Annotated in this window: 38 protein-coding genes, 1 other RNA gene and 1 pseudogene; 18 read left to right on the top strand and 22 right to left on the bottom strand. The window is 70.6% G+C overall.

Annotated features, from left to right (window positions below; all coding sequences use genetic code 11):
• From VFV89_RS01345 to VFV89_RS01315, 7 genes are all read left to right on the top strand, one after another.
• Positions 1-459: integrase core domain-containing protein (locus VFV89_RS01345; RefSeq protein WP_329704089.1), on the top strand; the 459-nt coding region annotated here is incomplete at its 5' end.
• A gap of 181 nt (positions 460-640) precedes the next feature.
• The gene (locus tag VFV89_RS01340; protein ID WP_329704088.1) at positions 641-1,468 is read left to right on the top strand and encodes a class I SAM-dependent methyltransferase; all 828 of its coding nucleotides are present in this window, start codon (positions 641-643) and stop codon (positions 1,466-1,468) included.
• A 97-nt stretch (positions 1,469-1,565) separates the two neighbouring features.
• A complete protein-coding gene (panB, locus tag VFV89_RS01335; RefSeq protein WP_329704087.1) occupies positions 1,566-2,426 on the top strand; it encodes a 3-methyl-2-oxobutanoate hydroxymethyltransferase in 861 nt (286 codons plus the stop codon).
• A 163-nt stretch (positions 2,427-2,589) separates the two neighbouring features.
• Positions 2,590-3,516 carry an ABC transporter ATP-binding protein gene (locus VFV89_RS01330; RefSeq protein ID WP_329704086.1) on the top strand — a complete coding sequence of 309 codons (927 nt, stop codon included), beginning with the start codon at positions 2,590-2,592 and terminating at the stop codon, positions 3,514-3,516.
• Positions 3,517-3,518: 2 nt separating this feature from the next.
• The gene (locus VFV89_RS01325; RefSeq protein WP_329704085.1) at positions 3,519-4,304 is read left to right on the top strand and encodes an ABC transporter permease; all 786 of its coding nucleotides are present in this window, start codon (positions 3,519-3,521) and stop codon (positions 4,302-4,304) included.
• Positions 4,305-4,318: 14 nt separating this feature from the next.
• Positions 4,319-5,455, top strand: a complete 1,137-nt coding sequence (locus VFV89_RS01320; protein ID WP_329704084.1) for a sensor histidine kinase — start codon at positions 4,319-4,321, stop codon at positions 5,453-5,455.
• Complete coding sequence (locus VFV89_RS01315; protein WP_329704083.1) at positions 5,452-6,066, top strand: response regulator transcription factor; 615 nt, start codon at positions 5,452-5,454, stop codon at positions 6,064-6,066. The genes VFV89_RS01320 and VFV89_RS01315 overlap by 4 nt, the downstream gene beginning before the upstream one ends.
• Before the next feature lie 53 nt (positions 6,067-6,119).
• On the opposite strand, the gene VFV89_RS01310 is transcribed toward VFV89_RS01315, so the two are convergent.
• Positions 6,120-7,145 carry a hypothetical protein gene (locus VFV89_RS01310; protein ID WP_329704082.1) on the bottom strand — a complete coding sequence of 342 codons (1,026 nt, stop codon included), beginning with the start codon at positions 7,143-7,145 and terminating at the stop codon, positions 6,120-6,122.
• A 233-nt stretch (positions 7,146-7,378) separates the two neighbouring features.
• On the opposite strand from VFV89_RS01310, the gene VFV89_RS01305 reads away from it, so the two are divergent.
• A complete protein-coding gene (locus tag VFV89_RS01305) occupies positions 7,379-8,548 on the top strand; it encodes a PQQ-dependent sugar dehydrogenase (RefSeq protein WP_329704081.1) in 1,170 nt (389 codons plus the stop codon).
• 3 nt (positions 8,549-8,551) lie between these two features.
• Here VFV89_RS01305 and VFV89_RS01300 read toward each other — a convergent pair whose 3' ends face one another.
• The 3 genes from VFV89_RS01300 to VFV89_RS01290 are packed head-to-tail and all read right to left on the bottom strand — an operon-like array spanning position 8,552 to position 9,182.
• Positions 8,552-8,821 (bottom strand): hypothetical protein, encoded by a 270-nt coding sequence (locus VFV89_RS01300; RefSeq protein WP_329704080.1) that lies wholly within the window; start codon positions 8,819-8,821, stop codon positions 8,552-8,554.
• 11 nt (positions 8,822-8,832) lie between these two features.
• A complete protein-coding gene (locus VFV89_RS01295) occupies positions 8,833-9,012 on the bottom strand; it encodes a hypothetical protein (protein ID WP_329704079.1) in 180 nt (59 codons plus the stop codon).
• Positions 9,009-9,182 (bottom strand): hypothetical protein, encoded by a 174-nt coding sequence (locus VFV89_RS01290; RefSeq protein ID WP_329704078.1) that lies wholly within the window; start codon positions 9,180-9,182, stop codon positions 9,009-9,011. The genes VFV89_RS01295 and VFV89_RS01290 overlap by 4 nt, the downstream gene beginning before the upstream one ends.
• Before the next feature lie 68 nt (positions 9,183-9,250).
• Between VFV89_RS01290 and rnpB the strand changes: the two genes are divergently transcribed.
• The 3 genes from rnpB to VFV89_RS01275 all read left to right on the top strand — a co-directional run bounded on the left by rnpB (position 9,251) and on the right by VFV89_RS01275 (position 12,288).
• Positions 9,251-9,663: RNase P RNA component class A (gene rnpB, locus VFV89_RS01285), an RNA gene on the top strand.
• Positions 9,664-10,380: 717 nt separating this feature from the next.
• A complete protein-coding gene (locus VFV89_RS01280; RefSeq protein WP_329704077.1) occupies positions 10,381-11,016 on the top strand; it encodes an IS110 family transposase in 636 nt (211 codons plus the stop codon).
• A 210-nt stretch (positions 11,017-11,226) separates the two neighbouring features.
• On the top strand, positions 11,227-12,288 hold the full coding sequence (locus tag VFV89_RS01275) for a DUF6081 family protein (protein WP_329704090.1): 1,062 nt from the start codon (positions 11,227-11,229) through the stop codon (positions 12,286-12,288).
• Between the two features lie 315 nt (positions 12,289-12,603).
• On the opposite strand, the pseudogene VFV89_RS01270 reads toward VFV89_RS01275, so the two are convergent.
• From VFV89_RS01270 to VFV89_RS01250, 5 genes and pseudogenes are all read right to left on the bottom strand, one after another.
• Positions 12,604-12,723, bottom strand: a pseudogene (locus VFV89_RS01270) (FAD-binding protein); the annotation flags it as partial.
• A gap of 121 nt (positions 12,724-12,844) precedes the next feature.
• A complete protein-coding gene (locus VFV89_RS01265) occupies positions 12,845-13,537 on the bottom strand; it encodes a DUF4386 domain-containing protein (protein WP_329704076.1) in 693 nt (230 codons plus the stop codon).
• Between the two features lie 10 nt (positions 13,538-13,547).
• The gene (locus tag VFV89_RS01260) at positions 13,548-15,683 is read right to left on the bottom strand and encodes an MMPL family transporter (RefSeq protein ID WP_329704075.1); all 2,136 of its coding nucleotides are present in this window, start codon (positions 15,681-15,683) and stop codon (positions 13,548-13,550) included.
• A gap of 206 nt (positions 15,684-15,889) precedes the next feature.
• Positions 15,890-16,471 (bottom strand): hypothetical protein, encoded by a 582-nt coding sequence (locus VFV89_RS01255; RefSeq protein WP_329704074.1) that lies wholly within the window; start codon positions 16,469-16,471, stop codon positions 15,890-15,892.
• A gap of 2 nt (positions 16,472-16,473) precedes the next feature.
• Complete coding sequence (locus VFV89_RS01250) at positions 16,474-16,827, bottom strand: hypothetical protein (protein ID WP_329704073.1); 354 nt, start codon at positions 16,825-16,827, stop codon at positions 16,474-16,476.
• A gap of 82 nt (positions 16,828-16,909) precedes the next feature.
• On the opposite strand from VFV89_RS01250, the gene VFV89_RS01245 reads away from it, so the two are divergent.
• A complete protein-coding gene (locus VFV89_RS01245; RefSeq protein ID WP_329704072.1) occupies positions 16,910-19,969 on the top strand; it encodes a BTAD domain-containing putative transcriptional regulator in 3,060 nt (1,019 codons plus the stop codon).
• Positions 19,970-20,013: 44 nt separating this feature from the next.
• Here VFV89_RS01245 and VFV89_RS01240 read toward each other — a convergent pair whose 3' ends face one another.
• Positions 20,014-20,979, bottom strand: coding sequence for a DMT family transporter (locus VFV89_RS01240; protein ID WP_329704071.1), 966 nt, complete (start codon positions 20,977-20,979; stop codon positions 20,014-20,016).
• A gap of 264 nt (positions 20,980-21,243) precedes the next feature.
• On the opposite strand from VFV89_RS01240, the gene VFV89_RS01235 reads away from it, so the two are divergent.
• On the top strand, positions 21,244-21,813 hold the full coding sequence (locus VFV89_RS01235) for a dihydrofolate reductase family protein (RefSeq protein ID WP_329704070.1): 570 nt from the start codon (positions 21,244-21,246) through the stop codon (positions 21,811-21,813).
• Between the two features lie 544 nt (positions 21,814-22,357).
• On the opposite strand, the gene VFV89_RS01230 is transcribed toward VFV89_RS01235, so the two are convergent.
• Positions 22,358-23,020: a hypothetical protein gene (locus tag VFV89_RS01230; RefSeq protein ID WP_329704069.1), complete on the bottom strand. Its 663-nt coding sequence runs from the start codon at positions 23,018-23,020 to the stop codon at positions 22,358-22,360.
• Between the two features lie 190 nt (positions 23,021-23,210).
• Between VFV89_RS01230 and VFV89_RS01225 the strand changes: the two genes are divergently transcribed.
• Both VFV89_RS01225 and VFV89_RS01220 read left to right on the top strand, forming a co-directional pair.
• Positions 23,211-24,467, top strand: coding sequence for an MFS transporter (locus tag VFV89_RS01225; RefSeq protein WP_329704068.1), 1,257 nt, complete (start codon positions 23,211-23,213; stop codon positions 24,465-24,467).
• Positions 24,468-24,563: 96 nt separating this feature from the next.
• Complete coding sequence (locus tag VFV89_RS01220; protein WP_329704067.1) at positions 24,564-25,043, top strand: hypothetical protein; 480 nt, start codon at positions 24,564-24,566, stop codon at positions 25,041-25,043.
• Positions 25,044-25,057: 14 nt separating this feature from the next.
• Here VFV89_RS01220 and VFV89_RS01215 read toward each other — a convergent pair whose 3' ends face one another.
• Positions 25,058-26,206, bottom strand: coding sequence for a DUF4185 domain-containing protein (locus tag VFV89_RS01215; RefSeq protein WP_329704066.1), 1,149 nt, complete (start codon positions 26,204-26,206; stop codon positions 25,058-25,060).
• A 2-nt stretch (positions 26,207-26,208) separates the two neighbouring features.
• Complete coding sequence (locus VFV89_RS01210) at positions 26,209-28,677, bottom strand: cation-transporting P-type ATPase (protein ID WP_329704065.1); 2,469 nt, start codon at positions 28,675-28,677, stop codon at positions 26,209-26,211.
• Positions 28,678-28,886: 209 nt separating this feature from the next.
• Between VFV89_RS01210 and VFV89_RS01205 the strand changes: the two genes are divergently transcribed.
• Both VFV89_RS01205 and VFV89_RS01200 read left to right on the top strand, forming a co-directional pair.
• The gene (locus tag VFV89_RS01205; protein ID WP_329704064.1) at positions 28,887-31,292 is read left to right on the top strand and encodes a phosphoketolase family protein; all 2,406 of its coding nucleotides are present in this window, start codon (positions 28,887-28,889) and stop codon (positions 31,290-31,292) included.
• A 58-nt stretch (positions 31,293-31,350) separates the two neighbouring features.
• The gene (locus tag VFV89_RS01200; protein ID WP_329704063.1) at positions 31,351-31,521 is read left to right on the top strand and encodes a hypothetical protein; all 171 of its coding nucleotides are present in this window, start codon (positions 31,351-31,353) and stop codon (positions 31,519-31,521) included.
• 4 nt (positions 31,522-31,525) lie between these two features.
• On the opposite strand, the gene VFV89_RS01195 is transcribed toward VFV89_RS01200, so the two are convergent.
• The 6 genes from VFV89_RS01195 to adhP form a co-directional block, all read right to left on the bottom strand.
• Entirely contained in the window at positions 31,526-32,647 is a 1,122-nt protein-coding gene (locus VFV89_RS01195) for an acetate kinase (RefSeq protein ID WP_329704062.1), read from the bottom strand.
• A gap of 17 nt (positions 32,648-32,664) precedes the next feature.
• Positions 32,665-35,199, bottom strand: coding sequence for an ABC transporter permease (locus VFV89_RS01190; protein WP_329704061.1), 2,535 nt, complete (start codon positions 35,197-35,199; stop codon positions 32,665-32,667).
• Position 35,200: 1 nt separating this feature from the next.
• On the bottom strand, positions 35,201-35,998 hold the full coding sequence (locus tag VFV89_RS01185) for an ABC transporter ATP-binding protein (protein ID WP_329704060.1): 798 nt from the start codon (positions 35,996-35,998) through the stop codon (positions 35,201-35,203).
• A 91-nt stretch (positions 35,999-36,089) separates the two neighbouring features.
• On the bottom strand, positions 36,090-36,767 hold the full coding sequence (locus tag VFV89_RS01180) for a CPBP family intramembrane glutamic endopeptidase (RefSeq protein ID WP_329704059.1): 678 nt from the start codon (positions 36,765-36,767) through the stop codon (positions 36,090-36,092).
• Positions 36,768-36,784: 17 nt separating this feature from the next.
• Positions 36,785-37,390, bottom strand: a complete 606-nt coding sequence (locus VFV89_RS01175) for a hypothetical protein (protein WP_329704058.1) — start codon at positions 37,388-37,390, stop codon at positions 36,785-36,787.
• Between the two features lie 7 nt (positions 37,391-37,397).
• Positions 37,398-38,414, bottom strand: coding sequence for an alcohol dehydrogenase AdhP (gene adhP, locus VFV89_RS01170; protein ID WP_329704057.1), 1,017 nt, complete (start codon positions 38,412-38,414; stop codon positions 37,398-37,400).
• A gap of 161 nt (positions 38,415-38,575) precedes the next feature.
• On the opposite strand from adhP, the gene VFV89_RS01165 reads away from it, so the two are divergent.
• Positions 38,576-39,025: a CBS domain-containing protein gene (locus tag VFV89_RS01165; RefSeq protein ID WP_329704056.1), complete on the top strand. Its 450-nt coding sequence runs from the start codon at positions 38,576-38,578 to the stop codon at positions 39,023-39,025.
• 615 nt (positions 39,026-39,640) lie between these two features.
• On the opposite strand, the gene VFV89_RS01160 is transcribed toward VFV89_RS01165, so the two are convergent.
• The 3 genes from VFV89_RS01160 to VFV89_RS01150 form a co-directional block, all read right to left on the bottom strand.
• Positions 39,641-40,072 (bottom strand): HEAT repeat domain-containing protein, encoded by a 432-nt coding sequence (locus VFV89_RS01160; RefSeq protein ID WP_329704055.1) that lies wholly within the window; start codon positions 40,070-40,072, stop codon positions 39,641-39,643.
• Positions 40,073-40,145: 73 nt separating this feature from the next.
• The gene (gene ppsA / locus VFV89_RS01155; RefSeq protein WP_329704054.1) at positions 40,146-42,533 is read right to left on the bottom strand and encodes a phosphoenolpyruvate synthase; all 2,388 of its coding nucleotides are present in this window, start codon (positions 42,531-42,533) and stop codon (positions 40,146-40,148) included.
• Between the two features lie 64 nt (positions 42,534-42,597).
• Positions 42,598-43,569, bottom strand: a 972-nt coding sequence (locus VFV89_RS01150) for an FAD-dependent oxidoreductase (protein ID WP_329704053.1), incomplete at its 5' end; no start/stop codon positions are given.

The raw sequence follows: 43,569 nt of genomic DNA, 5'->3' as shown, positions 1-43,569 counted from the left end.
ATCGTGGGCTGGCGGGTCGCCTCACACATGCGCACCACCATGGTGCTCGACGCGATCGAGATGGCCCGCTGGTCCCGCGGCGCTCAGCTGAGCGGACAACGGTTCGAAGGGCTGCGCTGTCACAGCGACGCAGGCAGCCAGTTCACCTCGATTCGCTACGGCGAACGGCTCGAGGAGATCGGCGCCACCCCCTCCATCGGGACCGTGGGCGACTCCTACGACAACGCCCTGGCTGAGACCGTCAACGGCTACTACAAGGCCGAACTCATCCGCGGCCCGGCCCGCGATGGCCAACCGTGGAAGAGCGTCGAGGATGTCGAGCTAGCCACCCTGGGCTGGGTCCACTGGCACAACACCCAGCGGCTCCACGGCTACCTCGCCGACATCCCACCAGCCGAGTTCGAGCAGACCTTCTACGCTCACCTTCAAGCCGACCAAACCCCGGTCGCAATCAAATAGGCCGAGCCTCTACAGAACCCAGGGCGGTTCATGTCGAGACCTCCCCCACCACCGCTGGTCGAGCCTGTCGAGACCTCCGCAGCCGGTGCTGGGACCCACCCGATGCCCCGGATGCGGTCATCGCGACGGGCTCGATGAGCGGTGGCCGGGTCCCCGCGCGCGGCGGGCGTAGTCTCCGCAGATGGACCCATCGGGCTGGTCCGAGGCCACGCAGCGGGCCGAGCAGACCTACGACTCGGCGGCCGACCGGTTCACCGCGCCGCAGCTGAGCTTCTGGGACCGCTGGGGCAGCGAGACGATCGCCCGGACCGGGCTCCGGCCCGGCCAGCGGGTGCTCGACCTGTGCTGCGGCGCGGGTGCATCGGCGATCCCGGCCGCGCACGCGGTCGCCCCGCAGGGCAGCGTCGTGGGCGTCGACGTCTCGCGGGGGCTGCTCGACCTCGCCCGGGCGCGGGCCGACGCTGAGGGGCTGACCAACCTCGAGCTCCGGTGCGCCGATGCGACCGCCACGGGGTACGCCGACGGCGAGTTCGACGCGGTGGTCTGCGTCTTCGGCGTGTTCTTCCTGCCGGACCGGGCCGGCTTCACCTCGGAGATGTGGCGGATGGTCCGGCCGAGCGGTGGCACGCTCGCGATCACGACCTGGGGTCCGGGCTGGCTCGAGCCCGCATCGTCGATCTTCTGGGACGCCGTACGCGCGGAGGACCCCTCGCTCTACAAGGGGTTCAACCCGTGGGACGACATCACCGAACCCACCGCCCTCCTCGAGGTCTTCGAGGCTGCCGGAGTGGAGAACGCCTCCGCCGAGGCGGTTGCGGCGACCCATCCGGTGCCGCGCCCTGAGGACTTCTGGGTGATCGTGATGGGCTCGGGCCCTCGAGCCACCGTGGACGCACTGTCGCCGGGGCAGGCCGACCGCGTGCACGACGAGGTCCTCGGGAAGCTGGAGGAGCGGGACATCACCGAGGTCTGCGTCGACGTCGTGTTCGGCGCCGCGGTCAAGGCGTGACCAGCGACACAGGTCGTTACCCGCGCGTACGTCGTTAGCATTTTCGAGAGTCCGTGGACACCACCAGGGAACCGCGAGACGACGATTGGAGCTCGAGATGAGCACCCCCGAAGAGACCGCTCCCTACGGCACCGGGCCAACAGCCTCGAGCGCCCCGGCCCCCGTGCGGAAGGTGCGCACGCACCACCTGCGGGAGATGAAGGAACGCGGCGAGAAGTTCACGATGCTGACGGCGTACGAGCAGTACGCCGCCCAGACCTTCGACGAGGCCGGCATCGACGTGCTGCTGGTCGGCGACAGCGCCTCCAACAACGTCTACGGCAACGAGACCTCTTTGCCGGTGACGGTCGACGAGCTGATCCCGCTGACCCGCGCGGTGTCGCGGTCGGTGCAGCGCGCGCTGGTGGTGGGCGACCTGCCGTTCGGTTCCTACCAGGCCTCGCCGGAGCAGGCGTACCTGACCGCCGCCCGGTTCATGAAGGAGGGCGGAGCACACTGCGTGAAGCTCGAGGGCGGCGTCGAGATGGCGCCGCAGATCGAGCGGCTCGCCCACGGCGGCATCCCCGTCATGGCACACATCGGCTTCACCCCCCAGTCCGAGCACGCGCTCGGCGGCTACCGGGTCCAGGGCCGCGGCGAGACCTCGGCGCGGGTGCTGGCCGACGCCGAGGCGGTTCAGGACGCCGGCGCCTTCGCGGTGGTCATGGAGATGGTCCCCGGCGACGTGGCGGGCGAGATCACCCGCAAGCTCCGGATCCCCACCATCGGCATCGGCGCCGGCAACGAGACCGACGGCCAGGTGCTGGTGTGGCAGGACGCGTTCGGGCTGCGGACCGGCAAGATGGCGCGGTTCGTCAAGCAGTACGCCGACGTGCACGGCGTGCTCCTCGACGCGGCCCGCGCGTACGCCGAGGAGGTGAAGGCCGGGACCTTCCCCGGCCCCGAGCACACCTTCTGACTGCCCTCGGGGGACAGGGGGCGGTGGGATAGCAACCGCTCTCCCTGTGGATGACTGTTGCCACCCCACCGCCAGCCAGGACCGCCTCCCTCTGACAAATGTCACGGCCGCTTCGTGACGCTCCGCTGAGGGCTCGGACGCGGCCGGCGGCGAGGCTTCTGCCATGACACAGACCCAGCTCTCCAGGACCGGCGTGGCCACCACCCCCGTGCCCGCGGTCTCGCTCTCGGGGGTGACCAAGTCCTTCGGCGCGGTCGAGGCGGTCAGGGGCATCGACCTCGAGCTCGAGCAGGGCGAGATCGTCGCCTTCCTGGGGCCCAACGGCGCCGGCAAGACCACGACCATCGACATGGTGCTCGGACTCTCCCAGCCGACCAGCGGCGAGGTCAGCGTGCTCGGGCTCGAGCCTCGGGAGGCGATCGCGCGCGGCCTGGTCAGCGCGGTCATGCAGACCGGCGGGCTGATCAAGGACCTGACCGTGCGGGAGACCGTGGAATACACCGCGAGCCTGTTCGCCGACACCAAGCCGGTCGACCTCGTGCTCGAGAACGCCGGCATCACCGGGATCGCCGACCGCAAGGTGGCCAAGTGCTCCGGCGGCGAGCAGCAGCGGCTGCGGTTCGCCATGGCCCTTCTGCCCGACCCGGCCCTGCTGCTGCTCGACGAGCCGACCACCGGGATGGACGTCGAGGGCCGGCGTAGGTTCTGGTCCGCGATCCGGGCCGACGCCCGCCAGGGCCGCACGGTGCTGTTCGCCACCCACTACCTCGAGGAGGCCGACCAGTACGCCGACCGCATCGTGCTCATCAGCAAGGGCCGGATCGTGGCCGACGGCAGCGGCTCGGAGATCCGGGGGCTGGCTTCGGGACGATCGGTCCGCGCCACGCTGGCGAACGCCGACACCGACGCGATCGCCGCCATCGGCGGCGTCGACGGCGTGGAGGTCCGCGGCGAGACCGTGATCGTGCACGCCAAGGACAGCGACACCGTGGCCCGCTACCTGCTGACCGAGACCGACGCGCGCGACCTCGAGATCATCTCGAAGGGTCTCGAGGACGCGTTCTTGAGCCTGACGACCGAGGAGGACTGACCATGGCCACCGCCACCATCGACCCCACCACCCGCAAGGTGCCGCCGCTGGGCGGCTTCAACCGGACGATCCTCGGCATCGAGCTGAGGCGGATCCTGCGCAACCGGCGCACCATGTTCTTCACACTGGTCTTCCCGGCGGCGCTGTTCCTCTCCTTCGGCGGCAGCTCCGGCTGGGACGACAAGGTCGGCCACGGCAACGTCGCGGCGTACGTCATGGTCTCGATGGCGCTCTACGGCGCCGCGCTGACCGCCGCGGCGGCCGGCGCGATGGTCGCCATGGAGCGGGCCATGGGATGGTCGCGCCAGCTCCGGCTGACGCCCCTCAGCCCCGTCGTCTACATCGTGATGAAGGCGATCGTCGCCGTCGTGACGGGAGCCGTGGCGGTGACCGTCGTCAACGTCGTCGGCGTCCTCCAGGGCAAGCCCGACATGCCCGCCGGGCGCTGGGTGGCCTGCGCGGTGCTCGGCGTGCTGTGCACGCTCGTCTTCGCGGCGCTCGGCGTGTTCGTCGGCTACCTGGTGCCCGGCGAGAACGCCATGCAGATCCTCGGCCCCGGCCTGGCGATCCTGTCGTTCCTCGGGACGGTGTTCATCCCGATCCAGGACCACACCAGCCTGCTCTGGCACATCGCGCAGTGGACACCGATGTTCGGTGTCGCCGTCATCACCCGGGCGCCGCTCACCGGCGACCTGCCGTGGTACGCCGTGGTCAACGCCATCGGCTGGCTCGCCGTCTTCGTCCTCGGCGCGGCGTGGCGGATGAGCAAGGACACCGCCCGCGTGTGACTAACGTGCTCACCGTGAGCCGGACCGCGCACGGCACCGAGCTGACCGACATGGAGTCCGCGGTAGAGACACCCCCTCCCGTCGGCAGGCTCGGGCCGCTGTTCGCCGGGATCTGGCTGTTCTTCCTCGTGAACCCCTTCCTCGCGGGCTGGGCGCGCCGCGACGAGTGGCGCGGGGTCGTGGGGATGGTCTCGACGGTGCTGTTCGCGGCGGCGTACATGGTGCTGTGGTGGCGGTACCGCGCCGACCGGCACCGCCACCTCACCACCCCGCCGCTGAGGTGGTCGCTGTCGTGGATCGTCGCGTTGTTCGTCCTCGGCGCGATCACCGTGGCCTGCATCGGCGAGGAGGGGCTCGCCTGCGTGGTCTACGTGAGCGTCGCGTGCGTGCTCGTGTTCCCCTACCGCGTCTCGATCCCGATCGCGATCGCGCTGACGGTCGGCACCCTGGGGCTCGGAGGGGTCGAGCAGTGGGGCAGTCAGGTCGGGACGGCGTTCGGGATCATGGCAGCCTCGCTCGCGGTGCTGGGGCTCCGCGCGGTCATGAACCGCAACGTCGAGCTCATCGTCGCCCATCAGGAGAACGCCCGGCTCGCGGTCGACAACGAGCGCAGCCGCTTCGCGCGCGACCTGCACGACATCCTCGGCCACTCGCTGACCGTCATCACAGTGAAGGCCGAGCTCGCACAGCGGCTGCTCGACGTCGACGTCGAACGCGCCCGCGCCGAGCTGGCCGACCTCGAGCGGCTCAGCCGGGACGCGCTCACCGACGTACGCCGTGCAGTGGAGGGCTACCGCGACATCACGCTTCCTGGCGAACTGGTCCGGGCGCGGGTCGCTCTGCAGGCCGCCGAGATAGACGCCGACCTGCCGAACTCCACAGACGACGTTCCCTCCGACCTGCGCGAGCTGTTCGCCTGGACGGTGCGCGAGGGCGTGACCAACGTGATCCGCCACTCCGGCGCCTCCCACTGCGAGGTCCGGCTGACCGCCACGTGCGCCGAGGTCGTCGACAACGGAACGGCGACCCCGTCATCCAGCGGCCACGGCTCCGGGCTGGCCGGGCTGCGCGAGCGCGCGGCCGACGTAGGCGCCACCGTGGTGACCCGGCGGCTCTCTCCCGGCTTCTCTCTCTCGGTCGTCCGCTCGTGACCACGCCCATCCGACTCCTCCTCGCCGACGACCAGGCGCTCGTCCGCGGCGCGCTCTCCGCCCTGCTCAACCTCGAGCCGGACCTCGAGGTGGTCGCCGAGGTCGGCACCGGCGACGCCGTGCTGCCAGCGGTGCTCGAGCACCGGCCCGACGTGGCCCTGCTGGACGTGGAGATGCCCGGCCTGGACGGAATATCCGCCACGGCCGAGGTCCGGAACGCCTCGCCGTCCACGCGGGTGCTGATCGTGACGACGTTCGGCCGACCGGGCTACCTGCGCCGCGCGCTGCAGGCCGGGGCCGCCGGATTCGTGGTCAAGGACACCCCCGCGGCCCAGCTGGCCGACGCCGTACGCCGTGTGCACGCCGGCCTGCGCGTCGTCGACCCCGCCCTGGCCACCGACTCGCTGGTGGCCGGCGAGTCCCCGCTCACCGCCCGCGAGACCGAGGTGCTGCGCGCCGCCCGCGACGGCTCGACAGTGGCCGCCATCGCCAGGAAGCTGTTCCTCTCGGAGGGGACCGTGCGCAACCACCTCTCCGCCGCCATCGGCAAGACCGGTGCCGCCAACCGTGCCGAGGCCGTGATCATCGCTGATGGGAACGGCTGGCTATGACTTTGGCGAGGTTGCGCTTGGCATTGCTGGAGGTTCCAAATTAGCTCGACTGTCTACAGCTTCCTGAAGCTCGGGATCCGTCCAGGAGCGGGCCACGCAGTCAGCCGAGGATCTTCGGCACCAGGTGCCGAAGATGCTCCGCAGTTCGGGCCGCAGGGCGTCAGAGTCCCCGGCCACCCCTTCGCGGTGAGCACCTCGGACAAGGCCTTGGCCAGACGGCAGGGGTCCAACACGTGGATCCAGCCGGCCCGGACGGTGAGCCCGCCAGAGGTCATGGTGACGATGTCGCGTTCGAGGTCAGCCCACAGGTCGGCAGCTTCGCTGTGGCCGATCCGCCCGTCGAGCTCAACGGTCACGCCGAACTCGACGTAGTCGACGTCCCGATACGTGACCGACCGATCGACGTCGACGCGGCGTTGCCGATTCCCCGAGGGCAGTCCGTGGGCTCGTTCGACATCTTTGAGGTAGCGGTACTCGAGCACCGAGTGGACTCCGGACTGAACGTCAATGAGCACCATCATGAGGACTGCCCGGTGCCTGAGACGGGGACGCTCTGCCAACGCATCAAGGAGTCGACGGGGCGTGGTGCGTCCCTGCTGAACCGCATCGGCGAGCACTCCCACGCTCTTATCGAGACCGCGCTTGCGTGATGCGACACCGAGCAAGGCGTGCTCCAGCCGCTGGCGCGGCGGGTTGAGACCGGTCTGACACAAGGTGTGCGACCTGGCGTGCTGTCGAACCACGATCCCAAGCTGTCGTACTACCCGCCGATCCCGGTCGACCGCGACCTCGATGAGCGACCCCTCGTTGGGCTCGTAACCACGGACGTTCTGGATGGCCAGCGAAGACTCGCCGGCCATCGCGGCGGGCCAGTAGAAGAGCACGGCGGCCCATGCTCGCTGCCGCCAGGTCGGCGGACCCGTGTGCTCGACATAGACGCCAGGATGAATGCGCGCCCACTCGCGCCGTCGAAGCTTCCGCTCGATGTCGACGTCGGTGAGGCCGACCCCCAGCGCCTGGCGACGAGCGATCACGCCGTCCTGGCCGCGCAAAAGCGCCTCTATCTCGGTATCTCCCATATCGGCATGACATCGTCAGCCGCCCTTGCTCCATGGACGATCTTGCTCAAGATGTGGAGAACTGCGTCTCGCCCATCGCTTGTTGATGGCATCGGGATCTGACGATGCTCGACAGTCGAGCAATTTCCGAACCGCACCGGAACCCGTGCGTCGTCCACATAGGACCTGTATCTGGGTCGGCACGCTGAGATCGGTACCGGGGTGCTCTCATCCGGCATCGGTACGTTGCGGGTATGCGTCTCCCCCGGTCGCTTCTCGTCGTCCTCGCCGTCTCGCTCGCCATGCCTGTCGCGTCGGTGACCGACCCGGCCCGGGCCGCGCACCGCGCGCAACCCCAGGCCGCCGAGCGCAAGCCGGTGCCCAAGCTCAAGGTCACCACGGTCGTCGGCAACCTCGACCACCCGTGGGACGTGAAGTCGCTGCCCGGCGGCACGCTCATCTTCACCCAGCGGGACCGCGCGACGCTGTCGGTGTTCAAGCACGGCAAGGTGAAGAAGGTGAGCTTCCCGAGCAGCAGCGTCTGGGTCTCCGGCGAGACCGGGCTGATGGGGCTCGAGGTCGACCCCGACTTCAAGCGCAACCACCGGATCTACACCTGCCAGGGCGGGTTCACCGGCAACGGTGGCCACGACGTGCACGTCACCGCGTGGACACTCGACAAGAAGCTGCGCACCGCGACGCTGGCCAAGGAGCTGGTCGGCGGCTTCCCGACCAGCTCGGGCAGGCACGGCGGCTGCCGGCTGATCGTGACCAGCGACGGGTCGCTGCTGGTCGGCACCGGCGACGCGGCGGAGGGCACCAACCCGGAGGACCTCGACTCGCTGGGCGGCAAGACGCTGCGGCTGGACCGGTTCACCGGCGCGCCGTGGCCGAGCAACCCGTACGCCGGGTCGTCCGGTCCGCGCGCGTACGTCCACACCTACGGCCACCGCAACGTCCAGGGCGTCACCGAGCGCGCCGACGGCTCGCTCTGGAGCATCGAGCAGGGCACCTACCGCGACGACGAGGTCAACAAGCTCGTCAACGGCGGCGACTACGGCTACAACCCGGTGCCCGGCTACAACGAGTCGGTGCCGATGACCGACCCGTCGCTGCCGGGCAAGCAGCTCAAGGCAAGGTGGCGCTCGGGCGACCCGACGGTGGCCACCAGCGGCGGCACGTTCTTCAACGGCGCGAAGTGGGGTGCGCTGAACGGCGCGATGGCGGTGGCCTGCCTCAAGGCCAGCCGGGTGCTGTTCCTGACCTTCGACGCGAAGGGCAAGCTGAAGAAGGTCCGCGCGCCGAAGGCGCTGCGGCAGTACGGCCGGATCCGCACGGTCTCCACGTCTCGGAACGGCGACCTGCTCGTCACCACCGACAACGGCGGCGGGAACGACGTGATCCTGCGGGTCAGCCCCAGCTAGCGCTCACGCGGTCCAGCCGAAGAGCGCCTCTCCCGCCGTCAGGACGACGAACCAGAGGGCCAGCGCGATCACCGGCAGGACCAGGGTGCGCGCGGGGTGTGGCGTCCACCAGCGCGTGGCGGCGAGGAAGAGCAGCACCCAGATCACCATGAGGAGCACCACGGCGTACCACGGGGCGAGCAGCCCGCTCACGGCGTACAGGAAGAAGCAGCCGGCCATCCCGATCATGGCCAGGAACGGCCACGGTGAGGCCTTGGGCCCCTGCTTGATCACCACCGGGCGGGCTAGTCCTCGAGCTCGTCGTTCCAGCGGGGGTCGTTGTCCCAGGCCTCGTTGCGCTCCTTGACCTTCTCGAGCGCCCGTGCCGCCTCCTCCTCGGTGTCGTAGGGGCCGAGCCGGTCCTTGTAGTCGCAGCCGTCCTGGCCCTCGACCGCGTGGTGGTTGAGGCAGTACCAGTAGCTCATGTCACCGAAAGATAGTCGCGGACCAGCGCCGCCGACTGCGGCGGCGGCTGCTTGTCGACGTTGCCGCCCTGGTCCTCGTCGTCCCCCTGCACGAGGACGATGACCCAGAAGATGGCGAGCACCACCAGCAACGCCCCGACCGTGACGATGAAGAACCAACGGCTGGGCATGAGTGGTAGGTACCCGCCCTCGTCGGCATGACGCAGGTCCCCTCGTTCGCCTACCCTTCAGGTGCGGATGGGCTGGCCGGGCGACCGCGTCACCACACCCTCGCGGTGCGGTGCCGAGGAAAGTCCGGGCTCCACAGGGCGAGGTGGTGGGCAACACCCACCCGGGGCAACCCGCGGGACAGTGCCACAGAGAACAGACCGCCGCTCCGGGCCTCGGTCCGGAGCGGCAAGGGTGAAACGGTGGTGCAAGAGACCACCAGCGACCCGGGTGACCGGGTCGGCTCGGCAAACCCCACCTGGAGCAAGGTCAAGAAGTCCGGTGCCTTCGGGCACCGGGCGCGCGTACGCCGAGGGCGGCCCGCCCGAGTACGCGGGTAGACCGCTGGAGGGTGCCAGCAACGGCACTCGTAGATGGATGGTCGCCGAACGGGAACCGCAAGGGACCCGGGAACAGAACCCGGCTTACAGGCCAGCCCGTCCGCACCACCCCTCTGATCTGCGACGATGCGTTCAGAGGGGGTCTATTGTCCGCGGCTCTCTTTCGGTCTGCGGCTCGCCGGTCACCGTGACGAGGCGTGGCTCAAGAGGGACTGCCCTGCTCGTAGTAGCAATGCCCACCTCGCCGTCCACATCGGAACGAGCACAGGCGGGAGCAGCACATGGTCAGCGCGTAGAGCAGGTGATCATCGGGGTCGATCCCCACAAGTTGTCGGCCACGATCGAGGTCGTCGACGAACGCGAGTAGCTGCCCTGGTCAGGTCGGTTCACCACCGACCGGGCCGGCTACGTGGCGATGAAGACCTACGCCCAGACCTGGCCGAACCGGTCTGGGCCGTCGAGGGAAGCAACGGCGCCGGCCGGCCACTGGTCCAGCGACTTCTGGAAGATGGCGAACAGGTCGTCGACGTCCAGCCAAGCTCGCCGCCCGAGTCCGGCTCTTCGACTCCGGCCACAACCGCAAGACCGATGCCCACGACGCGCATGCGGTCGCCGCAGTCGCGGTGCGCACCACGACGCTGCGGGTGCTGCAGCTCGACAGTGGGCTCGAGGCGCTGCGAATGCTCACCGACCGCCGCGAAGCCTTGACCAGGCGCGGGTCCAGACCGTCGACCGACTCCAGGCCCTGCTCGCAGAACTCCTGCCAGGACAGCGAAACGCGACATCACCACTGGTCAGGCCAAAGGCAATGCTGGCCAACGTGCGCCCCCGCGACATCGCCGGGAAGACCCGCCGGCGCAACGCCGCCGAACAGCTCGCCGAGCTGGTCGCAGTCGAGTCCAAGATCAAGAAGGCCACTGCCGAACTCAAAGCCATCGTCCTGGCCCGCGGCTCACGCGTGATGGGTCTCCACGGCGTCGGCCCCGTGGTCGCGGCCCGGGTCCTGGCCGACGTCGGCGACGTGGCCCGGTTCGCTGACCGCAACCGGTTCGCCTCCTGGACCGGCACCGCACCACTGGACGCATCCTCGGGGGAGCAGAACCGGCACCGGCTCTCACGGGCAGGGAACCGGCGGATGGACCACATGATCCACATCGCCGCGATCAGCCAGATCCGCCTCGACACCGACGGCCGGGCCTATTACCGGCGCAAGAGAGTCGAGGGCAAGAAACCCCTCGAAGCCATCCGGTGCCTCAAGCGCAGAATCTCCGACTCCATCTACCGCCAGCTCCTCGGCGACCTCCAGCTCGCCGCTGTCGAGGACGTTGGCACGGGCCAGGGAGGGCACTGCAGGGCGACTCAAGAATCCAGCGCGGTCGACCTTCCCCTGCTCATCGACACTTCGGATCGGCCACTTCCCGGACCCGCGGAGAAGACGCTACGCCGGACCGGTTGACCACAGAAGGGAGCCGGAAAGACGCATCCCGCTCAACGCGCGGAAGCCGCGATGTTCAAGGTGGCCCGACAGTGACATGGGTGAGTGCGGGTGGCCTGTCGAGATTCGGTGCATGACCCGACCGCCTCTGTCATCCCCCAACTGCGGCATGACCCCGGCTCATCGCCGGAGGAGAGTTCGAGCACTCGCGAACCCACCTGGGAGGACCCCATGCCCCACTCCAATACGATCCTCGGGACCAGGCGCATCGCAGTGCTCACGGCGGCGACACTCAGTGTGCTCGTTGCCGTTCTCGGGTCGCACGCTGCAGACGCGCAAGCACCCACCGCGCAGGCACCGGCCGCTCCGTCGTCGGGACAGCGGACGACGGTCGAGATCTACGACGACTTCGACAAGCCGCGGTACTCCCAAGCCGACTACGTGGCGAAGTGGGCCAACATCTACGGCCCCGGCGAGCTGGCCGCGGGCGGCACCAGCTCGTTCGCAAGGGGCGCGTTCAGCGTCTCCGCTGTACCGTTCAAGACCGCCAACGACGTCAGTGTGTTTGACCATCTGAAGTACATCGCGATCAGCACCAAGACCTTCCCGGTGCCCACCGACGGATCGGTGGAGATCAGCTCGACCATCAAGGCCTCCACGCCGGGAACCCAGCCCGGCCGGGTCATCCACGGCACATACACCGAGAGTGGTGCTCCCTATGCACAGCCGACACTCGAGGGGCAGCAGGCCGGTGTGGTCATGAACGTGATCGACTTCAGCACCGGGCAGCTCTTCGACTGGTTCGTCTCGGGGCATACCGCGTTCCCACTCATCGAGCGCCTGCCATCCAACGTGACAGGCAACGCTCAGTCCGGATCACCCGACTACGTCGGCACCGATAAGATGTACACCCAGATCATCAAGGAGATCCCGGCCTCACCCGGCGCCCACACCGTGAGCATCCGGTTCAGCCGCGCAGGCGGCGTCGGCTCTGTCGACTATTTCTTCGACGGCAAGAACGTCGCCCATGTCGACCACGTTGGCATCCCGCTCGACGTTCAGGGCGTTCCCTTCACAGGCACCTACCCCTCGCTGGGCGCCGGGGAGGAGCTGGGCTCCAAGATCGACAGCCTCGCGATCGGCCACGGACTGTTCAGTCTGCTCGACGCGTTCCCGTTCCAGCACCCGGACGCACCTGCACTCTCCGTCAGCATCCCTCCCAGCGAGCGGCTCTTCGGCCAAGGCGCCACCGGCACCTTCGACGACTTCAAGGTCAAGACCGTCAGCCGCTAGATGTACTCGGTCAGGACGTTGGTAGCTGGCGTGGCGGCTTGAACGAATGAGAACCCCCGGGTGGGGTGTGGCGTGTCTAAGGCCCACATCCACCCGGAGGTTCTCGTGTCCCACCGTAGTGCCCGCACCTCGTTCTATGGCCACCTGCCGCCTCGGGTCGTACCGGGGTGATCCCGGCGACGGTGCCCCCTCGAGCAGGTGGCCTCCGTAGCCGGCCATCTCCTCGCGCCCGACCGCCAGCAGCTCGCCCGGCGGCAGGCCGTCGCGGGAGAGGAAGCCGTGCATGTGCGCGGCGGGCGCGGTGCGGGGCTCGCCGGCGTCGATCACCACGACCCTGTAGCGCGCCGGCTCAGGACCAATGGTGGCGGACAGACCGGCAGCGCCTCCGCCAATCACAGCCACGTCGTACTCGTTCACGTCGACCAGCGTCGCCATTCGATGCCATTGCGACAACACGCGTTGCCGTTTTCGGGAATCGAGCGCTGTCATGGCGCCGTCATGGCCCAGCAACCCGCGCGCGGTCCCGACCTGCCCCTGTTGGCCCCGGACCGCGAGGTCATACCAACACCGCGATGCCACCGGCGATCAGCCAGGCGCTCCATGCGACGTACGAGAGAGGCGTGAGCGTGGCCGCGAGCTTCCAACCGTAGCGCTCCGCGGGGCCGACGAACTCCAGGGCGCACACAGTCAGGAGTGCGCCGATCACGATCCCTGGGAGCCCCAGCCATGCCGGGACTGCGGTGGACTGGGTGAACGCGACGCCGACCATGATCGTCCAGGTCCCGGTCAGCAGGTAGCCGAGGTGCTCGCCGACGCCGACGCCCAGGTAGCGGTTGAAGGACTGGAAGACGACGTTGACTGCCTCGCGCCGGGCCGGGCTCGCGTCGGGATCGGCGTCGATCCGGGCGAGCTCAGGCACCAGGAACGGCCAGCGCACCAGCCCGAGGAACTGCACCAGAGCGGCGAGGACGCCGATCGTCGCACCCACCTCCACGAGCGACGCGCCCGCGCCAGGGAGCGCCAGGGCGAGCAACACCGAGAGTGGCGCCAACGCGACCGCGGTGAGGGTGAAGACCCACCACCACAGCACCAGCCGGGTGCCGCCCTCGCGGAACTTGGCCAGGACCTCGTCGGTAGGGCGACGAAGGACGTCTGGATAGTCGAACATCGCGGCCAGCGCAGCGAAGGCCGTGTTGAAGAGCACTGGCAGGACCAGCATCAGTACGCCGGCTGCGACGTTCGAGCTCATCGATGACTCCTCAGGCCTGGACCGACGTCGGGACGAGCTGTGGCGCCGCCGCCGGAGTCTCGGCTGCCGGGGCCGGATCGCCCTCGACGTGCAGCTCGGGCAGCCATTCGAGCCACTTGGGCAGGTACCAGTTCCAGTCGCCCAGCACCGTCATCACCGCGGGAACGACGACCATGCGGATGAGCGTCGCGTCCACGAGCAGCGCGATGGCCACACCGAAGCCCATCTGTTGGAACATCACCAGTTGCCCAGAGGCGAAGCTCGCGAAGACCACCACGATGATCAGCGCGGCTCCGGTGATGATGCGGCCCGTCGCGGCAATGCCGTGTACGACGGCGTCGCGGGTGTCACCCGTCTGTGCGTAGCGCTCGCGGATGCGGCTCAGGAGGAAGACGTGGTAGTCCATCGAGAGCGCGAACAGGACCGAGAACAGGAAGACCGGCACCCACGCCTCGACTCGCTCAACTTGCTGCAATCCGAGCAGGTCGGCCGCGACGCCGTTCTGGAACACCAGGACGAGCAGGCCGTAGGCCGAGCCCACCGACAGCAGGTTGAGGACGACCGCGGTCGCTGAGAGCACCAGCGAGCGGAACACAAGGGTGAGGAGGATGAAGCTCAGGCCGAGGACGAAGGTCAGCACGATCGGCAGCCACTTGTTGATCACGCCCGAGTAGTCGGTGTCTTCGGCGGTGGTTCCACCGACCAGGACCTCGGCATGAGTGCCGTCGAACGCCGCCGGCACGAGGTCGGTACGGAGGCGTTCGAGGCCGTTCCTGGCGCTGGAGCTGTTGGGGTCGCCGACAAGTGGGACGTTGATCAGGGCCACCGTGCCGTTCGGGGCGAGCTGACGTGTGGGTGCGCCGAAGTCGGGGTCGTCGGTGACGGACGCCTCGAAGGTCAACATGGCCGCTTCGACGGCGACGGATCCCACGTCGCCCGAGATGACCACCTTCGCCGGGTCCGCCGTGAGGTGCGGGAAGCTTCGATCCAAGGCCAGGGCGCCGGCCTTTGAGAACGCGGAGTCGGGTAGCGAGCTCACGCCCGCGCTGCCGGTGTGCAGTCCGAGGACAGGGGCCGTCGCAGCCAACAGGATGATCAGTCCAGCGCTCAGGGTCGCGACCGGGTGGCGTACGACGGCGTTGACTGTGCGGGTCCAGAACGGGCTCTCCGCTGAGTGCTCGCGGCCGAAGAGTGGCAGCCTCAACGCGTTGACCCGGTCACCGAGCAACGAGAGCAGGGCGGGGAGCAAGGTCAGGGACGCCGCCATAGTGATCAGCCCGACGATGATCGCACCTAGAGCCAGGCTGCGCAGGATGGTGTCCGGCACGAGCAGCAGGCCGGAGAGGGCCACCACGAAGGAGCTGCCGCTGAACAGGACCGCCTTGCCGCTGGTGCCTCCGGTCGCGACGATGGCGGAAAGCTTGTCCTTGTCGGCCGATCGCTCCTCGCGGTAGCGGGACAGCACGAACAGGCTGTAGTCGATGCCGAGGGCGAGGCCCATCGCCGTGATCATGTTGACGATGAAGAACGACAGCGACGTGACCTGGCCGAGCACCGCGGTGCTGGCGACGGCCACGACGATCGAGATGATGGCGATGGTCATCGGCAGGAACGCGGCGATCAGAGCGCCGAACACGAGCACCAGGACGACCATCGCCGCGGGGAGACCGAACTGCAGCTCACCCTTTTCCAGGTCGGAGGAGGAGAGTTCCTGGAAGTCGTGGTCGAGGGTGTAGGTGCCGGTCATGTCGACGTCGAAGGCGTCGTCGACGTCGGACGCGGCGACTTCGCCGAGCAGTGCTTCGATCCCCGTGTCCGGGTCGGAGCCGAGGGTGAGTGTGACCAGGGCCGCGTGATCGTCCTCCGAGATCGCGGTGGGGTCGCCGGCGTACGGGTCGCCGACGGTGTGGGTGGTGCCGGTCTGCTGGAGCGAGGACCGCACCTCGGCGACGAACTGCCTGAAGGCCCGGTCATCGGTGGTGTGTCGGTCCGAGCGGATGACGACCGCCTCGTCGAAGCTGCCGGCGTCCGGGAAGTTGTCGGCGAGCACTTCGCTTGCCCGCATCGACTCGGGATGGGTGGTGATGCTGGCGTCGGAGTTGAGTGCCGACCCGAGCAGCCCTGCGATGGCCACCGCCGAGGCCACCAGGACCAACCCCCAGGAGACGACGATCCGCCACGGGTGAACCGCCGATGCGCGTGCCAGTCGTCGGGTGATCGACGCGTCGTCTGCTCGCCCCGCGCGCGAGCTAGGAGCTTTCGTAGGTTGCATGGACATGGCACTTGCCTCTCGTGCTTGCTGGGGACGGGCGGGTCGGTTGCCTAGCCGGGGCCGGCCAGGACGTGCGGGACTCAGCGCGTGCGCGCGTCGCTGCGTCGGAGGACAAATGGAAGGACGAGGGTGAGGAGTGCAACGACCAGGGCGCCACTGGCGCCGAAGACGGTGAACTGTTCGTCGACCCCGATACCGGCAGAGGTGGTCACGGTCCAGCCCGCTGCCCACACGACCGCGAGGAAGAATGGCCAGGCCAACACCGGGATACCACGCGTCGGTCGCAGCACGACCGCTTGGGCGGCTCCGACGAAGAACCCGCAGATGGCCCCCTGGATCACCAGTGCGGACAGCGTGGTGTCGTAGTCGACGGTCGTCGCACCCAGTCCGAGGCCGGCCATCAGCCCGACGGACGTGGCTGCCGACCACTGCGCGAAGAACCGTCCGTCGCGGGCCAATCCCCAGGCTTGGACGGCGCCCAGGATGGCGCCGGTGACCAGACCGCCCAGGAGCGCGGGCGCCAGACTGTCGACTGGTCCGAGGACCAGCCACGCGACGAATCCACCGAGCGGGTAGCCGAGGAAGGTGACCAGCCACCTGATGAGGTCTCGTGGGAGTGAGTGGCGCGCAGTCGGGGCGGACGTGGTCTGAACAGCGGGCATGGCTACTCCTCGTTTCGTTGACGGGCCGCAGGTGCGGCTGGGGTGTGCTGGGCGGCGATCCAGGCGACAAGGACGTTGTCGGGGTGATCGGTGAGGTGGTCGCGGACGAGGACGTCAAGGAGGTCCACGTCGTCCCTCAGGTGTGCGGTGACGATGGCCACCAGCTGGCGATCCCGGGTCTTGGTGGCGCTCGCCGCGGCCCGGGTGAGCAAGGGGTCGGGGGCGTCGCTGACAAGTGCGGCGGCCACAAGCAGGGCCGGGGAGTCATCACTCGTGGAGCGCTCGAGGATGTCCGCAGCGGCCTGGCGGTCGCCGCCCACCAGCCGGTGGACCAGATTCTCAACGTCATCGGGCATGGGCCGACTGTGGCCCGAGGCGCTGACGATGCGCTGACGCCAGCCTGACTCCGCACCCACCGGACGGGCATACCCTCGGTTGGTGTTCACGATCGCGGTGCTCGGACCCCTCGAGGTCACCCGCGACGGCCGCCGGGTGGAGGTGCCCACCGGCAAGACGTCGGAGCTGTTGGTGCGTCTCGCGCTCGAAGCGGGCGCACCGGTACGTGCGGACCAGCTCCTCGACGAACTCTGGACGGCTGAAGACGGTCCCGCCCGGCGCAACACCTTGCAGTCGAAGGTCGCGATGCTCCGAAGAGCACTCGGTGACCCCGACCTGGTCAGAAGCCGCGACGGCGGGTATGCCCTCGCGGTCGATCGGTCGACCGTCGATGCGCTGGTGGCGCTCGACCTCACCGCCTCTGCAGCGGCTCTGCTAGACGCCGGCGATGTCCGTGCGGCCGCGGACCTATGTGTGTCCGCGTTGGCACGGTTTCGCGGAGAGGTGCTGCCGGCCGCCGGTGCCGGCGACTGGGGCGACCCCCATCGGACGCAGCTCGAGGAGACCCGCACGCAGCTCGTCGAGATGCTGTACGCGGCGCGGTTGCGGCTCGGCGACGCACCCAGCGACCTGATCGGCCCGCTGGAAACGGAGGTGAAGACCTACCCGTTCCAGGAGGGGCTGTGGGAGCTCCTCATCACGGCGCTGTACCGGGCCGGTCGCCAGGCGGATGCGCTGGCGACGTATCAGACGATCAGGACCACCCTGGCCGAAGAGCTCGGTATCGATCCGCGGCCGCAGCTGCGGCAGCTCGAGCAGCTGATCCTCACCCAAGACCCTTCCCTCGAGGCCGCTGAGGGCGGCCTCGCACCGGCCCGGGTCGCCGCAGCGGCCGGAAACCTGCCGTCGATGTCGGTGGAGCTGGTCGGCCGCGCGGACGACGTTGCCGCCCTGTCGGAACTGCTCGGCAGCCGACGACTCGTCGAGGTCGTGGGGCCGGGGGGCATCGGGAAGACCGCGGTCGCGATCGAGGTCGGCCGCGGGCTCGGCCTGTCGACCGCAGTCGGGAGCAGCGGCGTCTGGTTGGCGCGACTCGAGTCAGCGGCCACCCCTGACGAGGTGGTCGACGTGCTGGTCGGCGCGGTCAAGGGACCCGGGGGCGAGGACGCGCTCTTCGAACGGCTGAGGCGCACGTCGGCCGTCGTGATCCTGGACAACTGCGAGCACGTGCTCGACGGGGCGGCGGCCCTGGCAGTGCGCCTGCTCGATGCTGCTCCGGCGCTACGGGTCCTGTGCACGAGCCAGGTACCCCTGGGCGTCGAAGGAGAGGTCGTCTTCGACCTCGAGCCGCTACAGCTCTCTGACGCGGTCGAGCTGTTCACCCGGCGCGCCGCCGCTCAGCGGCTGCCTCGCACATCGGGGGACGACGATCCCGTCTCCGAGCTGTGTCGGTCCCTCGACGGTCTTCCACTGGCGATCGAGCTCGCTGCCGCGCGTACCAAGACGCTGTCCATCACGGAGATCACCCGTCGTCTGGATGACCGGTTCAGCGTGCTGAGCGACCCGACCAGCCGGAGGCCGGAACGCCGCCGCGCACTCAGGTCGACCATCGGCTGGAGCTACGACCTGTTGTTCCCCGACGACCAACGCGGTCTGTGGGCGCTGGCCACGTTCGCCGGGGGCGCTCCCCTGCCGGCGGTTGAGTTCGTCCTCGAGGCTCTCGACGTGCCGGCCGCCGCGGCGATCGACGTCGTCGGACGCCTGGTCAGCCGTTCCCTGGTCATCGTCGACGACGATGCCGGCTCGGTTCGCTACCGGCTTCTCGACAGCATCCGTGCGTTCGCCCTCGAAGCCATGGATGAGGCCCAGATGTCCGAGCGAGCGCTCGAGGCGCACGCCACCTGGTTCGCCGGAGCCGCGAGCTCCAGCACGACAGGCGTGCGCAGCGCCAACCAGGCCGAGCATCTGGCCTTCGCCCGGTCCGAGCGGGCCAACATCGAGGCCGCGCTGTCCTGGTCGGCGTCTCATGATCCGACTGCCGGACTTCGCATCGCGAACGGCTTCGGCTGGGCATGGGTGGTCCAGGGCGACAGTCGTGGCGCACAGCGGATCCTGACCGCACTCGCCGCCGTCGATGACGACCCGCTCGCGGGTGACACGGCGAACGGCCTGCTGCTGGCAGCGTGGATCGAGGCCTCGACGGGCAGCCTCGAACGCGCCCGGGACCACGTGGCGGCGGCACAAGAGCTGGCCGACCAAATACAGGACGTCGACCTTCAGGCACGCTGTGCCTACTACTTGGCCTACGTCGTTTCGCACGATGGGGACTTCCGCCGGGCGATGGAGCTCACCGACCTCAGCCGCGCGCTCTACGAGGGGCTGGACCGCCCGTGGGACCGGGTGGCGAGTGGGCTCTTCGCCGCCCGGGCAGCGCTCTCGGCCGGTGAGCACGAGCGAAGCGTCGAAGCCGCCGCCGAGGTCGAGCGATGGCTGCAGGCGGTCGATGACCCATGGCTCCACGTTCGCGGCGAAGCGATGCTCGGTGAGCTGGCCCGACTCGAGCACCGCTTCCACGACGCTGTGCATCACATCGGGCTCGCAGCCGATAGGTCACGGCAACTCGGATTCCAGCAGACCGAGGCCTACCAGGTCATGAGCCTGGGCCGAGCGCAGTGTCTGGCCGGTGACCACGACGCCGCCTCGACCACGCTGCGCAGTGCGATCGACAAGGCCCAAGCCACTGGCGACGTGCGGCTGGCGGCACTCGCCCGGGTCCACTTGGGCCGCGTCCTGCGTACGCTCGGAAAGCGGTCGGAAGCACGCGCCCAGCTCACCGCAGCAACTTCCTGGCACCGCGATGCCGGAGGCGGCGAGGGGGCGGCGCTGGGGGCGTGTCTGCTGGCCGCCATGGATGCTGCAGAGCAGCGAGACGAAGAGTCCGTGAGCCGCCTGGAGGCGATCCTCGAGACAGCCCGGTCCGAAGGCGACGCCCCTGCCGAGGTCTTCGCACTCGATGCGCTGGCACGCCTTTCCGCTAGCAGGAGCGACCATGCGCTGGCCAAGGAGCTGTGCGAAACGGCAGATCGGCGGATGGCAGCGGCCGACCACCTGATCACAGAAGTCGACCGGGTCGATGCCGACTGGGTGCGACACGTGGCCTGAACGCCGTCGCGTGCTACTCGCCTCGGTCCTCCGTGCGGGAAGCGCTACGGAACAGCCCCCGCGGCCCCCACGACCGGGACCGTCACAGGCTCGAAGGTGGTGGCCCGACGGCTGCGCCCGCCGAGCTGGTTCAGCACCAGGAACGCCGCGAGCCCACTGATGACGATGGCGATGCCGACCGCCTGCGGCGGTCGCAGCGTCTCGCCCAGCAGCAGGAAGGACCACACCACGGCCAGGGCCGGCTGCACCACCGAGGCGATGCCGATCGTGCCGATCTGGATCGTCCTCTGCGCGAACACCATCAGCCCATGGGCGGCGAGCCCTGTGAGGAAGGTGAGGACGAGCGTGTAGGTCCACCCAACACTGCTCATACCGAACATGCCTCCGTCGGCGATGGCCAGGGGGAGCACAGCAACGGCTGCGATCGGACTGACCGTCCCCATGAAGGTCGCGACATCCATGTCTCGGCGGAAGTGTCGAGTCGAAACGACGTAACCCGTCCACAGCAGCATCGCCAGCGCGCCGAACACGTTGCCGCGCACCGACGCGTCTCCGATGGGTGGCGCGTTCAGCAGCACCATGACTGCGCCGCCGAAAGCCACCAACGCGAACACGAGCGCCCGCGGATGGATGTACTCCCCGAAGAGACGGGCTCCGATCGGCACGATCAGGAAGGGCGACAGCGAACCGATCAGGGCGGCGTTCGCCACGCTGTTGTGCGTCGCCCCGGCGAAGAAGGTCGCCAAGTTCAGCCCGAAGAAGACCCCAGGAACGAGGGCCTGGCGCACGTGCCGCAGGGTGACCCGTCGACCCGTGCTGATCAGGTAGGCGTTCCAGACGACACTGACGACCGCCATCCGCCAGAACGCGACGAGGACGCCCGGGGACTCCGCGCGCTTGACCAGCGTTGAACTCAGCGAGAAGGCGATCACCACGCCGACCACAGCCAGCGCGCCCCACGTCTTGGCGGGAAGCTTGCGCCGACGCCGCACCTCGGTGGGCGACGTCATGAGAGTCGCCGCAGCAACGGCGTGGCAGCGACGCGACGTCGTATCGCATGCGTTCGCATCGCCTCGTTGACCGCCTTCTCAGGCTCGGCTACACCAGACCGGCCCGAGGCACGTGGGGCTACAACCCTTCACACACCTTAGTCCCGTCGACAGCAGTCATCGTCACCCAGGTGCGCTCGGGCGCCGCTGAGAAATGGCGCCGGCAGCGGTCTGAGTACGGTCCGGTGAAGGCCGCGGTGCGCGCATCAAGGGAGAGCGAGCGAGATGAGACAACTTCGATACTCGATCAACGTCACACTCGACGGCTGCTGCCATCACGAGGGAGGGCTCGCCCCCGACGCGGAGTCGATGCGCTACTGGACCGCCGAGATGGAACGAGCCGGTGCCCTGCTGTTCGGCCGGGTGACTTACCAGATGATGGAGTCGGCGTGGCGGCGGCCTGCCACGGGCACGTGGCCCGACTGGATGGACGAGTGGGAGATCCCGTTCGCCGAGGCTATCGACGGGGCGAAGAAGTACGTCGTCTCGAGCACGCTGAACGAGGTCGACTGGAATGCCGAGCTGGTGCGGGGCGACCTCGGGCAAGCCGTTCAGCGGCTCAAGCAGGAGCCAGGCGAGGACCTGTTCGTGGGGGGCGTGACACTCCCCCTGGCGTTGGCAGACCTGGGACTGATCGACGAGTACGTGTTCCTCGTGCAGCCGGTCCTGGCCGGACACGGGCCGACGTTGCTCGCCGGTCTTCGCGAGCGCATCCAGCTCGAGCTCGTGGATCGCCGAGAGTTCCGGTCGGGGGCGGTCGCCGTGCGGTATCGGAGCACGCGTGTCACGGCTTGAGTGAGCTGTTCAGCGGCGTCAGCCAGCGTCGGAGGAAATGGAACCCGAACAGCCGGAAGTCTCGACATTCCAGGCGAATGTTCGTACCCTCTTGGTAATGGCCAAAAAGGGAGGTTGCCCATTACACAATTGAGGTTAGCACAATCCGCTCGGGAAATGCAAAGGCCATTCGAAGCCGAATGGCCGGTGCTCGCGCGATCGGCGCAACACCGCCGTTCTCCCGGACTCGACACCTCACCACCAATGAATCGAGCGCCGTTGAACCTGCTGCACGACAGCTTGACCCGGGCCGTGATCACCGCCCGACTCGAGGACGCCGACCAGCGTCGTCTCGGTCGCCGCTTGGCACGTGCCCGACGCATGTCCCGCAAGGCCGGCCGCGCCACGGCCCGCGCCCACCGCCTGAGCCAGCTCGCGGCCCAGGCGGAACGACGAGCTCGCCTCGCCCACACCCGCACTGCCTGACCAGCTCGCCTGACCGACCACGAGGGCGGCCCTCACCACGGTGAGGGCCGCCCGGCGGGGGTGGCCCTGCCGGGCCGGCTCACCGGACGGTCCGCGCATACCGCTCCGCGCGCGCCTTGACGCCTCGGAGCATGTCGCGCGACATGAGGAAGTCGGCCGGGACGACGGTGGCCCGGCTCCCGAGGGTGAGCCACCACGGCCGGGTGGTCCATCGGGAGCGGAAGTGGAACCGGGTCCGAGCGCCGACGTCGAGCGGGGTCAGCACGAAGGCCCAGGTCCAGTCGATGGCGGCGTGCGATCTCCAGCTCACCGGGAGGTGGCTGTCGGAACGCAGGACCAGGGCGCGCTCCTGCTCGAGCGCCACGACGGTGAAGCCGCACTCCGTCTCGGGCGGACCGTCCGGGACGAAGCTCCCGACAGTGAGGTCCTGCAGGTCCGGGTCGATGCGATCGGCACTGGGCCCGTTCGCCGGGAACAGCAGCCGGTCCACCCACCGGGCCGTGTACCACCCACCCCTCCCCCAGCCCATCTGGACCAGCCACGGCCAGACCGCAGCCGGCGGGGCGTCGATGGTCACGGCATGGTCGGTCTGCACGTCGGCACCCCGGATGAGCTCGTCCCCCGGCAGGTGCTGCGTGCGCTCGACGAGGGTCGACCCGTAGGTGCGGCCCAGCCGGATCAAGACCGTCTCGGCCAGGACGACCGCGGCTCCGCTCGCCAGGCACCGACGCCACCCGCGCATGCCGAACTCCCTCCGACGTGATCTGGAGGCTAGGCCGACCGGAGCAGGCGGACTGAGGGTTCGAGGTCACCTCCAGCGGGGACGAAGGTCCCTGTCCGGCCATGCGCTTCCTGCCCGACTCTGGTCCGACGGAGCGGTGAGGTCCGCCCGCAGACTGCGCGATGGCGCTGGAGGGAAACACACGATGGCCATGACCACGACCGGCGACAGCGCACGGACAGAGGCGGACGCACCCACCAGGTCGCCGTACCTCATGCTCGCCCTGGCCACCGTCGGGTTCGCCCTGAACTTCTGGGCCTGGGCGCTCCTGAGCCCGCTCGGCCCCCTCTTCCGGCAGAACGGGACCCTGGGCACGCTCAGCGAGTCCGACGTCGCGCTGATGGTCGCGGTGCCGGTCGTCGTGGGCTCGTTGGGCCGGATCGTCGTCGGCGCCCTCACCGACAGGTACGGCGGCCGGGTCATGTTCCCACTCGTGTCCGCGGCGACCATCGTGCCGGTCCTGTTCCTGGCCTTCTTCGCCCTCGACTCCTATGCCCTGATCCTGGTCGGCGGGTTCTTCCTCGGGATCGCCGGGACGGCGTTCGCGGTGGGCGTGCCGTTCGTCAACGCCTGGTTCCCACCAGAGCGGCGCGGCCTGGCGGTCGGCATCTTCGGCGCCGGCATGGGCGGCACCGCCATCAGTGCGCTCACCACCGTGAACCTCTACTCCGAGGTGGGCCACCGCGCTCCGTTCCTGATCACCGCGTTCGCGCTGGCGGTCTACACAGTCGTGTCGTGGCTCGTGCTGCGGGACGCGCCCGGTCGCAGCCTCCCCACGACCAGCCTGGTCACTCGGCTGGTCGCCAACGCCCGGCTCCCGATCACCTGGCAGGCCTGCGTCATGTACGCCGTGGCGTTCGGCGGCTACGTCGCGTTCTCGGTCTACCTCCCGGCCTACCTCAGGACCGAGTACGGCCTGACCCCGGGCGGGGCGGCGAACCGGATGGCCGGCTTCGTCGTCGTGGCCGTGCTCATGCGGCCCGTGGGCGGCTGGCTCTCCGACCGGCTCAGCCCGATCCCGGTCCTGGCCGGCGGCTTCGCGGTGGTCACCGTCGGGGCTGCGGTCGCAGCGACCCACCCGCCGGTCGATAGCCTCGGCGCTGCCGCGTTCCTCTCGATGGCGGCGGCGCTCGGCTGCGGCAGCGGCGCGACCTTCGCACTGGTCGCCCGGGTGACCGACCCGGCGCGGGTCGGCGGCGTCACCGGGCTGGTGGGCGCGGCCGGCGGGTTCGGTGGCTTCGTGCCGCCGCTGCTGATGGGCTACATCTACGGGCGCACCGACTCCTACGCGATCGGGCTGGGGCTGCTGTCGATCACCGCCGCGCTGACGCTGGTGCTCACGCTGACCGTCGTACGCCGCACCGCCCGGGACCACGACGAGGCCGAGGCGCGGGTGCGTCTCGGCTGACCCACTGAACCTCCGCGGATGCAGGGACCTTTGGTCCCGATCCGACCTGCCGGATGGCCCTGTGCCGAGCCCGGTCCGGGTCGCAGCCTTGACCACATGACCAGCACGCCTGCCCATCGTCGTACCGATGCCGTGGTCAGGGCATGGACCGACACCGTCTGGCCGGTCGTGGCGGGCGTGGTGGCGGCTGTGGGGCTCGTCGAGGTCGGGCGGCTGGTCGGCCCCCTCGCGGTCCTGCTCATCGTGGTCGGCCTGTGGCTCTTCATCGCCACCGTGACCTACGGCGCCGCGTCGGAGTCCGGGCTCCGGCTGCGTGCCGCCTCGCGGATCGGCCTCCTCAGCTCGGTGTCGGTGGTCGCCCTGCTCGGGATCACCAACCTCGCCCCGGCCGCCGGCTGGTTCGTCGCGCTGGGGGTCGGCGTCACCTCCCCGGCGCTCCTGGACCGGCTGGCCCCGCAGCTGCGAAGCGTCACGCGATGGACCTCCCGACGCTCGCCGTCGTCGCCTCCCGACCAGGCTGCGATCGACCAGACGTTCCAGGAGATCGTCTCCGACTGGAAGCGGGACACCGCCTGATCAAGGCGACGCAGTCAGTCCGGCAGCACCACCCGGATGAAGAAGGGCCGGTAGCGCTCCGGAGCCGCGCACACCAGACCGACGTCGAGGAAGTTGCGGCTGTAGGAGACGACGACCGTGCCGGGTTCCGGCAGCAGCTGCGGGTGGGCGAGCGGCATGTAGCGGAGCTCCCCCGTGGCCGGGTCGCACGGGAGCTCGGCCACGGGCTGGGGCGGCCCGAACGGACCCACGGGCGCGTCACCGGGCCAGACGACCACCTCGCTGCCCAGGAACTCGTCCTGCTTGCTCAGGACGTACCACCGTCCGTCCTGCGGCCAGACGCTGAGGGTCTGGGACACGCCGCCGTACTCCGAGATCAGAGCCATGGCGAGCGACGGGTCCGAGCGCCAGCCGCGTCCGTCCCAGTAGCGCCAGGACGACTGGTCGCCGACGCGCTCCGGGCGGACCCGCGCCACTCGAAGCGCGAAGCCGTGGACACCCTCGAGGTCACGGGTGGACGTGCCGTAGAGGTAGAGCCACCCGCCGTCGAGCGCAGCTGCCGCACCCCACGTGGGCGACTCCGGCGACGGGTCGTCCGCGCCGAGGTCGGTCGTGGTCAGGAGCTGGGGGGCGCCCGACCCGGCCATCCGGAACGTCGTCAGCGCCGGACCGAGGTTGACGAAGCCGAGCCCGCCCACCTCGTCGTGGGACAGCGACCTGACGCGTTGGTACATCGCGTGGACGACCGTCCCACCACCCAGCTGCAGCCTCCACGCGGACATCGGCCAGTAGCCGACGCCGTCGGCACGGTCGGGAACCATCGCCCCGCCGGCCGGCGGCATGACGACCTCTGCGCAGCCGTCCGCGACGAGGAGCATCGAGTTCCGGACGAAGTCGGGGCCCTCCGCGGACCTGCGCAGGGTGTCACCGAACAGCCAGATGCTCCGGCCCTCGCCCAGTCGTAGGTCGACTCCGACGTCCCCGCCGAGGAAGGCCGGGTCCCCGACCGCCGAGCCCACGAAGTCGTTGAGGTCCTCGACCGAGTCCAGAGGCCCGGTCGCCACGCAGCGTCCCAGGGCGCCTGCGCCGTCCGGTACGGCGCGAAGAGGCGCCTGGGCGGCCAGGCCACCGCAGACCAGGACCGCACTCGCGGCCAGGGCGAGCCAGGCGGGGATCCGGCCCATGGTCAGCGGCCCTCTGGAGCCGTCAGCTCACCCACTGCGGCCTTCGACCGGCGAGACAGCCTCACGACCAGTGCCGGCAGGGCGGAGAGGACCAGCGTGACGAGCAGGCCGTCGGCCCCGAGCGGGACCGTGCCGAGCAGCTCGCGGAGCCCCGGAACCGCGACACCGGCCAGCTGGAGGGTGGCCGCCAGCGCCACGGCCGCCTCGAGCCCGCGCTCGCGCCAGGCCGCCCAGGCGCCGGACCGCGGCGCACGCAGCGCGAGGGCCAACCAGAGCTGGGCCAGGCCGAGCGTGACGAAGACGGCGGTCCGGACGTCGCCACCGCTCAGGTCGGCCCAGCTCCCGGCCGCCAGGGACACCGCGGTCACCAGAGCCCCGGCGAAGACGATCTGCTTGACCAGCACCCGGTCGAGGACGCTCCGGCCAGGGGCCGGCGACGGCCGGCGCATCACGAGCGGGTCCAGCGGCTCGCCACCGAACGCCACCCCGGGCACGCCGTGCGTCATCAGGTTGATCCAGAGGATCATCCCGGGCGTCAGTGGCACCGGCAGACCGAGCAGCGGCGCGGCGAGCAGGACGGCGACCTCGGCCAGACCCCCGGCCAGTCCGTAGCGCAGGAAGGTGCGGATGTTGGTGTGGATGCGACGTCCCTCCGCGACGGCCTCCACGAGCGTGCTGAGGTCGTCGTCCACCAGCACCAGGTCGGCTGCCTGACGCGCCACCTCGGTCCCCCGCCCACCCATGGCGACCCCGATGTCCGCCCGGCGGAGGGCCGGCGCGTCGTTGATCCCGTCCCCGGTCATCGCCACGACCGCGCCGCGGGACTGCCAGGCGTCGACGATCGCGACCTTCTGCTCCGGCCGGATCCGCGCATAGACGTCGATCGACTCGACCTGTGCGACGTGCTCGCCACGATCGACGACATCGCCGTCGGCGACGTGGCCCTCGTCCAGGATGCCCAGCTCGGTCGCGACCGCCTCGGCGGTGGCCGCGTGGTCCCCGGTGACGAGCACCGGACGGATGCCGGCCGACCGGCACTGGCGGAGCACGTCGGCTGCGGCCGGGTGCGGCGGGTCGATCACCGCGACCAGACCGACCCACGTCCGGTTCTCGACGACGGCCAGGACCCGGAAGCCATCCGCCGCGAGCTCCGCCGTCCGGTCACGTGCCTCGTCGACGAGCTCCCCCGGTGGCAGCAGGTCCAGGACCTTCTCGGGCGCGCCCTTGACCACCTCGAGCGTGCGGCCCCCCGCATCCTCGTGGACCGTGCGTGCGTAGCCGAGCGCGCTGTCGAAGGAGGTCTCGTCCGTGCGAGCCCAGCCGCGGAGGGACTCCGGGGTCACCCCGCCCCGCCGGGCGGCCACGAGCAGTGCGACGTCGAAGGGATCGCCCACAGGACGCCACTCGTCCTCCATCGGCACCAGGCTGGCGTCGTTGCAGAGAGCGGCGTCGCGGAGGAGCCGGGCGGCCCCGGCCCGGGCGGCGGGGGTGCCCGTCAGCTCGCCGGCCATCCCGTACGCCGTACCGGACAGCTCGCACTCGCCGTCGGGCGTCCAGAGCCGGCGGGCGGTGAGGATGCCGGACGTGACGGTGCCGGTCTTGTCCGTGGCCAGGACCGTGACCGACCCCAGGGTCTCCACCGCCGGGAGGTGACGCACCACGGCATGCCGCCGGGCCATGCGGTAGGCGCCCAGGGCCAGCGAGATCGTCACGACCGCCGGCAGGGACTCGGGCACCGCCGCGACGCCGAGCGAGACCGCGAGGATCGCAGCCGCGGTGAGGGACTCGCCCTGCACGAGGGCCAGGACGCCGACGAGGAGACAGACCGCACCGGTGACCAGCACCAGCTGACGGGAGAGGCGTGAGAGGCGGAGCTGCAGCGGCGTCGGACGCGGCCGCCCGGAGACCAGCGCGCTGATCTGGCCGAGGGCACTGGCCGGGCCGGTGCGGACGACGGTGCCGACACAGCGACCACGGGTCAGGGCGGTGCCAGACAGGAGGTCCTGGCCGGCGCCGCGGGCCACGGGGACCGACTCGCCGGTCATCGCAGACTCGTCGACCTCGACGCCCGCGGTGTCCACCAGCCGCACGTCGGCCGGCACCACGTCCCCGGCGTCGAGCTGGACCAGGTCGCCAGGCACGAGCTCGGTCGCCGACAGCTCGGTCAGCCGGCCGTCTCGCCACGCTCGGGCGAGCGGTGCCGCCATCCTGGTGAGTGCATCGACGGCGTGCTGGGCCCGCACGTCCTGGGTCACCCCGATCGCGGTGTTGACGACGATCACCGTGGCGATGATGACGGCGTCCGGGTGGTCACTGACGGCGAGCACGAGGACCAGCGCGCCGCAGAGCAGCAGGATCATCGGGTCGCGCAGCTGGGTGAGGACCCGCCCCAGCAGGCTCGGCCCGCGGTCGCGCGGCAGCTCGTTGGGTCCGTGCTCGGCCAGCAGCCGGGTGGCTCGCGCCGTGCTCAAGCCCTTCGCGTCCGGGCGCGCATGGGTCTCCACGACACCAGCCCAACGCCTCGCGGAGCCGCTGCACAGGGTCCTTGGTAACGGCTCGGCCGGGACGCCCGGGCTTGACCGCAGGCACCGCGGCCACTGTGCTGGTGACGAAGGTCCCGATGCCCCGACGTACAAGGTCCCTGTCGCACCCCGCGGCCGGGGCCGGAGAGTGGCTGCCCGTGCTCGATGATGACCTCGCCCTCCTCGACGCGTGGTGGCGCGCCGCCAACTACGTCTCGGTGGGGCAGATCTACCTGCTCGACAACCCCCTGCTGCGCCGGCCGCTGGAGCGCGACGACATCAAGCCCCGGCTGCTCGGCCACTGGGGCACCACCCCGGGGCTCAACCTGCTGTGGACCCACCTCAACCGGCTGATCCGCGAGCGGGACGTCGACGCGATCTTCCTGGCCGGGCCGGGGCACGGCGGACCGGCCGCCGTCGCCAACGCGTGGCTGGAGGGCACCTACAGCGAGATCTACCCGCGCATCGGCGACGACGAGGACGGGATGCGGCGGCTGTTCCGGCAGTTCTCCTTCCCGGGCGGCATCCCCAGCCACGTCGCCCCGGAGACCCCCGGCTCCATCCACGAGGGGGGCGAGCTCGGCTATGTCCTCTCGCACGCGTACGGCGCGGCGATGGACAACCCGGACCTGCTGGTCGCGGCGGTGGTCGGCGACGGCGAGTTCGAGACCGGTCCGCTGGCCGCGTCGTGGCACGCCAACAAGTTCGTCGACCCGGTCCACGACGGGGCCGTGCTCCCGATCCTGCACCTCAACGGCTACAAGATCGCCAACCCGACGGTGCCGGCCCGGATCCCGCGGGAGGAGCTGGTGAGCCTCCTGCGCGGCTACGGCCACGAGGTGCTCACCGTCGAGGGTGACGACCCCGCCGACGTGCATCGGCAGCTGGCCGCGGCGCTCGACCAGGCGCACGACACGATCCGCGAGATCCAGCGCGCCGCCCGCGACGACGGCGACCTCGAGCGCCGCCCGTGGCCGATGGTCCTCCTCGTCACGCCCAAGGGCTGGACCGGGCCCGCCGTCGTGGACGGGGTCCAGGTCGAGGGGACCTGGCGCGCGCACCAGGTGCCGCTGGCGGCGACCCGCGAGGACGACGCACACCGGGCCCAGCTCGAGGAGTGGATGCGGTCCTACCGGCCCGAGGAGCTCTTCGACGAGCACGGGCGCCTGGTGCCGGACCTCCGGGCGCTGGCACCGGTCGGCGCGCGCCGGATGAGCGCGAACCCCCACGCGAACGGCGGCCTGCTGCGCCGCCCGCTCCGGCTTCCCGACTTCACCGCGCACGCGGTCGACGTATCGACCCCGGGCGGTTCGGTGCACGAGCCGACCCGCGAGCTCGGGCGCTACCTCGTCGACGTGGTCCGCGACAACCCCGACAACTTCCGCGTCTTCGGCCCCGACGAGACCGCCTCCAACCGCCTCGACGCGGTCTACGAGGTGACCGACAAGGTCTTCGCGGGCCGGATCCTGCCCGTCGACGAGCACCTCGCCCCGAGCGGCCGGGTGATGGAGATCCTCTCCGAGCACACCTGCCAAGGGTGGCTCGAGGGCTATCTGCTCACCGGCCGGCATGGGTTGTTCAGCTGCTACGAGGCATTCATCCACATCGTCGACGCGATGCTCAACCAGCACGCGAAGTGGCTCAAGACCACTCGCGACCTCGAGTGGCGGCCGCGCATCGCCTCCCTCAACTACCTGCTCAGCTCGCACGTCTGGCGGCAGGACCACAACGGGTTCTCCCACCAGGACCCCGGGTTCATCGACCACGTCGTCAACAAGAAGGCCGAGGTGGTCCGCGTCTACCTGCCGCCGGACACCAACACCCTGCTGTCCACCATGCAGCACTGCCTCGACAGCGAGCACTACGTCAACGTGGTCGTGGCCGGCAAGCAGCCGCAGTTCGACTGGCTCGACGCCGAGGCCGCCGACCTGCACTGTGCCCGCGGCCTCGGCATCTGGGACTGGGCCTCCAACGACGAGGGCGACCCCGACGTGGTGATCGCCTGCGCCGGCGACGTGCCGACCCTCGAGGCGCTGGCCGCGACGAGCATCCTGCGTGAGCGGCTGCCGGAGCTGAAGGTCCGCTTCGTGAACGTCGTCGACCTGATGCGGCTGCAGGACGACCGGGAGCACCCGCACGGCCTCTCGGCGCGGGACTTCGACACCGTGTTCACCACCGACAAGCCGGTGATCTTCGCCTACCACGGCTACCCGTGGCTGATCCACCGCCTCACCTACCGGCGCACCAACCACGACAACCTGCACGTGCGGGGCTACAAGGAGGAGGGCACGACCACCACGCCCTTCGACATGGTGATGATGAACGACCTCGACCGGTTCCACCTGGTCATGGACGTCATCGACCGGGTGCCGTCCCTCGGCTCGCGCGCGGCGGCGCTGCGCCAGGAGATGGGCGACCTGCGCCGCCGCGCCCGGGCCTGGACCCGCGACCACGGGGAGGACCTCCCCGAGGTCCGCGACTGGACGTGGGCAGGCGCCGAGCCGGAGCGGGGGGCCTCGCCGTCGACGACGGCGGACGCTGCGGACCCGGCGGACCAGGGATAGGCGGTGCCGGGACCTTCGACCCTGAACCGGAGGGGCTGCCCGCGCCTAGCGTGAAGCCATGAACATCGTCCACCTCACCGACCATGAGCTCGAGACCGCGCGCCAGGGCATGACGGCGTTCCTCATGGACTTCAGCCACGACGAGGCCGACACCGTGCACGCCATCCGGGCCGTGCTGGCCAGGCTGGACGCTGCGGAGGCGGCGGAGGACGAGACTCCGGTCGGTTGAGCCGTCAGCCTCCAGCCAGCAGCTGGGCGACCTGCCGGGCGATCGCCAGCTCCTCGTCGGTCGGTACGACGAGGACCTCGGTCCGGCTGGTGCCGGTGCTGATCCGCCGGATGCCGTCGGTCTCCTGCTGGTTGAAGTCCGGGTCGACCTCGATGCCGAGTGCCTCGAGGCCCGCCAGGGCATCACGTCTCACCCGGGGGACGTGCTCGCCCACACCGGCGGTGAACACCACCGCGTCCGCGCCGCCGAGCACGGCCAGGTAGGCGCCGACATACTTGCGCAGCCGGTGGCAGTAGACGTCGTACGCCGTCCGGGCGTGCTCGTCGCCACGGTCCACCGCGGCCAGCAGATCACGGAAGTCGTGCATCCCCGCGAGCCCCTGGAGCCCGGACCGGTGGTGCAGCAGCTCCTCGAGCCCGTCGACGTCGTAGCCATGGCGCAGCAGGTGCAGCAGGACCCCGGCGTCGACGTCGCCGGGACGCGTGCCCATCACCAGCCCCTCCAGCGGCGTCAACCCCATCGAGGTGTCCAGCGGCTGCCCGTCGCGGACCGCGGCAGCGGACGCGCCGTTGCCGAGGTGCAGCGTGACCAGGGCCAGCCCGGGCTCCGGACGGCCGAGGAAGCGGGCCGCCTCCCCCGCGACGTACTGGTGGCTGATGCCGTGGGCGCCGTACCTCCTGACCCGCGCGTGGGTCGATGCGCCACGATCCAGTGCGTACGTCGCTGCAGCGGTCGGCAGCGCCGCGAAGTAGGCGGTGTCGAAGACCGCGACCTGGGCCAGGTCCGGCAGGGCGGCGCGGGTCGCCCGGAGACCGGCCAGGGCGGGCGGGTTGTGCAACGGCGCCAGCGCGACCAGCTCCTCGATGCCGCGCTCGACGTCGTCGTCGACGAGGGTCGCCCGGGTGTAGCGGTCCCCGCCGTGCACCACCCGGTGACCGACAGCTCGCAGGTCGCCGGCCAGGTCGTCACCCAGCGCCCGGTGCACCTCGGCGAACGCCTGGTCCCAGCCGCTCTCGTCCACACGTTCGACCGTGCCGCGGAGGAGGGTCTCCTCGGAGCCGAGGTCCAGCACGCGGTACTTGAGCGAGGAGGATCCGGCGTTCAGGACCAGCACCCCGCCGCTCATGCGGTCACGCTACGGGGTCACTCGGTGGTGACGGCCCGGAGCACGTCGACCTTGCTCGCCCGCCGGGCGGGTCCGAGCGCGGCGAGCACGCCCACCGCGACCGCGATGATCCCGTAGATCACGAGCGTCCCGACCGGGACCGTGACCGTGGTGATCCCCTCGTCGACGAGCGCACGGGCCAGGGCCACCCCCGTCGCGACACCCAGCGCCAGCCCGGTGACGGCGCCGAGCATCGACATCAGCACCGACTCCCGGCGTACGACGGTGCGCACCTGGCGTCGCGTCGAGCCGACCGCACGCAGCAGGCCGAGCTCGCGGGTGCGCTCGACGACCGAGAGCGCCAGCGTGTTGACGATGCCCAGGACCGCCACGACGACGGCGAGCAGCAGGAGCGCGGTCACGATCCCGAGCAGCTGGTCCACCGAGGCGCGCGCGTTGGCCGCGATGTCCGCGGGGGTGTTCACGGTGACGTTGGGGTAGTCGGACAGCGCGTTCTCGATGGTGGCCTTGGCGGCTGCTTCGCCCGTCCCGGGTTCCATGGTCACCAGGACCGCGGCGTCGAGCTGCCAGGCCACGTTGGCCTCGAAGTCCGGCATCGTGATCACGTAGGTGGCGTTGATCAGGCTGCCCTTGCTGAAGGTGCCGGCGACCTCGAAGGTCTTGGGGCCGGTCTCGGGGAAGGTGACGACCAGGTCGTCACCGATGCCGACCCCGAGGTCCTCGGCCGCCTGCGTGCCGACCAGGATGCGACCGGGCGCCAGGCCGGCGAGGCTTCCGCTCTCGACCCCGAGGTCGATGACCTGGTCGAGGCCGGTGGCGTCCATGCCGGTCACGAGGGTCCCGTCGCCGCCCACCTGCGCACCCCACTCGCGCATCGCCACGACGTCCCGGACGTCGTCGCGGCTGCGCATCAGGTCAGCGACCGACGGGCTGATCCCCATGCCGGCGCCGGCCGGCGCCAGGATGAGGTCGGACCGGTTGCCGCCGTTCACGGCGTCGGTGACCGAGTCCTTGAGGGAGGCGGCGGTGACCGCGACGGCGACCACCACGGCCAGCCCGATGGTGAGGGCCATGGCCGTCGCGGCGGCCCGCCGGGAGCTGCGAGCGACGTTTCGCGCGGCCATCCGCCAGCCCCCGCCGCGGCGGCCGCGGTCGGCGATCCGGGCCATCGCACGCGCCAGCATCGGGCCGACGAAGACCAGACCGGCGAGCGCGACCACGCTCCCGACCACGGCCCACCAGCGCCGGTCCCCGATCACGGCGCTGGCCAGCAGCACAGCGGCGCCGACCGCGGTGACCAGCCAGCCCAGGGTGTGCCGCACGCGTCCGGAGGCACGGGCGACCGGTACGGCGTCGCGCAGCGCCTCCATCGGTGCCACCCGGGTGGCGACCCACGCCGGCAGCAGCGCGGCGAGCGTGGTCACGCCGAGGCCGACCGCGAGGCCGACGAGGATCGTGCGCCTCTCGATCGCGGGAGACGTGGACGGGACGTCGATGCCGACCAGGCTCAGCATGGTGCGAATGCCGATGGCCAGGCCGACCCCGGCGAGCAGCCCCAGGACGCCGCTGACCAGGCCGATCGTCGCGGCCTCGATGACCACGCCGCTGAGGACCTGACGACGGGTGGCGCCGACGGCGCGGAGCAGGGCGACCTCGCGGCGTCGCTGGGCGACGAGCACGTTGAAGGTGTTCCAGATGACGAAGGAGCCCACGAGAAGCGCGACACCGGCGAAGACCAGCAGCACCGTCTTGAAGACGCCCAGCGCATCCGCGACGGCCTCGGTGTTGTCCGCGGTCACCTCCGCGCTGGTGACGGCCTCGGTCCCCTCGGGCAGCACGGCCGCGATGCGGGACCGGAGCTCCTCGGCGCTCACGCCCGGGGCGGCCCGGACGTCGACCTCGTCGACCTCCCCATTCTTGCCGAGCACGTCCTGCGCGGTGGGCAGGTCCCACCCGGCCAGGGTGGCGCCCAGGATGCTGTCGGTCTCACCGAATCCGACGATCCCCACCAGGGTGAAGGTCTGGCGTCCCTCCGGGAGCACGACGTCCACCCGGTCGCCGAGGCGGAGCTCCGCCTTCTTGACGGTACGCGCGTCGATGACCATCTCGTCGGGACCCGAGGGGAGGTGTCCCTCCCGGATCGTCCCTGCGCCCGACAGCCGCCTGTCGCGGCTGATGCTGGTGCCTATGGTCGGCGCCCCGCCGGTCTCGACGGCGTCGCCGTGCTTGTCGATGATGACCGCGAACCCGTAGATCGAGCCGTCGGCGACCTCGACTCCCGGCACCGCGCGCACGGTCTGGACGATGCGCTCGTCGAGCGGCCGTCGCTGCCCGCCGGTGGTGTTGAGGTCGGCCTCGTAGGAGTTCTGCGCCCGCACCACGACATCGGTGCCGGAGGTCAGCCCGGTGTAGAGCTCGTCGAAGGCCTTGACCAGGGTGTCGGAGAGCACGAACGTGCCTGAGACGAACGAGACCCCGACCATCACCGCCACCACGGTCAACAACAGGCGGAGCTTGTTGACCAGGAGGTTGCGCAGGGAGACGCGGAGCATCTCACTCGTCTCCCAAGCGGCCCATCACGTCGAGGACGGTCTCGCGGGTGGGTGCGACCAGCTCCTCGACGATGGCACCGTCGACCAGGAAGACCACGCGGTCGGCGTACGCCGCCGCACCGGGGTCGTGGGTGACCATCACAACCGTCTGACCGAGGTCGTCGACCACCGAGCGCAGGAAGTGGAGGAGCTCCGAGCCGGCCTTCGAGTCGAGGGCGCCCGTGGGCTCGTCGGCAAAGACCACCTCGGGGCGCGAGATGAGCGCCCGGGCGACGGCGACGCGCTGCTGCTGACCCCCGGACAGCTCGGCCGGCCGGTGCCGGAGCCGGTCCTCGAGGTGGAGCTTCGCCACCACGGTGGCCAGCCACTCGGAGTCCGGGTCACGGCCGGCCAGGTCGGCCGGGAGCGTGATGTTCTCCTCCGCGGTGAGCGTCGGCAGCAGGTTGAACGACTGGAACACGAAGCCGAGCCGGTCGCGCCGCAGGATCGTGCGCTGCCGGTCGGTCAGCGAGGCCAGGTCGGTGTCGCCGATCAGCACCTGGCCGCTGGTGAGCGTGTCCAACCCGGCCAGGCAGTGCAGCAGCGTCGACTTCCCGGAGCCGGATGGGCCCATGATCGCGGTGAAGCCGCCGGCGACGAAGTCGAGGCTGACGTCGCCGAGGGCGGTGACCGAGGTGTCGCCCACGCCGTAGATCTTGTGGACGTGGACGGCGCGGGCTGCCAGCCGCGGGCCGGACGGCGTGCCGTCGAGCCGGGGCGTGGTCGTGGTCAGCGCCGACGGGCGTTCGGAAACTGCCATGGCACCACGTTCGTCCGCCGCTCGGCGGTGGGGCAGGGCCGGACGTCCCCGTGCGCGGGGACGAAGGGCTTCCCCGCGACCGGTCACGGTGTCACCAGAACCCGTAGACCGGGCCGACGAGGAAGAACGTCACGAGACCGAGGGTGTTGTTGAAGCCGTGCGCGAGCACCGACGCCCAGAGCGTCGCGTAGAAGAGGCGCAGGCAGCAGAAGGCGACGCCGTCCAGCGCCACCACCACGACACCGACCACCCCCTGCTCGCTGTGCAGGACGCCGAAGAGCACCGACGACACGAGCACGCCGACCACGACGGCGACCCGGCCCTCCCCGAGGACCTCGCGCAGCCGGGTGAGCAGGAACCCCCGGAACGCGACCTCCTCCACGAAGGCACCGAGGGTCCAGCTGAGCGCGACCAGCAGGAGCAGGAGCCCCACGTCTCCCTCGACGTCGGCGAAGACTCCCAGGTCCTGCCGCTCACCCGACAAGTGGTTCGCGACCGGCATGGTCACCGCCACCTGGAACAACGACCAGACCGCCGCGAACGCCGCGGTGCCCGCGACGAGGTGATGGCGGGTCGGGCGGCGCAGCCCCAGCGACGACGGGCCCTCGCGCCGCACCGCCAGTGAGACACCGGCCAGCAGGAGGATCAGGAGCGACGGGATCGCCAGGTCGAGGAGGATCGCGGCCACCGCCACGGCCAGCTCGACGACGGCCAGCGAGGTCCACCACGCGCGACGGCGTGCTCGGCCCTCGAGGGGGGTCGCGGTCACCAGGTCGCCCACCTTGCTCATCCCCTTCCGGCCGGTGCGGGTGCCGCCGCGAGGGCGAGTCCGGCCGACCAGCCGGGAGCGCGGCCACCGAGGGGCGGCGCCACGCCGGTCAGGTCCACGGCGCTCGAGGCAAGCAGCCACGACACGAGGCTGTTGGAGTTCCACATCTCCCCCGCCGAGACCTCGTCGCGTCCCCACGTCAGGGGCGGGACCCCGGGGACGAGCTCGAGCACCCGGCGCGCGACCTCGGCTCCGCCGAGGCGTCGCGGACCACCCACGGCCCAGTCGCGGTCGGGGATGCGGCCACCTGGCCAGCAGCGCACCTCGTACCGGAAGATCCGGAGCGCACCGAGGGGGCGCAGCCCCACCGGACCCTCGCGGACCACGCCGCGGTCCGGGTCGGCGACCCCCCAGGCGGGCGCCATCTCGACGGCGTACCGGGTGCCGTCACAGGCCACCTCCAGCGCCGAGTGGAACAGCGGCTGCGCCCTGCGGTGCTCGCGGTGCGCCGAGAGGCGTTCGTAGGCGCGCCCGCACCGGGGTACGACCCGGCCGCCGGCCCCGAGCGGCAACCAGTACAGGTCGACGCCGCCCGGGATCGCGGCTGCAGGGTCGGTCCGCATGGGTCGCTCAGAACTCGAAGACCAGCCGGGCCGGGGTGCGTCCCGCGAGGACGTCTGCGATCGACTCGTTGACCTGGTCGAGCTTGCGAGGCTCGGCGACCACCGTGGTGCGGCCCGCCGCGTGCAGCTCGAAGACCTCGGTCAGGTCCTGCCGGGTCCCCACGATCGAGCCGATCACCGAGATGCCCTTCAGGACGGTGGGGAAGATCGGCAGGCTCATCGGGCCGTCGGTCTCGGGCGGAAGCCCGACACACACGAGCCGGCCACCGCGGCGGAGCGCGGCGAAGGCCTGCTCGAAGACCGCCGGGATGACGGCGGTGACCACGGCGACGTCGATGCCGCCGAGCGCCTCGATGGCCGCGACCGGGTCGGTGGTCGCGGCGTTGACCGTGTGGTCCGCACCGAGCGACCGCGCCAGCTCGAGCTTGGTGTCGTCGACGTCGACGGCCACGACGATGCCGCCGACGATGCGCGCGTACTGCACCGCCAGGTGGCCCAGGCCACCGACGCCGAAGATCGCGACCTTCTCGGCGGGCCGGACGCCGGCCACCTTGATCGCCTTGTAGGTCGTGACACCGGCGCAGGTCAGCGGGGCCGCGTCTCGCGGCGAGACGGCGTCCGGGACGGTGACGACGAAGTCCGCGTCCGCGACGGCGTACTCCGCGAAGGCACCGTCCACCGAGTAGCCGCTGTTCTGCTGCTGCTCACAGAGCGTCTCCCAGCCGCTGACGCAGTGGTCGCAGCGGCCGCACGCGTGGCCCAGCCACGGGATCGCGACGCGGTCACCGACGTCGCGGACGGTGACGCCCTCCCCCACCCGGTCGACCACCCCGACGCCCTCGTGCCCGGGGACGAACGGCGGGGTCGGCTTCACCGGCCAGTCGCCGTGAGCGGCGTGGATGTCGGTGTGACAGAGCCCGCAGGTCTCCATCCGGACCAGGACCTGTCCGAGCCCGGGCTCGGGGATCGGTCGGTCCTGGAGCTCCAGGGGCTGGGTGAAGTCGGTGACGACGGCGGCTTTCATGATTCCTCCTCAGTGATGGCTGTTACCTGTCCGAGCCTGCTCGCGGATTTCCGCGCATCGCAGAGTCGAAGGTCCGTCCTGCTCGGGGTCCTGCGACCCTGCTGCCACTGCTCCTCGCGCCGGAGGCTGGCGGTAGAACGCACACCGCCCAGGAGGTACCGATGTCCGTCCACCCCTACGACCCCGTGTCCCGCGTGATGAGCTGGCCGGTGGCGACGATCGACATCGACGCAACGCTGGAGGAGGCGGCCGAGGCCCTAGCCGCCGACAACATCGGCGTGCTGCTCGTGCTGCGCGACGGCCGCCTGGCCGGCATCGTGTCCGAACGTGACGTCGTGGTCCACGTGGCGGCCGGTGCGAACCTCAGCCACCTCGCGGTGGGCGACGTGATGGCCGGCGACCTGGTCACCACCCCGTCCGAGACGCCCATCGTCGGGGCGGCCCGGCTGATGAGCGAGGCCGACGTGCGACACCTGCCGATCCTCGACGACCACCTGATCGCTGGTCTCGTCTCGATCCGCGACCTCCTCCCCGTCCTCGCCGAAGGGCTCGACGAGGGCGAGGTCATCGTGGTGCCGAACGGTGCCCGGGTGGTCGTCCGCAGCAGCTGACCCGTCATCGGGCGGAGTCGATCACGAGCCGGACCGTCCCCTCATCCGCTGGCTGCCGCTGACTGCGGCTGGTCAGTGGCTGCTGGTCATCCCGCACGTGATCGTGCTCGCCTTCTTGTGGTTGGCACTCTTCGTGACGAGCGTCGTGCGTTCTTCGCCATCCTGTTCACCGGCCGCTACCCGAGCGGCCTCTTCGACTTCGTCGTGGGCCTGAACCGCAGGATGCTCCGGGTGCCTTCGCCGTAGCCGGCGCTGGGACCGGACCACCGCTCATCGCGCTTGTCGAGATGTCCGCATCCCGGGCCGGGACTCGCCCCGGGTCGACCCCAGCCAGCGGTCAGCCAGCAACCCGGACACGGCCGACACAGGTGGATCCAGCTTGCCAATCCACCGCCGCCCAGATGCCGTCGCTTCGGGGGTCTCGACAGGCTCGACCAGCGGCGTGTCCAGTCCCGACCCGCCCACCGCTCATCGAGCCTGTCGAGATGTCCGCAGCCGGCGCTGGGATCTCGCCTCGGTGCCCTTCGCTGCGGGGGTCTCGACAGGCTCGACCGGCGGTAGGGCTGTTCGGGGTGGTCCGCCGGAGGGCGCCGCCGAGCGCGGGCTGACCCCGAATCAGGAGTGACCGAGCCGTCGGGAGCGTGCCTGCACGCTCGCCGACGAGCTGTGCGACGCCCGGTCGAGGCAGCGGCTGGCGAGGGCCTCGTGCTCCGGGTGGTCCCGGGCGAGCTCGACGACCGCCTCCAACGCGCTCGCCCTCACCACGGCGACCGGCGACCGGTCCAGCAGCCGCTCCAGGAGGACGAGCACTCGCCGGCGTTCCGAGGGATCGAGGTCGAGCCTGGGCAGCAGGCGCGCCAGCTCCCACTGCACGTCGGGGTGACGGTCGTCGAGGACGGCGGCCAGCACGTCGGACGTGTGCGGGTGCAGGAGCTCCGCGTGCGACCGGGTCATCCTCTCCAGCGCGATGGCACAGCGCAGCCGCAGCCCGGGCTCGGTGGCTGCGAGGCCGGAGACCAGCCCCGCGACCATCGCCCCCCGGAGCACCGGGTCGCGCCAACGGTCATCCGCCGCCGGCACCGGTGCGGGCTCGGACCCGACGGCCGCTGTCGAGGTCCGCTCAGCGGGCCGCGGCGTCGTCACGGCGGGCCGTCCGATCCTCCAGCTCCAGCACCAGGCGGGTGGTCGACAGCACGCTGTCGGGGTTCAGGCTCATCGAGTCGATGCCGACCTCGACGAGGAACTCGGCCATCTCCGGATAGTCCGACGGCGCCTGGCCGCACAGCCCCGAGTGGATCCCGTTGCGCCGGCAGCCCTCGACCGCCCAGCGGATCATCTGCTTCACACCGGGGTCGCGCTCGTCGTAGTCGAAGGCCACGGTGGCGCTGTCGCGGTCCACACCCAGGGTCAGCTGGGTGAGATCGTTGGAGCCGATCGAGAAGCCGTCGAACCGCTTCGCGAACTCGTCGATGAGCACGACGTTGTTGGGGATCTCGCACATCGCGTAGATCTGCAGCCCGCGCTCACCGCGGCGCAGTCCCAGCTCGGCCATCCGCGTGAGCACGAGGTCGGCCTCACCGAGCCGGCGGACGAACGGCAGCATCACGACGACGTTCTCGAAGCCCATCTCCTCGCGGACCTTGCGCATCGCCCGGCACTCGAGAGCGAAGCCCTCGGTGTACGCGGGGTGCGCGTAGCGCGAGGCGCCGCGGAAGCCCAGCATCGGGTTCTCCTCGCGCGGCTCGAAGTCGCTGCCGCCGAGGAGGCTGGCGTACTCGTTGGTCTTGAAGTCCGACATGCGCACCACGACCGGGTTCGGGTGGAACGCCGCGGCGATGGTGGCGACACCCTCGGCGAGCCGCTCGACGAAGAAGGTCGCACCGTCCGGGTAGCCCTCGACCAGCTGGGCCAGCGCCTCCCTGGTGTCACGGTCCGTGACCCGCTCAGGGTGGACCAGCGCCATCGGGTGTGCCTTGATCGACTCGCTGATGATGAACTCCATCCGCGCCAGCCCCACGCCGTCGTTGGGCAGCAGCGCGGTGTGGAAGGCGAGGTCGGGGTTGCCGAGGTTGACCATGATCTTGGTCCGTGGCCGCCGCAGGTCCGAAAGGTCGGTGGTCTCGACGCTCACCTCCGCCTCACCGGCGTACACGTGGCCGAGGTCGCCCTCAGCGCAGGACACCGTGACCGTCGCACCGGTCCTCAGCTCCGTGCTCGCGTCTCCGGTGCCGACGACGGCGGGGATGCCGAGCTCGCGCGCGACGATCGCGGCGTGGCAGGCCCGGCCGCCGCGGTCGGTGACGACCGCGGCCGCGGTCTTCATGACCGGCTCCCAGTCCGGCGTCGTCGTGTCTGCCACCAGCACCTCGCCCGGCCGGAACGCCGCGAGCTCGTCCGGCCCGTGCACGACCCGGACGGCCCCCGATGCCACCCGCTCGCCCACGGCGCGGCCCACGCTGAGGACCCGGCCGTGGCTCCCGACGACGTACCGCTCCAGGGTCGTGGCCGAGCGCTGGGACGCCACCGTCTCTGGCCGGGCCTGGACGATGTAGAGCTGTCCGTCGACACCGTCCTTGGCCCACTCGATGTCCATCGGACGCCGGTAGTGGTCCTCGATGAGGAGCGCCTGGCCGGTGAGCTCGAGCACGTCCTCGTCGGAGAGCGAGAAGCGGTGCCGGTCGTCCTCGGCGGTCTGGACGTTGGCGGGGCCGAGGTGGCCCAGCACCATCGTCTTCTTCTTGGTCCCGAGGCGGCGCCGGAGCACCGAGCGGTGCCCGGCCCGGTAGGTCGGCTTGTGCACGTAGAACTCGTCGGGATCCACGGCTCCCTGGACGATGTTCTCCCCGAGCCCGTAGGACGACGTCACGAAGACGACGTCGCGGAACCCCGACTCGGTGTCGAGGGTGAACATCACGCCGGAGGAGGCGAGGTCGCTGCGCACCATGGCCATGACGCCGACCGACAACGCCACCTTGAAGTGGTCGAAGCCGTTGTCCACGCGGTAGTGGATCGCGCGATCGGTGAAGAGGCTGGCGAAGCAGCGGCGTACGGCGTCCAGCAGGTCGACCTCGCCGACCACGCCGAGGTAGGACTCGTGCTGCCCGGCGAAGCTCGCGTCGGGCAGGTCCTCGGCGGTCGCCGAGCTCCGGACGGCGACCGAGGGAGAGTCCGGTCCGAGACCGCGATAGGCGGTGAGGATCTCTGCCTTCAGGTCCGCGGGCAGGCCGGCGTCGTAGACGATCTCGCGGGCCCGGGCGGCGCGGGCGGCCAGGTCCCTCACGTCGGCGGGGTCGAGACCGTCGAGCGCCGCATGCAGCGCGTCCATCGCATCGGCCTGCTCGAGGGCGTGCCAGAAGGCGTCGGCGGTGATCGCGAACCCCCGTGGGACGCGCACGCCGGCCCCGTTCAGCTGCTGGTACATCTCCCCCAGCGAGGCGTTCTTGCCACCGACCAGGGGGACGTCGCTGGCGCCGATCTCTGAGAAGTCACGCACGAAGAGTCGCTCCATAGCTTCACCCTCCTCCGAGCAAACGGGCCGTGGCAGGGGCGAACGTCCCCGTGCCCCGGGACCCTCAGATCTCCTCCGGGACCATCGTGATGGCGCCGGCCGGGCACTCCTCGACACAGATCCCGCAGCCCTTGCAGTAGTCGAGGTCGATCTCGTACTGACCCGGCGGGCCCAGCTTGATCACGGCGTCGTCGGGGCACAGCGCGTAGCAGTTGTCGCAGGAGAAGCAGCTGCCGCAGGACAGGCAGCGGCGTGCTTCGAAGAGCGCGGTGCCGGCGTCCAGGCCGTGCACCACCTCGTCGAAGGTCGAGCTGCGCCGAGCGAGCTCGAGACGCGGCCGGTGGCTGCGCGGCGCGTCCTCGTAGTACCACGTCGTCAGGGCCTCGTACGGCGCGAGCACGGGCTCGGGCGCAACCGCGGCCTCGCGACCGGCCAGCCACGCGTCGACGCCCTCGGCGATCCGCCGCCCGTGGCCGATGGCCGCGGTGACCGACCGGTCGCCGTTGATGACGTCGCCGCCGGCGAAGACGCCGGGGAGGGACGTGGCCAGGGTGGGGTCGGTGTCGATCGTGCCGTCGGTGACGGCCACACCGCTCTCGTCGCCGAGGAGCGAGAGGTCGGTGTCCTGCCCCAGGGCCAGCACGAGCGAGTCGGACGCGAGCCGCTCGAGACGGCCGGTCGGCTGCGGGAAGCCGGTGTCGTCGAGCTCCATCTCCTCGACCACCAGCCCGTCGGGCTCGACCCGGTCGATGGTCGAGAGCCAGTGGAACTCGACGCCCTCCTCCTCGGCCTGCTGCACCTCGTCGTCGTGCGCCGGCATCCGCTCGCGCGTGCGCCGGTAGACGATCACCGCATCGGAGGCGCCGAGCCGCTTCGCCGTTCGCGCCGCGTCGATGGCCGTGTCGCCGCCGCCGTAGACCGCGACGCGGCGGCCGAGCAGCGGCCGCTCACCCTCCTCGAGCCCGTGCAGCAGCGAGACGGCGTCCACCATCTTGGCCGCGGACGCGGCCGGCAGGTAGGCGCGCTTGCCGAGCTG

The organism is Nocardioides sp. (assembly GCF_036274455.1).
Classification (GTDB): Bacteria; Actinomycetota; Actinomycetes; order Propionibacteriales; family Nocardioidaceae; genus Nocardioides.
The sequence above is the reverse complement of the archived record's forward strand: the minus strand, read 5'-3'. Positions and strand labels throughout refer to the sequence as shown.

What these genes read in the sequence shown, in the direction of transcription:
- VFV89_RS01330 (WP_329704086.1), top strand. Translation starts at nt 2,590, where the DNA reads ATGACACAGACCCAGCTCTCCAGGACCGGCGTGGCCACCACCCCCGTG.
- VFV89_RS01240 (WP_329704071.1), bottom strand. Translation starts at nt 20,979, where the DNA reads ATGACGTCGCCCACCGAGGTGCGGCGTCGGCGCAAGCTTCCCGCCAAG.
- VFV89_RS01230 (WP_329704069.1), bottom strand. Translation starts at nt 23,020, where the DNA reads ATGCGCGGGTGGCGTCGGTGCCTGGCGAGCGGAGCCGCGGTCGTCCTG.
- VFV89_RS01305 (WP_329704081.1), top strand. Translation starts at nt 7,379, where the DNA reads ATGCGTCTCCCCCGGTCGCTTCTCGTCGTCCTCGCCGTCTCGCTCGCC.
- VFV89_RS01275 (WP_329704090.1), top strand. Translation starts at nt 11,227, where the DNA reads ATGCCCCACTCCAATACGATCCTCGGGACCAGGCGCATCGCAGTGCTC.
- VFV89_RS01310 (WP_329704082.1), bottom strand. Translation starts at nt 7,145, where the DNA reads ATGGGAGATACCGAGATAGAGGCGCTTTTGCGCGGCCAGGACGGCGTG.
- VFV89_RS01265 (WP_329704076.1), bottom strand. Translation starts at nt 13,537, where the DNA reads ATGAGCTCGAACGTCGCAGCCGGCGTACTGATGCTGGTCCTGCCAGTG.
- VFV89_RS01295 (WP_329704079.1), bottom strand. Translation starts at nt 9,012, where the DNA reads ATGAGCTACTGGTACTGCCTCAACCACCACGCGGTCGAGGGCCAGGAC.
- VFV89_RS01290 (WP_329704078.1), bottom strand. Translation starts at nt 9,182, where the DNA reads ATGCCCAGCCGTTGGTTCTTCATCGTCACGGTCGGGGCGTTGCTGGTG.
- VFV89_RS01220 (WP_329704067.1), top strand. Translation starts at nt 24,564, where the DNA reads ATGACCAGCACGCCTGCCCATCGTCGTACCGATGCCGTGGTCAGGGCA.
- adhP (WP_329704057.1), bottom strand. Translation starts at nt 38,414, where the DNA reads ATGAAAGCCGCCGTCGTCACCGACTTCACCCAGCCCCTGGAGCTCCAG.
- VFV89_RS01190 (WP_329704061.1), bottom strand. Translation starts at nt 35,199, where the DNA reads ATGCTCCGCGTCTCCCTGCGCAACCTCCTGGTCAACAAGCTCCGCCTG.
- VFV89_RS01255 (WP_329704074.1), bottom strand. Translation starts at nt 16,471, where the DNA reads ATGCCCGCTGTTCAGACCACGTCCGCCCCGACTGCGCGCCACTCACTC.
- VFV89_RS01340 (WP_329704088.1), top strand. Translation starts at nt 641, where the DNA reads ATGGACCCATCGGGCTGGTCCGAGGCCACGCAGCGGGCCGAGCAGACC.
- VFV89_RS01250 (WP_329704073.1), bottom strand. Translation starts at nt 16,827, where the DNA reads ATGCCCGATGACGTTGAGAATCTGGTCCACCGGCTGGTGGGCGGCGAC.
- VFV89_RS01175 (WP_329704058.1), bottom strand. Translation starts at nt 37,390, where the DNA reads ATGCGGACCGACCCTGCAGCCGCGATCCCGGGCGGCGTCGACCTGTAC.
- VFV89_RS01225 (WP_329704068.1), top strand. Translation starts at nt 23,211, where the DNA reads ATGACCACGACCGGCGACAGCGCACGGACAGAGGCGGACGCACCCACC.
- VFV89_RS01165 (WP_329704056.1), top strand. Translation starts at nt 38,576, where the DNA reads ATGTCCGTCCACCCCTACGACCCCGTGTCCCGCGTGATGAGCTGGCCG.
- VFV89_RS01195 (WP_329704062.1), bottom strand. Translation starts at nt 32,647, where the DNA reads ATGAGCGGCGGGGTGCTGGTCCTGAACGCCGGATCCTCCTCGCTCAAG.
- VFV89_RS01215 (WP_329704066.1), bottom strand. Translation starts at nt 26,206, where the DNA reads ATGGGCCGGATCCCCGCCTGGCTCGCCCTGGCCGCGAGTGCGGTCCTG.
- VFV89_RS01325 (WP_329704085.1), top strand. Translation starts at nt 3,519, where the DNA reads ATGGCCACCGCCACCATCGACCCCACCACCCGCAAGGTGCCGCCGCTG.
- VFV89_RS01235 (WP_329704070.1), top strand. Translation starts at nt 21,244, where the DNA reads ATGAGACAACTTCGATACTCGATCAACGTCACACTCGACGGCTGCTGC.
- ppsA (WP_329704054.1), bottom strand. Translation starts at nt 42,533, where the DNA reads ATGGAGCGACTCTTCGTGCGTGACTTCTCAGAGATCGGCGCCAGCGAC.
- VFV89_RS01200 (WP_329704063.1), top strand. Translation starts at nt 31,351, where the DNA reads ATGAACATCGTCCACCTCACCGACCATGAGCTCGAGACCGCGCGCCAG.
- panB (WP_329704087.1), top strand. Translation starts at nt 1,566, where the DNA reads ATGAGCACCCCCGAAGAGACCGCTCCCTACGGCACCGGGCCAACAGCC.
- VFV89_RS01185 (WP_329704060.1), bottom strand. Translation starts at nt 35,998, where the DNA reads ATGGCAGTTTCCGAACGCCCGTCGGCGCTGACCACGACCACGCCCCGG.